Origin of the sequence: Sphaerochaeta sp. PS, from assembly GCF_032144095.1 — a bacterium.
In the GTDB taxonomy this organism is placed as follows: domain Bacteria; phylum Spirochaetota; class Spirochaetia; order Sphaerochaetales; family Sphaerochaetaceae; genus Sphaerochaeta.
In genome coordinates this window covers 57,672-98,604 of the sequence record NZ_JAVSNJ010000007.1, presented here as the reverse complement: position 1 = coordinate 98,604, position 40,933 = coordinate 57,672, and the positions used below count along the sequence as shown (strand labels likewise).

34 protein-coding genes (1 of these 34 running past the window's edge) are annotated in these 40,933 nt (G+C 52.8%); 10 read left to right on the top strand and 24 right to left on the bottom strand.

From position 1 onward, the window contains the following. Positions 1–359: 359 nt before the first annotated feature. From ROJ03_RS08190 to aroF, 5 genes are all read right to left on the bottom strand, one after another. The gene (locus ROJ03_RS08190) at positions 360–704 is read right to left on the bottom strand and encodes a hypothetical protein (protein WP_313726532.1); all 345 of its coding nucleotides are present in this window, start codon (positions 702–704) and stop codon (positions 360–362) included. 213 nt (positions 705–917) lie between these two features. Then, on the bottom strand, positions 918–2,126 hold the full coding sequence (locus ROJ03_RS08185; RefSeq protein WP_313726531.1) for an L-serine ammonia-lyase: 1,209 nt from the start codon (positions 2,124–2,126) through the stop codon (positions 918–920). A gap of 44 nt (positions 2,127–2,170) precedes the next feature. Further along, positions 2,171–2,875 carry a hypothetical protein gene (locus ROJ03_RS08180; RefSeq protein WP_313726530.1) on the bottom strand — a complete coding sequence of 235 codons (705 nt, stop codon included), beginning with the start codon at positions 2,873–2,875 and terminating at the stop codon, positions 2,171–2,173. A 158-nt stretch (positions 2,876–3,033) separates the two neighbouring features. After that, positions 3,034–3,552 (bottom strand): DUF4416 family protein, encoded by a 519-nt coding sequence (locus ROJ03_RS08175; protein WP_313726529.1) that lies wholly within the window; start codon positions 3,550–3,552, stop codon positions 3,034–3,036. A 1-nt stretch (position 3,553) separates the two neighbouring features. Beyond that, complete coding sequence (aroF, locus tag ROJ03_RS08170; RefSeq protein WP_313726528.1) at positions 3,554–5,461, bottom strand: 3-deoxy-7-phosphoheptulonate synthase; 1,908 nt, start codon at positions 5,459–5,461, stop codon at positions 3,554–3,556. Between the two features lie 78 nt (positions 5,462–5,539). Between aroF and nth the strand changes: the two genes are divergently transcribed. Then, a complete protein-coding gene (gene nth / locus ROJ03_RS08165; RefSeq protein WP_313726527.1) occupies positions 5,540–6,202 on the top strand; it encodes an endonuclease III in 663 nt (220 codons plus the stop codon). On the opposite strand, the gene ROJ03_RS08160 is transcribed toward nth, so the two are convergent. The 7 genes from ROJ03_RS08160 to ROJ03_RS08130 are packed head-to-tail and all read right to left on the bottom strand — an operon-like array spanning position 6,194 to position 13,775. Then, positions 6,194–6,616 carry a hypothetical protein gene (locus tag ROJ03_RS08160; RefSeq protein ID WP_313726526.1) on the bottom strand — a complete coding sequence of 141 codons (423 nt, stop codon included), beginning with the start codon at positions 6,614–6,616 and terminating at the stop codon, positions 6,194–6,196. The two genes, nth and ROJ03_RS08160, sit on opposite strands and share 9 nt — an antisense overlap. A 21-nt stretch (positions 6,617–6,637) precedes the next feature. Further along, the gene (locus ROJ03_RS08155) at positions 6,638–7,591 is read right to left on the bottom strand and encodes a methylenetetrahydrofolate reductase (protein WP_313726525.1); all 954 of its coding nucleotides are present in this window, start codon (positions 7,589–7,591) and stop codon (positions 6,638–6,640) included. Positions 7,592–7,595: 4 nt separating this feature from the next. Then, entirely contained in the window at positions 7,596–11,129 is a 3,534-nt protein-coding gene (gene metH / locus ROJ03_RS08150) for a methionine synthase (protein WP_313726524.1), read from the bottom strand. Next, on the bottom strand, positions 11,126–11,872 hold the full coding sequence (locus tag ROJ03_RS08145) for a UPF0280 family protein (protein ID WP_313726523.1): 747 nt from the start codon (positions 11,870–11,872) through the stop codon (positions 11,126–11,128). Before ROJ03_RS08145 ends, metH begins: the two co-directional genes overlap by 4 nt. Before the next feature lie 3 nt (positions 11,873–11,875). After that, the gene (locus ROJ03_RS08140; protein ID WP_313726522.1) at positions 11,876–12,289 is read right to left on the bottom strand and encodes an NIL domain-containing protein; all 414 of its coding nucleotides are present in this window, start codon (positions 12,287–12,289) and stop codon (positions 11,876–11,878) included. Further along, the gene (locus ROJ03_RS08135; protein WP_313726521.1) at positions 12,286–13,446 is read right to left on the bottom strand and encodes a homocysteine biosynthesis protein; all 1,161 of its coding nucleotides are present in this window, start codon (positions 13,444–13,446) and stop codon (positions 12,286–12,288) included. The genes ROJ03_RS08140 and ROJ03_RS08135 overlap by 4 nt, the downstream gene beginning before the upstream one ends. Before the next feature lie 17 nt (positions 13,447–13,463). Beyond that, positions 13,464–13,775: an NGG1p interacting factor NIF3 gene (locus tag ROJ03_RS08130; protein WP_313726520.1), complete on the bottom strand. Its 312-nt coding sequence runs from the start codon at positions 13,773–13,775 to the stop codon at positions 13,464–13,466. A gap of 36 nt (positions 13,776–13,811) precedes the next feature. On the opposite strand from ROJ03_RS08130, the gene pth reads away from it, so the two are divergent. From pth to ROJ03_RS08110, 4 genes are all read left to right on the top strand, one after another. Continuing rightward, positions 13,812–14,342 (top strand): aminoacyl-tRNA hydrolase, encoded by a 531-nt coding sequence (gene pth / locus ROJ03_RS08125; RefSeq protein ID WP_313726519.1) that lies wholly within the window; start codon positions 13,812–13,814, stop codon positions 14,340–14,342. Positions 14,343–14,453: 111 nt separating this feature from the next. After that, on the top strand, positions 14,454–17,828 hold the full coding sequence (locus ROJ03_RS08120) for an alpha-amylase family glycosyl hydrolase (RefSeq protein WP_313726518.1): 3,375 nt from the start codon (positions 14,454–14,456) through the stop codon (positions 17,826–17,828). Between the two features lie 37 nt (positions 17,829–17,865). Beyond that, on the top strand, positions 17,866–19,113 hold the full coding sequence (locus ROJ03_RS08115; RefSeq protein ID WP_313726517.1) for a cation:dicarboxylate symporter family transporter: 1,248 nt from the start codon (positions 17,866–17,868) through the stop codon (positions 19,111–19,113). Positions 19,114–19,119: 6 nt separating this feature from the next. Next, positions 19,120–19,887 (top strand): hypothetical protein, encoded by a 768-nt coding sequence (locus ROJ03_RS08110; RefSeq protein WP_313726516.1) that lies wholly within the window; start codon positions 19,120–19,122, stop codon positions 19,885–19,887. Here ROJ03_RS08110 and ROJ03_RS08105 read toward each other — a convergent pair. The 4 genes from ROJ03_RS08105 to lgt all read right to left on the bottom strand — a co-directional run bounded on the left by ROJ03_RS08105 (position 19,884) and on the right by lgt (position 25,271). Then, positions 19,884–20,741 carry an aldo/keto reductase gene (locus ROJ03_RS08105; RefSeq protein WP_313726515.1) on the bottom strand — a complete coding sequence of 286 codons (858 nt, stop codon included), beginning with the start codon at positions 20,739–20,741 and terminating at the stop codon, positions 19,884–19,886. The two genes, ROJ03_RS08110 and ROJ03_RS08105, sit on opposite strands and share 4 nt — an antisense overlap. Before the next feature lie 127 nt (positions 20,742–20,868). After that, positions 20,869–22,515 (bottom strand): 2,3-bisphosphoglycerate-independent phosphoglycerate mutase, encoded by a 1,647-nt coding sequence (gene gpmI, locus ROJ03_RS08100; RefSeq protein ID WP_313726514.1) that lies wholly within the window; start codon positions 22,513–22,515, stop codon positions 20,869–20,871. A gap of 22 nt (positions 22,516–22,537) precedes the next feature. Next, positions 22,538–24,313 carry an aminopeptidase P family protein gene (locus ROJ03_RS08095; RefSeq protein WP_313726513.1) on the bottom strand — a complete coding sequence of 592 codons (1,776 nt, stop codon included), beginning with the start codon at positions 24,311–24,313 and terminating at the stop codon, positions 22,538–22,540. A gap of 10 nt (positions 24,314–24,323) precedes the next feature. Next, entirely contained in the window at positions 24,324–25,271 is a 948-nt protein-coding gene (lgt, locus tag ROJ03_RS08090; protein ID WP_313726512.1) for a prolipoprotein diacylglyceryl transferase, read from the bottom strand. 82 nt (positions 25,272–25,353) lie between these two features. On the opposite strand from lgt, the gene ROJ03_RS08085 reads away from it, so the two are divergent. The 3 genes from ROJ03_RS08085 to ROJ03_RS08075 all read left to right on the top strand — a co-directional run bounded on the left by ROJ03_RS08085 (position 25,354) and on the right by ROJ03_RS08075 (position 28,788). Next, the gene (locus ROJ03_RS08085; RefSeq protein WP_313726511.1) at positions 25,354–26,790 is read left to right on the top strand and encodes a S41 family peptidase; all 1,437 of its coding nucleotides are present in this window, start codon (positions 25,354–25,356) and stop codon (positions 26,788–26,790) included. Beyond that, a complete protein-coding gene (locus ROJ03_RS08080; RefSeq protein WP_313726510.1) occupies positions 26,787–27,569 on the top strand; it encodes an RsmE family RNA methyltransferase in 783 nt (260 codons plus the stop codon). The genes ROJ03_RS08085 and ROJ03_RS08080 overlap by 4 nt, the downstream gene beginning before the upstream one ends. 109 nt (positions 27,570–27,678) lie before the next feature. Then, entirely contained in the window at positions 27,679–28,788 is a 1,110-nt protein-coding gene (locus ROJ03_RS08075; RefSeq protein WP_313726509.1) for a sigma 54-interacting transcriptional regulator, read from the top strand. A gap of 54 nt (positions 28,789–28,842) precedes the next feature. Here ROJ03_RS08075 and ROJ03_RS13050 read toward each other — a convergent pair whose 3' ends face one another. From ROJ03_RS13050 to murA, 5 genes are all read right to left on the bottom strand, one after another. Then, the gene (locus tag ROJ03_RS13050) at positions 28,843–28,995 is read right to left on the bottom strand and encodes a FeoB-associated Cys-rich membrane protein (RefSeq protein ID WP_409530492.1); all 153 of its coding nucleotides are present in this window, start codon (positions 28,993–28,995) and stop codon (positions 28,843–28,845) included. Positions 28,996–29,004: 9 nt separating this feature from the next. Continuing rightward, a complete protein-coding gene (gene feoB / locus ROJ03_RS08070) occupies positions 29,005–31,038 on the bottom strand; it encodes a ferrous iron transport protein B (RefSeq protein WP_313726508.1) in 2,034 nt (677 codons plus the stop codon). A 48-nt stretch (positions 31,039–31,086) separates the two neighbouring features. Then, a complete protein-coding gene (locus ROJ03_RS08065; RefSeq protein WP_313726507.1) occupies positions 31,087–31,308 on the bottom strand; it encodes a ferrous iron transport protein A in 222 nt (73 codons plus the stop codon). 29 nt (positions 31,309–31,337) lie between these two features. Next, positions 31,338–31,550, bottom strand: coding sequence for a FeoA family protein (locus ROJ03_RS08060; protein ID WP_313726506.1), 213 nt, complete (start codon positions 31,548–31,550; stop codon positions 31,338–31,340). A gap of 593 nt (positions 31,551–32,143) precedes the next feature. Continuing rightward, complete coding sequence (gene murA, locus ROJ03_RS08055) at positions 32,144–33,433, bottom strand: UDP-N-acetylglucosamine 1-carboxyvinyltransferase (protein ID WP_313726505.1); 1,290 nt, start codon at positions 33,431–33,433, stop codon at positions 32,144–32,146. A 92-nt stretch (positions 33,434–33,525) separates the two neighbouring features. Here murA and ROJ03_RS08050 point away from each other — a divergent pair, with 92 nt between their 5' ends. Continuing rightward, positions 33,526–34,542, top strand: coding sequence for an adenosine kinase (locus ROJ03_RS08050; RefSeq protein ID WP_313726504.1), 1,017 nt, complete (start codon positions 33,526–33,528; stop codon positions 34,540–34,542). On the opposite strand, the gene ROJ03_RS08045 is transcribed toward ROJ03_RS08050, so the two are convergent. Together ROJ03_RS08045 and ROJ03_RS08040 are read right to left on the bottom strand one after the other, a co-directional pair. Beyond that, positions 34,510–35,703, bottom strand: a complete 1,194-nt coding sequence (locus ROJ03_RS08045; protein ID WP_313726503.1) for an MFS transporter — start codon at positions 35,701–35,703, stop codon at positions 34,510–34,512. The genes ROJ03_RS08050 and ROJ03_RS08045 overlap by 33 nt on opposite strands. A 10-nt stretch (positions 35,704–35,713) precedes the next feature. Continuing rightward, the gene (locus ROJ03_RS08040) at positions 35,714–36,235 is read right to left on the bottom strand and encodes a helix-turn-helix domain-containing protein (protein ID WP_313726502.1); all 522 of its coding nucleotides are present in this window, start codon (positions 36,233–36,235) and stop codon (positions 35,714–35,716) included. Between the two features lie 292 nt (positions 36,236–36,527). Between ROJ03_RS08040 and metK the strand changes: the two genes are divergently transcribed. Further along, a complete protein-coding gene (metK, locus tag ROJ03_RS08035; RefSeq protein WP_313726501.1) occupies positions 36,528–37,676 on the top strand; it encodes a methionine adenosyltransferase in 1,149 nt (382 codons plus the stop codon). A 46-nt stretch (positions 37,677–37,722) separates the two neighbouring features. On the opposite strand, the gene ROJ03_RS08030 is transcribed toward metK, so the two are convergent. Next, positions 37,723–40,933 carry the 3' portion of a YDG domain-containing protein gene (locus ROJ03_RS08030; protein WP_313726500.1) on the bottom strand. The gene runs 482 nt beyond the window's last position, so only the last 3,211 of its 3,693 coding nucleotides appear in the window; its start codon lies beyond the right edge, outside the window; its stop codon occupies positions 37,723–37,725.

Below are 40,933 nucleotides of genomic sequence, written 5' to 3'. Positions count from 1 at the left end.
AATTCGTTATATTATAGAAATATATATGATGTCACATGTGAGAGGGAGATGTGCATAACCTTTAACATATAACATGTTAGGCAATGTTGTATGTTTTTGTATAAGTTGGGTAACAGAGTACTTATTACAGGGAAAAAGCTAACGGAATAGACTCCAAACGCATTTTTGGCGAATAAGGGACCTATGTACGATGTGGGGTTGTGACAAGAGACATGTAGCGATCACCCACAGCCCATATGACGTAGGTGTGGGTGGGATAAGTTGCGGCGAAGTTATGACTTGTACGAAACCATTCCGCGAAAAAGACCGGCCTTGGGACCCTCTTCAGTCCACCATGAACCAAAGCCCTCTGCTACTCATTACTTTTCCAGGACTAGGTTGAAGGAGACGTAACTGCTGTAGGAATCCCTCTCCTTTCCCAGGCTCTTGTTCAGTTGTGCACAGATCTTGGTCAGCGGGATCGTCAGGTACATGTCGCTGCGGCAGACATAGGAAAGGGAATCGGGAAGGTCTTTCCCAAGGGTATCACAGAACAGTTCGTAGGGAACAATCTCCACCCCGTTGGAAAGCGAGGTATGGGAAATCAACAACCTTCCCTCACCCTGGTGCTTGGCAGATATGGCTAGCGTACAGAGGGGGATCTTTAAGGAGGTGGTGGGAGTGTTGCTCCGCTCAAGGGCCCTGTCAGTGACGAGGAGGGTCACCTCCGGACGTGACGACTCAAGGATTATCGCTGAAGATAGTGGCTGAAAAGAGCACAGAGAGGCCAAAAAGAATACTACCCATAGGAGTTTCTTTCTTGGCAGGGAGGAACATGTTGTACAAAACAATTTCTCCATTCTCACAGATTTCCTTAAGCCATATATACTACCATGAAAACCTAGGCTGGGGTAAGTGTTCCAGGGCATGAAAATTCCTTAGCTCAGCACCTTGGCAAGCCCACCTTTTGAAGTCTCGCGATAGAGGGATGGCAGGGCTTGACCAGTCTCCATCATCACCTCCACAACGCTATCAAAAGAGACCTTATGCCTACCGTCACCAAGCAAGGCAAAGGTGCAATGGTCGATCGATCGCATCGCACCCAGGGCATTGCGTTCAATGCAAGGAATCTGTACCAGGCCCCGCATCGGGTCACAGGTAAGGCCAAGATGGTGCTCAAGGCCCATCTCGGCAGCGTATTCGATCTGGTGGATGGTCCCACCAAGCAGCTGGGCTGCCGCCCCGCTGGCCATGGCACAGGCTACCCCGACTTCCCCCTGGCATCCAACCTCAGCTCCGCTGATGGAACCATTGGTCTTCACCAGGTTTCCGATAAGGCCGGCTGTAAGCAGGGCACGAAGGATCTTCACCTTCGAGACCTTATAGTGCTTTGCCAGATAGTAGAGGACCCCTGGAAGGACACCGCAGCTTCCGCAGGTGGGAGCTGTCACGATCTTGCCGCCCCCAGCATTCTCCTCAGAGACAGCCAGGGCATAGCTGATGGCGATGGCGGTATTTCCCAGGGGGCCGGTAAACTCACCAGCCTTGGAGTTGTACTGGCTTGCCTTGCGTGCAAGCTTCAGGCCACCGGGAAGCACCCCCTCAGCATTGATACCGGCCTCGACGGCCTGGCTCATCACATCCCACACCTCGGCAATATAGTCCAGGATCCCATTGCCCTCAAACTGGAGGACAAACTCCCAGAGCTGCAGCCCTTCGGTCGAACAGTATTCGAGGATCTTGGCCATGGTACCATACTCTTTGGGGTATATGTTCTTCTTGTCGTCCTCAATCTCCCCTTCGATGACCACACGACCACCGCCGACACTATAGTAGGTCTGCTGGGCGAGGATGTTCCCTTCGCTGTCATAGCCGAAGAAGGTCAGGGCATTTGGATGAAAGGGTTTCTCCTCATCCGGATACCACGTGATCTCGACCTGCTTGCCGTACTCCTCACAAAGAGTACGTATCGCCTTGTCTGTCAGGTGCCCTTTTCCCGTTGCGGCAAGGCTGCCGTACAGACATGCTTCATAGCGATCTGCCGAGGGGCAAAGCGCAAGGAAATGCTGGGTGGCAAAACGAGGTCCCATGGTATGGCTGCTTGAGGGGCCATACCCAATTCTATATAGTTCACGCAATGATTCCATAGGGGAACTTTACATTTTAACGCAACAAAAGGGAAGATGAATAACTACCATAGAGGCCCATTCTGCAAGGAGATAAAGCTAGCCTCTCCCTCCAGGTCGACAAAGATCCTCAACAGGAGAGAGTCCTCACGATTCCAGAAACAATGGAGCCCATCACCAAGGGTGAGAGCCGCTCCTTCGTGCTCCCAATAGAGCCAAAAGGAGCCGTCAAGTTCCCTCTCCCCGACCCAATACCCTTGGGGCGCCGTAGTAACCTCAACCTGCAAGGGCGGACGGACCTGGATGGAGGATGCAGAGAGTTCCCCATTTACCAGATCCTTCTGAAGCCGGCCATGATCTATGAGGGTCATGTCGTCCGTTTTGGAACGGGCCTCTTGGAGGAGCTGTGGATAGTTGACCCTCTCCAACGCCTCGGCATTGAGTTTCAGGCTCTCCTGCAGATAGTGACACAGCATTCCCTCCCTCTCTGTAAGCAGGACAGCAGAGGTTCCTGTAGGGAGAACGGCTCCCCCCAGGGGAGCAAAGACACCCAACGGATAGGCACAGAAGACCACCGTCTCCGCTCTGTTCACCAGAACTGTTGCACGCTTCTGCCCTGCAGGAAGATGTCGTTGCCTGAGCTTTCCCCCTTCATTCCACACCAACGTATTCCAGAAATTCTGGTTCTGCATCGTCTCCCACCGATGGCGTGGGGGCAGCAGGACAGTGACCTTCCGTTGGGAAAGGGTCTCTGCACTACAGCTTGTCATGAGCAGAACACACAGAAAAAAAAGGAGTAGAAGCTGTTGCAACAACGATAGCTGAAAGGTATTTCTCTTCACACAAGAGAAGAACAAAAAGAGCGTGCTTTACCTCAACGGATGTATAAAGTAAGGGATAGAGGGTATTTTTTATCAGGTTGTGTAGGTTATAAGCTATTGAGGTACTCTGACCGGTATCGTTTGAACAACTGGCAGAAGGCCTCGCTCTTGTAGTCTGCATAGGTCCAGGGAAGGGCATTGAACCTCCCCTTCTGGTAGATGAGGGTGACCTCGGCATAGATGCCCTGCTCAAGCGCAATACGATGGGCACGGTTCTTGGTGGTGGCAAGGACGAGGTTGGCAGCAGTAAGCAGGCCTGGGTCCAGGTTGATCGTCCTACCCCCCTCTTTCTTGAACCTCTCTTCAACTGTATTGGTAAATAGTTTTGCCTGGGCAAGCAAGGAAGGATCGAGCAACCTCTCAAACACCAGGAAGAACCGGGAGGGTGAGGCTCCCATCTCCCGGTCGTAGTAGTCGGTGAAGGAGAATGGGACAGCTTCACTCATCTCAAGGATCGGGCCGAAGCCCTCCTCCAAAAGGGAGAAGAGCTCAGGGTGGGCACCTTCATCGGTCGAGAGCACACCCATGACCAACCTTGCTGGAGTAAAGCCGTTCACTTCTCCCATCTCAGATTCCTGCCGTATAGGTTCCCAGGACCCGAACTGAGGTGCAGCAATCCCGCAACTCCTCAAGAGCCTTCTCAAAGGAACCTTGCTCACCAAGTTCGGTCTCCACAAAGAAGGAGTACTCCCAGGGTTTCCCCGGTATGGGGCGGGATTCCAGTTTCTTCATATTGAGCCCGTGCTTGGTCAGTATGAGCAGGGCCTCAAAGAGGGAGCCTGGGCGGTCCTGCACGGTAAATCTGAGAGAAGCACGGTTTATCACTGCATTCGAGCGGAATGCTTCGGCTATATCTTCCTTGCAGATGACATAGAAGCGGGTGTAGTTGCGGGGATTGCTTTCGATCCCTTCACGCAAGATTTCCATCCCATGTACCACGGCGGCAGGAGATCCTGCAATGGCAGCCTTCGTATGGTCCTTGGACTGCTTGACGAAGGTAACGGAGCCGGCTGTATCAAAGAAAGGGACGGCCTCCGCATGGGAAAGCTCACCTCTGAGGAAGTCCATGCACTGGGCAAGTCCCTGCGGGTGGGAGTAGACCTTCTCGATCTCCTCAAGCTTTGTTCCCGGCAGGACTATCAGGTTGTGGACGATCCTGATCTGTTGCTCCCCCACCACCTGGATATCGGGGTAGCGGTCCAACAGGTCCATGGTATCGAAGATGGTACCACCAAGGGTATTTTCCAACGGGACCATGCCGTAGGTCGCACTGCCCTCCATGATAGCCTCAAAGACGTCGCCGAACTGCTTGCAGGGAAGGACAGCCACATCCTCATCAAACATCCGCCTGATGGCCAGTTCGCTGAAGGCACCCCTTTCACCCTGGAAGGCCACGGTCAGGGAGGTCGCTTTCTCTTTCTTGGTTTTCTGTGCGCTGGAGAGAGGAAGGTTCCGGGAGATCCTCTCCATCGATTTGCCCACTACCGGAGCGAGGGCATGCAGGTCCCGCATGAGTTTCTCGAACTGGGAAGGGAACAGGGATTGGGGACCATCACTGAAGGCCATTTCTGGGTGGTTGTGGACCTCGACGATAAGGCCCGAGGCCCCACTTGCCACCAGGGCAAGGCTCATCGGACTGACCATGTCCCGGATTCCCGTAGCATGGCTGGGGTCTCCGATAACCGGCAGGTGGGTCATCTTCTGGACGATGGGAATGGCGCTGCAGTCAAGGGTGTTGCGGGTGGCCCGCTCGTAGGTTCTGATGCCCCGTTCGCACAGGACAACCTGGTCGGTACCGCTGGCCATCAGGTACTCGGCAGCCATCAGCCACTCCTCGATGGTGGCACACAGCCCCCTCTTGAGAAGGACAGGCATCCCGGTCTTTCCCACAGCCTTCAACAGCTCGAAGTTCTGCATGTTTCTCGCACCGATCTGAAACATGTCTATGTAGGTTGCCATCATGGCAACATCACTGGGATTGACAATTTCGGAGGTGACAGGCATGCCGTAGGCATCTCCAGCTTCCCGAAGGTACTTCAGCCCCTCTTCTCCCAGGCCTTGGAATGCATAGGGAGAGGTCCTGGGCTTGAAGGCACCACCGCGGAGCATGACAGCTCCTGCATCATGTACCGCCTGGGCGATCTCCATGATCTGCTGGCGGCTCTCGATGGCACAGGGACCGGCTATGATGGCGACCCGGTTTCCCCCGATCTTCACCTTGCCCACCGTAACGATGGTGTCCTCTTTCTTCAGCTCGCGTGAGGCTAGCTTGTATGGCTTGCTGATGGGGATGACTTTTGCAACCCCTTCAAGCAGCTCCACTTCACGGTGATCGAGTGAACTTTGGCCAACTGCGCCAAACACTGTCTCTTCCTCTCCAACGATCTCCTTTACGGTATAACCCTTGGTGACAAGAAAGAGCCTGATATGTTCGCGTTGTGCTTCCGCGATGTTTTTCTTCAGTACGATTATCATGCAAATACGCTAGAGGGTATCCTCCAAAAGGTCAAGTAATCCTTGTCTTTTCTCCCCGGCTGTGGTATGCAAATACCCATGGACGAAACATATTGGGAAGAGATTTTTTCCTCATTCAGAAAAGCCATCGAGCATGAGGGGAGGACCCTTCCCTCACTCTCCTTGATCGCAGAGGAAAAGCAGGATCCCTTCAGGGTGCTCATAGCAACCATCCTCTCCTTGCGGACAAAGGATGATGTCACCCTATCCTCAAGCAGGCGCCTCTTCGCACTGGCAGATACCCCAGAAGCCATGCTTGGGCTTTCAACCGATGAGATAGAGAGGGCAATCTACCCTGCAGGGTTCTACAAGACAAAGGCAAAGACCCTACAGAGCATAAGCAGGGAGCTGCTTGCCTCCTATGGGGGGGAGGTCCCCTCCACAAGTGAGGCCTTGATGAAGCTTCCAGGGGTGGGTATAAAGACAGCAAACCTTACCCTCAACCTGGGTTTCGGCATAGAGGCTATCTGTGTTGACTGTCATGTACACAAGATTGCAAACAGGATGGGATGGGTCGAGACAAAGACACCTGAACGGACAGAGATAGCCCTCCAGGGTGTCATGCCCAGGCGCTTCTGGATACCGCTGAATGAGCTATTGGTCATCTACGGGCAGCTGATCTGCACCTCGGTAAGCCCTTGGTGCAGCAAATGCCCCCAACAGCAAAGCTGTCCGAAACATGGTGTCAGCAGGTCACGCTAGAGCTTTCCTGCTCACCTCATAGGTAGCTATCAGCACGATGAGGTGGTACATCACACTCTCAATCCAGGAGATCCACTCTTTTGCGTCAAACCCCCTGAAGCCTGGGGCGATGTCCGAAAAGAAGATGACCGCAACCCAGATCACCAACACAGCAATCATTCCAGCCTTGACAAAAACTGGGGGGAGCTTCTTGGTAAACAAGGGTACGAGCAACACAATACCGCTCAAAAGCACAACAATGGCCACGAGGTAGAGAAGGACATCAGAGTCGAACACATTGTACAGCGAGCGTATCCCCGAGCCTCCTCCTTTGGTAATAAGCCCCTGCAACCCGATGCTGATATAGAGCAAGGAAATCACCAGCCTCAAAAAAAACGCACTCCCTTTCTTGGTAACCGAAATCTTTTCTGCCATAGCACACTCCTTCTTTGTTTCTCAATATACAGCATTGACCACTTGGGAGACAGCCTCTGCCTTGCCCAAGGTATAGAAATGAACACCGGGAACCCCATACTCGATGAGGTCCTTCGCCTGTTTCTTGCACCAGTAGACACCCACCTCCTTTACTTCGGACAGCTTGTTGGCCCTGTCAAGGAGCTCAACCAGCTCAGCGGGAAAGTCGATATGGAAGGTTTGTGGGATGGTCGCGAGGTCACGCTTGCTGCCGATCGGCTTGATGCCTGGAATGATGGGCACATGGATACCACTTGCGCGGCACTCTTCGACAAACCGGTAGTAGACGGCATTGTCAAAGAACATCTGCGTCACGATGTACTCAGCCCCACAGGCGACCTTCTGCTTCAGGTGCTCAATGTCAGAGAGGCGGTTTGCCGCCTCCGCATGCTTTTCGGGATAGCCGGCAACCCCGATACAGAAGTTGGTCTTCTCCCCACCGACGAGGCTTTCATCAAGATAGCGGCCCTGGTTCAGTCTAGCGATCTGGCTGACCATCTCGCTGGAATACTCATACCCCCCGCTGATGGGTACAAACCGCTTTTGCCCGACCGGTGGATCACCGCGCAGGGCAAGGACATTGTTGACTCCCAAAAAGTTGAGCTCCAGCAGGGCATCCTCGATCTCCTCGCTTCTCATGCCACCGCAGATGAGGTGGGCAACCACAGGAATGCCGAAGGTGTGCTGGATCAAGGCAGAGAGGGCGATGGTACCAGGCCGTTTGCGAACCGTACGACGTTCAAGCAAGCCATCCGGACGTTCTACATAGACAACCTCTGCCTGGTGGTTGGTGACATTGATGTAGGCTGGCTCATAGATGCTCAACGACCGTACCGTCTCAAGGAGAGTCTGTGCATTCCCACCCTTCAGGGGAGGGACCAGTTCAAAGGTAAACAGTGGCTTCTTGGCCTCTTTGAGGATATCTATGACTTTCATAGACTCAGTATTCCATACCGGAGAGCAGTGTGACAAGCATATCCTTTGCCACACCCTTTCTTTGGGCGTACAGGTCAAGCTGCTCGTCCGCTATCTTGCCTACGGCAAAATAGCGGAGGTCCTCGCCACCGATGAGCATCGAACAGACCGTTGAAGCAGGGTCCATGGCGAAACTCTCGGTAAGACGGACACCGATCCGCTGTTCGGCCTGCAAAAGGTCAAACAGGGTACGCTTCTCGCTGTGGTCGCTCCAGGAGGAGTACCCAGGCGCCGGACGGATGAAGGTAGGGCAAGGGCAGCCCCACCGTTGCCTGAGGAAAGCCTCTGCCTCATCGGCCAATACCTCGGCAAGCCTGTCGGAGAGCAGCTGGATGGCCAGGTGGCTGTAGGTCTCGCCTTCCTGCTTGAGCGTAAGCAGCCTCTCTTGCAGTTGCAATGAGGAACTGGCTACCAATAGCCCGACGGTATCCTCCTTGGCTATGGCATCGGCAAGGCAGAACCCGCTCTGCTCATTGCGAAGGAAGAAGAAGGAGCTATCCCCCACCTTCACCTCCAGACGATCGCTCTGTGCGGGAAAGAGGCCACAGACAATACGGCACCCTTCTTCGAACAGGGCAGCGAGCTCCTTGTCATCAAGAAGGGCCTTTGCCTCAGAGACAAGGCGCTTTCCCTCGTCACTTGCAAAGGGGACTTTCCAAGCCGCACAGTACATCTTCCAGTTTATCTTCTCCACCAAGTAGTCGAGCCTGAAGCCATCAACAACAAAGATGCCATACTCCTCTGCCTTGGAACCCTGGCTCTTCTGCTCCTGCTTTTCCAGAATCGATGCATAGGAAAAGGGTGGTTGGGGACTCTTTTCTGCCCGCTCCTTCTGGACCAGATAGAGGGTCTGTTCTGCATGTCTTCTGAAAAACTGTTCCTTTTCCTGCCCAACTGCCTGGCTGGCGGTCAAAGCCATCGCGGAGGCATCACGGGTCTGGATTACAGACCCTCCATACAGGGGGGAGAGCTTAACTGCGGTGTGCAGTTCGCTGGTGGTTGCCCCACCCACAAAGATGGGGATGGTACACCCCCGCTCCTGGAAGAGGGAGATGACAGAGGCCATCTCCTTCAGGGAGGGGGTGATGAGCCCACTCAACCCAACCAGGTCGGCTTTGTGTTCCAGGGCAGAGGAGAGTATCACTTCCTTGGGAACCATCACCCCAAGGTCGATCACCTCGAAATTGTTGCAGGTAAGGATCAGGCTGACGATGTTCTTGCCAATGTCGTGCACATCACCCTTTACCGTAGCAATGACTGCAACCTTCTTTGCCTGATCGCCTAGATCTAGCTTTGAGTTCTCGATATATGCAGTAATTCGTGGCTGGAGGATATCGACAGCCATCTTCATGGTACGGGCACTTCGGACAACCTGGGGAAGGAACAACTTGCCTTCCCCAAAGAGAAGCCCGACCTGTTTCATGCCATCCATCAGGGGGCCTTCCACCAGGGTCAGGGGATTTTCCTCCGAAAGGAGGGCCAGGTCCTCTGCAAGATACCCTATCTCCCCTTTGAGTACGGCTTGGACCAGCCTCTCTCTGGGGGAGAGAGCCTTCCACGCTTCGGCCTCCTGTATCGAACTCTCGGCATTGCTGTCGACACTACCAAGATCACTTTGCAATGCAAGGTCGATGAGGTCCTTGCGCAAGGAAGGAAGGTCATCCCCCTCGGCAAGGAGGGCCTGGGTAATGATGGTCCTTGCATTCGCTTCGATGGCAGTGACATCCCTGCTGACAGCTGGGTTGACTATGGCCATGTCCAGATCGGACAGGTCGAGGAAGATTGCATGCATGGCGTTGCGCAGGGGGTCGTTTCCCCGGAACGAGAAGGAGAGGTTGCTGACCCCTCCACTGGTGTGGCAGTGGGGAAGGTTCCCCTTGATCCAGGAAACAGCCTTCAGGAAATCGCGTGCATAGGTGTCATGCTCATCGATTCCTGTGGCAATGGTGAGCACATTGGGATCGAAGATGATGGCCTCAGGCTCTATGCCTGCCTGGATGAGCAGGTTGTAGCTACGTTGTGCAATGGCAATCTTCTTCTCATAGCCATCGGCCTGTCCCTCCTCATCAAAGAGCATCACAACCATGGCACAGCCATAGGAGGCGATAAGCTTTGCATGGGACAAAAACTTCTCCGGGCCCTCTTTCAGGCTGATGGAGTTTACGATGCACCTGCCCTGGATCTCCTGGAGGGCTGCCTCAATGACAGACCAGTCGGAGGAGTCGACCATGACAGGAACCCTGCTTACGGAAGGATCGCTTCCGATATGCCTGAGGAAGGTGACCATGCTCTCCTTGGCTTCGAGCATCGAGGCATCCATGCAGAGGTCGATGACCTGGGCACCTTCCTCGATCTGCTTCCGGGCAACCGAGAGTGCCTCCTCCCATTTCTTGCCTTGGATAAGGCGGGCAAACTTCCGCGACCCTGCCACATTGGTCCGCTCGCCAATGACGAGAAGCTGCCCTGGCTTGGCCGTCACCCCTTCCAGACCGCTGAGGCTCAGGGTATGTTGCCTTTCAACCCGTATATGGGTTGGTTTGCCTTGGATTGCCTTGGAAAGGGCGCGGATATGGTCCGGCTCGGTCCCGCAGCACCCCCCTACGATATTCAGGCATCCTGAAGCGAGGACACCCTCCAACTCATCTGCCATCTGCTGGGGAGACAGGGTGTAGAAACCCTCCTTGTCTGGAAAACCTGCATTGGGGTGGGCGCTGATGTAGAACGGAGCAAGGGAGGAGAGTTTCCTGATGAGGGGCAGCATCTCCTCAGGTCCTGTGGAGCAGTTCAGTCCCAGGGAAAACAAGGGGAAGGAGGAGAGGGCGATGACAAAGGCTTCCAGAGTCTGTCCACTCAGGGTACGCCCGCTCTGGTCGCTGAAGGTTGCACTGACCATCAAAGGAACACGGCGGTCCATCTTTTCCATCGCCTCAAGGCATCCCATGATCGCACTTTTTGCTACGAGGGTGTCGAAGACCGTCTCGATCAGCAACAGGTCGACGCTTCCTTCAAGAAGCACTTCGGCCTGATGGGCATACATCGCCTTGAACGAGGCGAAATCACTCTGCCTAAAGGCAGGGTCATCGACATTGGAGGAAAAGGAGAGGCCCCGGTTGGTCGGCCCAAGCACACCGGCTATAAAGGCATAGCCCTCATGGCTGGCCTCAAAGTCAGCTGCCGCCTCACGGGCTATCTCGCACGCAGCCTGGTTGATGGTTGCAACTTCATCGCTGAGCCCATACTCCTCAAGGTTGAAGGCGTTGGCACAGAAGGTGTTGGTCTCGATGATGTCAGACCCTGCCTCGAGGTAGGCAGTATGGATGCCGAAGATGACATCCCCTCGGGTGAGGTTGAGCACCTCATTGCACCCCAGGGCAACCTTTCCTTCAAAGGTGAAGTCATCGGCTTCCAGGCTTTCTTTTTGGATCATCGTCCCCATCGCCCCGTCAAGGAGTGCAATTCGTTCACCGACTATCTTGTGCAAATATGCTTGTCTGTTCATGCTTGGGTGCGAACCTCCAACTGGCCACAGAGTGCCAGCTTTGTATCGAGCAACACAAGGGCTGATAGGATTTGCCCCTGTGCATTCATTTCGTTGCATATGGCCTGGACATCGTCCTCGGTCTCTACCTTGTTGCAGTAGGAGGTTGCATACCCATCGGCCAGGGCAGCATCCTTGCAGGCAACCATTACAGCATCGGCCTTGCCGAAGCTTGTGGAGTGCCCAATTTTTGCAGAGGAGGTGCAAACCCCGATAGGGCTATGAAAAGGGTCCACTACTATTGAAACCTTACCCGAAAGGCTATTGTCCCCTGCATACAGCGTTACAGACAACTCTTTCAGGATATCAATATAGAGGTCCCCTCCATTTTCCACAACAACCTCATCCAAGCAGAACCTCTCCTTCAGATGCCTTCCGACCTCTTGGGCAATGGCCCCTGCCACACTGGCCATTGGTCCGGTGTGGGAGAGCCTGGCGGCCTGGAGCATCCCAGAGAGAAACGGCGAACAAGGGAGGTTACCCTCTGCAAGGGGGACAAGGGAGGTCAGAAATGTTGGGTCAGGGAAGGTGAGGATCTCATTGCGCAATCTTCTGAGGATGTGTGCAGCCTCAGAGCGGACTTGGTCGATCGCCACCAGAGCTGGGGTATAGCCGATCCATAGGTCGCTCTCTCCCACCGCAAGGACAAAGGAGGTAAAACGGGAGCCCCCCATCTCTTTTCGGTAGGTACGGCTCTGGAACATAGCCTAGGCCTCTCTCTCATTGGAGACTTCGAAGAGCTGCATGGGGCATGCCTGCACACAGAGCGAACAGACCACACAGAGGGCTGGATCGTAGACCAGCTTCCACTGGGGATCCATGCTCAGTGCCCTTGAGGAGCAGACTGCGGTACACGCACCACAGTTGATGCAACCCTCCTCTTGGAACGTCAGCTCCTTGAACATCTCCGACACGAGGATACCGCTGTCCAAAAGCCAGGCTACACTGCCGGAGAGGGCCTCTTGTGTTCCCGAAAGCTCGACGATGAGCTTGCCACCCCTACCTGAAGCGACATCGGCGTTGAGGATGTTGATGTCCACGTCGTAGGTCCTGACCAGCTTGCTTACCAAGGGTTGCTCAACAAGGGTTGGGGAGAAGCGTAGTGCATAGCGTTTTTTCATCGGGTACCCTCCTCTCGGCTCACCATGGTTTTCACAAAGCTGTCCTGGGGAAACATGTGGACCGCTTCGGTAAGGAAAAAGGAGCCTTCCTCTATCCACTCTTGCAAAAGCTTTGCTATCTCCCTTGCCATGCTCAGGGAGGAGAGGGGGGCACTCTTCACCTCCTTGCCGTCAGGGAGGGTAACCTTGCCGCTCTGCAGTTCTGCATAGGTGGTCCTGCCGACACTGGGGTGGCCTTCGATGCCATAGTCAAGGATCATGGTGTCGATCTGCCTGTTGCTGATGGCCAGATGCCTTGCCATCTCGACATCCAGAACCGGGATGGGAATGCCGATTCCCACAAACATGGATATGCCGTACTTCTCATAGTAGGCCGAGCGGATGTAATCGGTGGACATCTTCTTGGCATCGCCAATGACGGCAAGGGTAGCACCACCACCCAAGGGGATGCCGTGCTCGTTCCTCTCCCGGGTGGTATTGTACTGGGTCCCGTTCCAAACCACATACCCTTCGGTCCCGCCGAGGAAAATCCTTGTCCCCAGCCCTATGGTCCTGAGATAGGGGTCGTTGAGCAGGGGGCTGAGTTCTCCGCTGGTGGAGTAGGTTATGTTGCTACATCGGGGAAGCAGGATCCCCATGTAGGTGTTCCTGATCTTGTTGGTGCTGTTGGTGGCAGCCGCATAGTTCTGGTAGGAGTTACGGGGGTTGAACAGATAGAATTCATTGATAGTATCCTTGTTGATCCAGGTGTCTATCTCCTTGGTAGGGTAGCAGTCGGTGCCCTTTCCCCGGGCAACGAGACGCACATCCTTTCCTGCAATGAGATCCTCGATCACATTTGCCCCTCCGTAGGTTGGATCAAACTTCGATTCTGCTGTTGCCCCAATGATCGTATCCACCGCGGCAAGCCCCTCATAGGCGGAGACCCCGTTGAGCGTTATCTCCTCCATCCTGATGCCTGGGGACCAGTGGCCGAAGTTGATGACTGCCGAGGAGGAGCACATCGGGCCGAAGGTTGCCGTGGTGACTACGTCAACCTCATCGGCGAGGACCTCTATGCTGGTGTGCTGTGCCATCAGGGTGAACTCTTCGGCGGTGACGACCACAACCTTCCCTTGTTTGATCTTCTCGTTGATCTGCGCAACACTCTTTGCCATGGGAACTCCTCAACCCTTCACAGGGTACGGACGGGAATTAGGTGGAAGGCTGGCACCTCGTAGGGATGGGCATCTTTCAGGGCCTGGACCACAAGAGGGGCATCTTCTTCATTGACAACCAATTCTATCCGCCACTCCCTCACTTGTGCAAGCTCACCTCTCTTCCCAAGGAAAGGATCGCTGCCCTGCAATGGCCGAAACTGGCCAAGGCCTTCGGTTTCCCAACAGCACTGGTCATAGCCACCCATCACCCCTGCCCCTGCGGAGAAGAGAGCCTGCTTGACCTGTTCCAAATGGCTGTGTGGTACATAACAGACAAGTATATACATCTTTTCTCTCCCTTCTATTCATCGTATGATAGGGCTATGGTAAAACTTCTCATCTTCCTCGGCAACCCAGGCAAGCTCTATGAAAAGAGTCGACACAATGTCGGCTGGCTTTTGTGCGACAAACTCTATCCCTCCGTCCAATGGGCTGAGAAGTTCCACTCCCTCCATGCAAAGGTAGGGACCGTGCGATTGCTCAAGCCGCAGACCTATATGAACGAGAGCGGCAAGGCAGTTAGGGCCTGTACGGACTTCTTCAATTTCAAGGCGGAGGAGATCCTCGTAGTCCATGATGATCTGGAACTGCCCTTCGGTACGGTACGTTTTCAGAAAGGTGGAGGGCTACAGGGACATAACGGGCTGAAGTCCATCAAGAGCCATCTGGGAGAGGATGGCTTCTACCGCCTACGCTTCGGCATCGGCAGACCGGCCAAGGGAAGTGTGGCCTCCTACGTGCTGCTCCCATTTTCCAAGGAAGAGGCTCCTTTGCTTCCGATACTCTTTGACAAGGCGGAACACCTACTTTCAGTGGATGTATCGGCACTTCCAGCAACAGATACATTAGTCTAACACTCCTGCTCCCTCCACAAGGGGGTTACAACAAAGGCATTGCATGGTATACTTTCCCTGTCTTGGAGACTTCCGGACCGATGACAACAACCACACTCTTGGAGGCGTGAATTGATTACACGTGACCTTCGCATTTCAATCCGTACAAGGACTGAAATGGATTTTTTTTCGGCGTTGTTTCCCTCTACAAATACGGTGGGAACCCTCTACAGACAAGCAAATGAAATAGCACACCTATACAATACCAAGGTAAAGGAAAAAGATGGCAGCGGCTTTGTTTCGGCAGGGAAACTCCATGCTACAGCAGTGTTGCACCTGCTCTACCAGACGGTACTCAGCCGGTATCTCAATGATACTGAGCCGGATTTCTTCAGCCGCCTCACCTCCCTGATGGCCAAGAACCACGCGGGATCTGATGTACTGGCATTCTTCATCAAGGAGTTTCCTTCTCCACTGTTGCTGGAGCAGCAGCTGCCTCTCGAACTCTTCTACGATGAGTCCCTCAGAGGCTATTTCGTCCATCAGGTTATGTTGGACAACCCAGCCCTCCTCAAGGCGGCAAAACCTTTCATAGCTCCTGAAGGACTCTCTTTCCCCAAGGGAGCCCAGGCCCTTACGGCACTGTTGGGAGGCTATACCCAGGGTACGGCACTCATGCCCAACAGCGAAGAGGATATCTTCACCTTCCTCACCAGGCCCTCAAAGCTCTATCCAGATTCCATACTCGACCAGATCGCCTACATCATGGAAACGTGGGGTGACCTGTTGCCTCCAGAGCTCAAGGAGTTGCTCCTCCATGCCATCGACTATGTCAAGGAGGAGGAGAAGCCCCATTTCTCAGCTCCGACCGGCCAGGGAGGGGGTTCAGGAGCCCCAACCTTTGTGCCTGACTACAGCGCCTTCAATACGGAGTACGAGGCCTTCTCCGCTGACCGCAACTGGATGCCCAATGTCGTGATGATCGCCAAGTCCACCCTCGTCTGGCTGGACCAGCTCTCCAAGGAGTACGGCCATGCCATCACAACACTCGACCAGATACCCAACCAGGAGTTGGACAACCTGCACGAACGAGGCTTCACTGCCCTTTGGCTCATAGGCCTTTGGGAGCGGAGCAGCGCTTCGAAGACGATCAAGAACCTCTGTGGGAATCCTGAGGCTGAGGCCTCAGCCTACTCGCTGAAAAACTATGAGATAGCAACCTCCATCGGAGGGTGGGAAGCGCTTGAGAACCTTCGACAGAAGTGTGCCGACCGCAGGATCCGCCTTGCAAGTGACATGGTTCCCAACCATACAGGCATCGACGGGGATTGGATATTCAACCACAGCGAATACTTCATCCAACAAAGCTACCCTCCCTTCCCCTCCTATACCTACCATGGACCGAATCTCTCGGAGAACCCGGATATCGAAATCAAGCTGGAGGACCACTACTATGACCGCACCGATGCGGCCGTAACCTTCAGGAGGAAGGACTTCCGTACAGGAGAGACCTCCTACATCTTCCATGGAAACGATGGCACTTCGATGCCCTGGAACGACACTGCCCAGCTCGATTTCCTCAATCCATTGACCCGGGAGGCTGTCTTCCAGCAGATCAAGCACGTGGCAAAGAACTTCCCCATCATCCGATTCGACGCCGCAATGACCCTGGCGAAGAAACATATCCAGCGCCTCTGGTACCCCAAGCCTGGCCTAGGCGGGGACATTGCAGGCAGGGCAGGCAGCGCCCTCGATGATGCCACCTTCCACAACCTCATCCCCCAGGAGTTCTGGAGGGAGGTGGTTGACCGGCTCAGCGTGGAGCTTCCCGATACCCTGCTGCTTGCAGAGGCATTCTGGATGATGGAAGGCTACTTTGTACGGACGCTAGGCATGCACCGCGTCTACAACAGCGCATTCATGAACATGCTCAAGAACCAGGAGAACCAGAAGTACCGGGAGACCATCAAGACCACCATCAGCTTCGAGCCCGAGATTCTCAAGAGGTTCGTCAACTTCATGAACAACCCTGACGAGGATACTGCAGTAGAGCAGTTCGGCGAAGGGGACAAGTACTTTGGTGTCTGTACACTCCTGGCAACCATGCCAGGCCTTCCCATGTTCGGCCATGGGCAGATCGAAGGGTACAAAGAGAAGTATGGCATGGAGTACAGCAAGGCATACTGGGACGAAAAGCCCAACCAGTGGATGATAAGCGAACACTACCGGAGAATCTTCCCCTTGCTGAAGAAGCGATACCTCTTCAGTGGTGTCGACTACTTCCAGATCTTTGACCTTGTGGAGGATGGCCATGTCCACGAGTCAGCCTTCTGCTACATCAATGGAAACGAGCAGGAAAAAGCCATGGTCCTCTACAACAACCAGTATGAAAGCGTACAGGGTTGGTTGAAGAACTCCTCTGCCAAGCTGGAGAAGCAGGGAAACGACAAGCGTACCGAGACAGTCTCCCTTGCAGAGGCCTTGGGCCTCACTGTCGGGGGCAGAAGGTATGTGCTCTACGAGGGATTCCCCGATAAGCTTACCTATATGGTCCCCTCCCTGAAGGTATTCGATGAGGGTGGGCATTTCCACCTCAACGGTTTTGAGTCAAAGGTCCTGCTCAACATCAGGGAGGTCGAGGATGTCGACGGTACCTATGAGATGCTCTACAACGACATCGGGGAGCAGGGAATCGAAAACCTGGAGCAGGAGATCCTTGCCCTTCGCCTGAAACCCGTATTCAAGGCTATGGAGAACCTGCATGGCGACCAGTTCAGGAAACTTCTGGAGACAATGCTCAAGGGAGAGGCTACTGCCAAGACCGAACGCAAGATGATCCTCACCCTTGCAGAGGCCTATACCCACCTTAGCGCAGTGGTGGAACTGCTCCATCCGGCTGCAGAGAACGCCCTTCCTTCCAAACCCAGGGAGATAAGCCCCTCTGAGATGCTTGCAGAGATCCAGCGCTGGACCGCCATCTTCAAGAAGGATTCGCCCGAACCCTACTTTGCCCATGGGGCAGCCATCATGGATGAGTTGCCTTCCATCATTGCTGCTACGCTGTTTCTCAAGCCGTTCATCCATCCGGATACCACTATTGAGGATGCTATGGTAGCCAGTGACAAGCTCTTGCTTCCACGCTTCTTCTGCAAGGAACTGGAGGATGTAGGATTCAGTGGGGAAAGTGCAAGGAAAGCATGCCATAGCTCAGCCATCCTGGCAGCTTCTGCGAACATGGTCCCAGACTTCGGCGCAAAACCCCAGAAGATCCTTGCCACACTGCTTGGGGACAAGGCCATGATGACCTATGCAAACTGCAATGAATACCAGGGTGTCACCTGGTACAAAAAGGAGGCAATCCAAGAAATCATCTATCTGTCTGCCCTCTCCTTCCAAGTCATTGGGGGGTGTACAAGCACCGTTGAGTATGTGACGGCACTGACCAGGGCGGAGACAGAATCGGGGTATAAGTTGAGCCTTCTCTTGGGACAAGGCGAAGATGTTTGATTGACTTGACGCTACCGATAAGATACTCTTGGAAACTATGAAGACGTGGATAACCTATCTCGCAGCAACAGCTTTCGGGTTGGCTGGAACGCTCCTTTTTGGAGATTCTGGACTCTACCAGCAAATTATGTATACCGCCACAGCCCTGTTCATACAGCTGGGTGGATTTATCTTGATCCCAATCGTATTCTTTGGGTTCTCCTCCGGCATAGCCTCCTTGCGAAAGGATTCCTTGGGAGGGACCTTCACCTGGACAACTACCCTTTGGAGTATCCTCTCGACACTCCTTTTGGTTGCAGGCGGCGCTGTGGTATTTCGCTTCTTCCCCAATGTATTTCCCGCTAGCAGCAGCGCAGGATCGGAATCCTCGATCATAGGGGCTGTTGCCCCCCAATCGCTTTCGACCCTCTTCAGTTCGATGCTTCCGGTAAACCCCTTCTATTCGCTTGCCTCTGCAGAGAGCTTTCTGCTTCCTGTCATAGTCATAGCCCTGCTGTTCGGTTTCTTCCTCAAGCCAAACGTAGAGGTCATCAGGCCAGCATACGTGACAATGAACTCCCTGAGCGAAACCATGTTCCGCATCGCACATGCCTACAGCAGGATCGGTCACTTCATGGTTTTCTTTACCTCTTCCTACTGGTTCACCCGCCTGCAGAATGAGGGGACGATCTTTGTGGCAGGGTTCTTCCTTGTGATGCTTATCCTCTCCACCTTAGCTGTGTTGCTTATCCTGCTGCCCCTGTTGTTCAGCCTTCTTACTAGGTTCAAGGTCAACCCCTACAAGATACTCTACCGGATGATCGCCCCGGCGATAGCGGCCCTCTTTTCAGGAAGCATCTTCTTCAGCAGCCCGATGACCATCTCCCATGTCAGGCACAACCTTGGATGCCAGAAACGCGTCAGCGCAACTGCGGTTCCCCTCTACACCCTCATCGGCCGAGGTGGTTCTGCTATGATCGCTACGCTGAGCATCACCAGCTTGCTCTATGCAGCGCTTGGAAGTATGCCCTCCGACAAGGTCATCATCCTGGTTGCGCTCGCCAGCGCCCTGTTCTCCTATGCAAGTGCCCTCTATCTGGGCTTCGAGGTATTCTTCATCACGATCATCGCCCTCAAGTTCTTGAAAATCGACCTCTATGGTGCTGAGATGACCCTCATCGCCCTCATGCCGATCCTCAACGGCTTTGGAAGCCTCATTGACTCGTATATTGCCGCCTTTGGTACTGCCTACACCTGCCAGATCATGGGTGTGAAACATGAGAGCTCCTACAGGGACATGCTCTAAACAGCTATGGGAAAAAACGGACGTTTTGTATTTCTGGGCATCCAGGCCATCATAACCTTCTTTCTTACAGGGTTCCTTGTCCATGCACTGCTACTGGCAAATGAGCAACAGGTGCAATCCGGTGTGCTTTCCCATCTCGTACCCTCATTGGTCCATCTCTGGATAACCCTTATAGCTGCCCTGTTGCTTTGTGTATTCTACCGTGCAAACATCGGGGCTGAAGCCCGCTTTCTTCCCCTGCTTTTCCTGATGATCTGTCTAGGGAATGTCAAGGTGCTTCCGCTCTACCAGCACCTTTCGCACATCATGATACTCAGCCCCTACTGGACCGGTATCATCTACCACTTTTCCTTTCTTTTCTCGACATTCCTCTTTTTGGCTTCAGGCCTGTTCCAACAGACCATGAACCCGGTACGCCTAGGGCAGTACTCCTTCATCGGCTCAGCCATCTCCCTGCTGCTCTCCATGTTGGTGCCGATATCAGCAAACTCCTCTTCCTTCCTCAAGGAAGCGAGCATTACCAATACCCTGTTCCTGGGAGTGACCATCATGGTCAGTGCCCTGGCAGTCATCACCTTCATCATCGCAATCTATGAGGAGAACGGCAGCAGGCAGACTGTGGTCCGTTGCCTCTCCTTCATGCTTATGATCGTAGGAAATGCTACGGTTACCATCAGCCAGAACCCCCTCTACAATGCAATCGGGCTTGCCCTGTATGTAGCTGGGGCAACCCTGCTCATCCTGGTGACCAGGACCTATCACATCTGGGCCTAGGAAAAAAGCGGCTTCATCCCTTCCTGTTTTACAAAGGCTTCCATCTCCTTGTCGGAGGGAAAAAGCATTGGTTGCTCTGCCTTCTCAAGCAGAGTCGGCAACAGGGAGATATCCCCTGTGCTGTTGAGGAATACCTCAGGATTCTTCAGCACCCAACCTACTGCCATGGCGATGGACTGATGGTCAGTAAGAGGTTCATACCAGGTGGCAAAGGGATTGATGGAATCACCAACCTCCTTCCTTGCAAGGGCCTTTATGGTCTGCACTGCAACTGACCGCTGCTTGCAGAGAGCCATGAGCTGGTTTACGTCAGCGCTATATTGAGGGACCTGCATCATCGGGAAGTTGAAGGGAAAGAGGACAGAATCAAAATCATATCGCATGAGGCTCCGGTAATGGGTCCTTGGGGCTCCCAGGCCATGGCCTGTAACACCGAGGAACCTGACCAGCCCCTGGCGCTTAGCCTCCAGGGCTGCTTCCAGGACACCCCCTTCCCCCATGGCGACCTCCCACTGGTGCTCGTCGACAAGCAGATGGAACTGCCACAGGTCGATATGGTCGGTCTTCATGTTGTCCAGGGATTGCTGCAGCTCATCCAGGGCTTCCTGCTTAGTCCTCTTGTCGGTTTTGGTTGCAAGGAAAAATGAGGAGCGGAAATTCTTCATCCAGGGACCTATCCTCAGCTCGGCCTGCCCATAGCTGTGTGCTGTATCAATATGGTTTACCCCATATCTGAGCAAAAGTTCCAAGGTTTCGTCCGCTTCCTTCTGTGTCACCTTCCCTAAGGCTGCAGCGCCAAAGAGTACTCGACTGCTCTCATGTCCTGTCCTTCCGAACTTCATTCTTGCTATCATGACACTACCTCAGCCCAAGTATACCACAAGAAAATCGATGGGGTGAGCACAAATGTAGCAGAGAGCCTTTTGGGCTCCCTGCTACGGTTTGTCAGATATATTCAGAGGCTATCCTTGGCTAGCTGATTTACACAAGCCTGATGATGCTCTCATCATACCCTTCGGGCGTTGAGTAACCCAAGAGGTTGATGCAGGTAGCTGCAATACTGCTGATCCCAAGGCCTGTATTCAGCTCCCTGGAATACTCTCCGTTGTACGAACCGTCACAGATGATGCAGGGTACAGGGTTGAGGGAGTGGGAAGTCTTTGACTCCGGCTCCCCATTGGCCTTGTATTTTACCCTGCCATCCTTGGCGTGTTCGAACATGTCGTCAGCATTGCCATGGTCGGCTGTGATCACCAGAACCCCTCCGGCTTCCATGACAGCCTTGTAGATCCTTCCGATCTGCAGGTCCATGGCCTCCATCGAGCAGATGACAGCCTGGAAATTTCCGGTATGCCCGACCATATCGCCGTTGGGGAAGTTCAGCTTGATGAAATCCCACTTGCCACCTTCCACTTCCTTGATGACCCTGTCAGCTATCTCGGCACACTTCATCCAGGGCCTCTGCTCAAAGGGGAGGATGTCGGAGGGAATCTCCACATACTCTTCAAGCTTGGCATCGAACTTGCCACTCTTGTTTCCGTTGAAGAAGTAGGTGACGTGCCCGAACTTCTGGGTTTCGCTGATGGAGAACTGCCTCACCTTCGAGGCACAGAGATACTCTGCCATGGTCTTGTCGATGGCAGGAGGCTGGACCAGGTACTGCCTGGGGGCGTGCAGGTCCCCGTCATACTCCATCATGCCTGCATATTCAACCTTGGGAACGCGTTTGCGGTCGAACTCAAGGAGCTCCTCAGCCTCAAAGGCCTTGGTGATCTCAAGGGCACGGTCTCCACGGAAGTTGAAGAGGATGACACTATCGCCATCTTCGATGGTACCGACTGGCTTGCCATCCTTGGCAATGACAAAAGGAGGGAGGTCCTGGTCGATGGACTTGCTTTCGACCCGTAAGGTCTCGATGGCCTGGTGAGCCGACTCGAAGGTCCGCCCCTCCCCAAGGACATGGGTCTGCCAACCCTTGCGCACCATATCCCAGTTGGCGTTGTAGCGGTCCATGGTAATGACCATGCGTCCGCCACCGCTGGCGATCCTTGCATCAAAGGTTGCATCGTTGAGGGAGGCAAGGAAAGCCTCAAACGGGTCAAAATACTCCAGGGCACTGAGCTCTCCGACATCACGGCCATCGAGCAGGGCATGGATGCGGACCTTGGAAACACCGTCAGCCTTGGCCTGGAGGATCATATCCTGCAGGTTCTTGACATGGGAGTGGACGTTCCCATCGCTGAGCAACCCGATGAAATGGAGGGTGCTCTTGTGCTCCTTGGCGTTCCTGATGAGCTTCTTCCAGGTAGGGCCCTCAAACATCGCCTTTGACTCGATCGAGTTTATCACCAGCTTGGCACCCTGGGAGAATACCCGACCACAGCCCATGGCATTATGGCCAACCTCACTGTTTCCCATATCGTCGTCGGAAGGAAGGCCAACTGCAAGGCCATGGGCCTTCAGCTTGGTCCAGGGATTGTTCTTGTACAGCTTGTTGAGCGTCCCGGTCATTGCAGCGGCAACACCATCACCCTCGGCATATTTGCCGAACCCTACGCCATCCATGATCAAGAGGACGACAGGTCCTTTTCGCTCAATTCCAGAATTCTTCTTCAGCGCTTCTACCATGACAGTAACTCCTTATATTCGTTCAGAGAGGAAGGGTAGCCTGTCTCAGATAGGCTTTCGCCTCATCATCAACCAGATCCTTCAGTTCCTCATAGACCCACCGATGGTAATTATTCACCATGGAAATCTCAGCTTCGCCAAGAAGGGCCTTCTCTATCAACTTGCGTTCAAACGGGCAGATGGTCAATACCTCGAAACCCAAAAACTGCCCAAATTCAGTCTTGATGTCCTCGCGAACCGCAACTATGTTCTCAATGCGGATCCCATGCCGACCTTCCTTGTAGAGGCCTGGCTCATCACTGAGGATCATCCCTTTCTTCAGGGGGACATCCACAGCGCGGGTATTGATGACAGCAGGTCCCTCATGCACATTCAGGCGGAAACCCAGGCCATGGCCGGTGCCATGGAAGTAGGTCATCCCATTCTGCCAGAGGAACTGCCTGGCAAGGATATCGAGCTGGTAGCCACAGGTCCCTTCAGGGAAGCGGGCCGAGGCGAGGGCAAGATTGCCCTTGAGCACCAAGGTATAGTCCTGCCTCTGCTCATCAGTAGCCTTGCCAAACAAGATGGTTCGGGTTATGTCGGTCAGGCCGAACCGGTACATGCCACCGGTATCGAGGACCAGCAATCCATCGCCTTCAATGCGGGAGGAGCTCTCCTTCGTGGCGCTGTAGTGGCACATCGCCCCATGTTCAGCCCAACCGGAGATGGGAGAGAAGGAGGATCCAATGCACTCCTTGTTTCTCTCTCTCTGCTGTTGCAGCAAGGTAGAGACCTCGATCTCGTCATAGCAGCCGTGCTCAGTATCGAGGCGGGCGAGGAAGTTCACCAGGGCAACCCCATCAAGCAGGTGCGAACGGCGCATCCCCTCAAGCTCGGTCTCATTCTTGCAGGCCTTCAGGTCGGTGGTAAAATCCCTTCCCTTTACCTGTTTCGCCACCTTGATGGCATCAAAGAGGGTGAGGTTGGTCTTCTTGGGGTCAAAATAGATGGCATCGTGTTCGGTGATGAGATCTGCAATGATATCTTTGGCTATCGCATAATCGAGTATCTCATACTCCTGTGCCATATCCTCTGCAATCTGTTTGGAGAACCGCTTGGGATCGGTGAAAAGCCAGGCCTTCTCTGTCCCTATGAGAAGAAAGGAGAGGAAGACCGGGGAGTGGACCGAAACATCGGAGGAACGGAGGTTGGTGATCCAGGCGATATCGTCCAGGGAGGAGATGAGGGTATAGGTACACCCCTTCCTCACCATTGCCAGGCGTACCATGGTCAGTTTCTGGATTCGGCTGAATCCAGCAATTTCATTGGGGACCTCAACGACAGTGGTCGCTGGAATGCTTGGCCGGTCGGGCCAGATCTCATCCAGATAGTCAGGAGAAATCACAAGCTCAATGGCCGGGGTTGCAAAGGCCGCTTCCATCTCCTCCCGGGCAGTTACGGTAAGGGTTGAGGCGTCGATACCCACCCTCGATCCTTTTGCAAGCTGGGTTGCCAGCCAGCTCTGGGGGTCGGGGACCTGGGGTGTATCGAGTTTCATGAGGGAAAAGCAACTACCCTCGATCTGCTGGGCAGCTTGGATAAAGTAGCGTGAATCTGCCCATAGCAGGGCCTCATCTTTCGTGACAATGACAGTGCCGGCACTTCCGGTGAAGCCGGAGATCCACTGCCTGCTCTTCCAACGCTCCGAGACATACTCACTCTGGTGAGGATCGGTCCCGTTGATATACCAGGCGTCCAGGTTTTCACGGGCAAGGACAGCACGAAGGGCGGCAACTCTCTGATCGATTGATGGCATGTTTCTACTCCTAAGCCCTCTTGTTTGTTTTTCTTACCACCAGAAAGAGGGCCAGGCCGGCAAGAATCATGGAAAGACAGAACAGTTGTCCCATCGAGATATTGAAGAATGACTGGAAAAGGGCGATGTTGTCGCTCTCCTTTCCCCACGGAAGCATATAGCCCAAGTTCTCATCAGGGGCCCTGAAATACTCAATGACAAACCTGATGAGCCCATAGAGCATGAGGTAGAGGGAGAGGGCAAACCCATGGGGTTGCTTCTCCCTTCTCGGACGGATGACAAACCACATGAGCAAGAACAACACAACCCCTTCGAAGAGGGCTTCATAGAGCTGTGAGGGGTGACGGGGAAGATTGAGCAGAGCCCCAGTTGTATAGGGGATGTCCAAGCTATCAGCTATGCTGCGTACCCAGGCGTAGTTGGTGGAAAAATGGGGGGCATCGGGAAACACCAGTGCCCAGGGTCTTGTGGAGACACGGCCAAACAACTCGCCGTTGATGAAGTTTCCTAGCCGCCCGAAGGTATAGCCCAAGGGGGCCGAGTAGCAGACAGTGTCGGCAAGTTCGAGAAACGGCATCTCGTTCTTCCTGCTGAAGAGGTAGGCACCGATAGCCGCGCCAACCAACCCTCCATGGTAGCTCATCCCGGGAAGGCCGATGAACTGCCTCCCCCTGAAAGGCCAGAAGATCATCCAAGGGTGGGTCCAGTAGTAGAAGGACCCGTCATAGAAGAGCACGGAGAAGAGGCGGGCGCCCACCACAAGGCCGATGATACAGGCCAGTACCAGGTTAAGGGTCTGGTCCTGGTCGAGCGTTATCTCCTGCTTCCTTGCTTGCACCCGTATCAGGGCATAGGTGATGGCAAAGGCTACCACATACATAAAACCATACCATCTGAGGGGTAAGCCGGGGATGATTTCAGGAGAAATCCAACCGGGAAACAGGAAGAATTGAGTCATAGCGTGAGTGTAATGTGCAATAGTGTAGAGGTCAATACTGTAAAGAGTAGCCTAAAATTACAATATTTTGTATATTTCTCCTATGAAAAGAAATTATTCGACAAGGCTTAGCCTTTCGCTGATACTATTGCTTATCGTTATTCCTCTTTTCTCCTCAGGATCCCTAGAGGAATTAATCGCGACCCCTACCAACAGTTCCCTTGTCGCGCCCAAGAAGGTCGATACCATATCCACCGATATGGAGGCCCTGGGTCGGCTCTACCGCTACGTTGACAGCATCTACATCGATGAGGTCGACAAGGAGAAGGTCTTCAACAACCTTGCCAGCGCACTCATAGCATCCCTTGACGACCAATACTCATTCTACGTACCCCCTTCTGAAGCGACCTCCTATATGGAAGGCAATACTGGGATATATGGGGGGATCGGGACATACCTGAACAAGCCCTCTCCGGAGAAAAAAGACCTTTCCGATCCTTCCTCCTACATGGTCACGATCATTTCCCCCTTCCCAGGCTCTCCTGCCCAACGTGCAGGGCTTCTGGCAGGAGACCTCATAAGCCACATCAACGCTGAGAAGGTCGATGACCTCTCCAGCTATGAGGCGAGCATGCTTCTCAGAGGTGAGCCAAACACCCAGGTCACCATCACCGTGTTCAGGAATGGCACCTCCTTTGACCTTAGCCTGATGAGGGAGAAAATCAGCACACCGACGGTCGAAGGCAATGTGATCGATGGGGATATCGGCTACATAGTACTTTCCGAATTCACCCCCCAAACCGGCGAACAGATGCTCGATAGTGTCAAGAAACTGGTAAAAGAAGGCATCAAGGGCCTGATCATCGATGAACGCAACAACTCCGGTGGCGCAGTCGATGGGGCCATGCAGGTTGCGAACATCTTCCTGCCTGCAGGAAAGACCCTGGTGACCATCCAAGGGAAGAAAGGTTCAAACCGCGACCAGCGCTACATCTCCACAGGCTCCACTGTAGTTCCCAAGGACCTGCCCATAGTCCTGCTTACCAACGGGGGTTCGGCCTCTTCCTCAGAGATCCTTGCAGCCGCACTGAAGGACAATGGCAGGGCCACCCTCATAGGGACAAAAACCTTCGGCAAGGGAATAGTGCAGGATGTCTTCAAGTTTGGCGAAGGGTATGCGCAGGTAACCACTGCCCACTACTATACCCCAACAGGGGAGAACATCCACAAGAAGGGCATTGAACCGGATATCAAGATTGAGGATATCAAGCTTGAGGAATCCGAGATTCCCGCCTACGAAAAGCTGATGACAGACAAGGCCCTTTCGGTTTTTGCCGACAACCACCCAGAGGCTACCACCGAGAACATCCTCCTCTTTTCAGAGCAATATACCCAGGAAGGCATCAACAGGGATATCCTGAATATCCTGATGAGAAACGAGTACCTTGGAAGGATGCCCTATGATGACAGGCCGGTAGGGGACCTTGTCTTTGACAATCAGCTCAAGCGCGCTGTTGAGTTCATCCGTACAGGCAAATGAGACAGTACCTGCTGGATGGATCCTTCCATGGGGAGAAGAACCTCACCCTAACCGGTAAGGAGAACCAGTACCTGGTAAAGGTACTGCGCCTGAAGGTGGGAGACCAGATACTTGGCCGGGACCGCAAAGGCAAGACCTGGAACCTCAGACTGGAAAGGATAGAGAAAAACAGCTGTACACTCTCAGCCACTGCTACCGAGGAGGGCGAGGCTGTGGTTTCCATAGACTCCCTTCCTTCGTACGGGGGGCCCTACCCCCGCCTCTTTCTCTATCAGTGCCTCTGTAAGGGGAAGAAGAATGAGCTGATCGTCAGGCAAGCCACCGAGATCGGGGTTGAGCAGATCACGCTCGTGCAGAGCAAGTTCTGTGTCAGGGACTTCTCAAACAAGAAGGAGAGCGCCTCAGATCGCCTGGAAGGCCAGGTCAAGGAAGCAATCCAGCAAAGCGGATCACCCATCCCAACCCGTCTGGACGACCAGATCCTCTCCATCGAGGAGCTTCCTCAGCATTGGCAGAACAAGGGCCCGTTCATCTTCTTTCACCAGAGTGAGAGAGGGCTGAGCCAGAGCCTTCCGAAGTTGGTTGCCACCATACCCTCCGGCACACCGGTGGGTATCCTTATCGGCTCTGAGGGTGGGCTCTCCGATGAGGAGTGCCTTTTCCTCGAGGAGGCTGGCTTTCTTCCCGCTTTGCTGAACACCAACATCCTCCGCGCGGAAACTGCAGCCACCTACGCCCTCGCTGTGGTCCAGACACTTATGACAGAAACAGAGAAATAAACCGGTACACCTCTTATTCTTAGAGTAGCGGACCAAAACAAGAGAACCTACACTTTTAGCATTGGAAACTAACCAGAACAATGTGGCCCGTTGAAGGAGGTGCTTTTTCATGTCTCTGCACATCGTCTCGTCTGATTGGCGTTTCAAGGGACGCTTCAGAAACTACTTTTCGCGTGAATACTTACATGAATACAGTATGGTCGAGAAATTGCTTGCAGCACTTGCAAAACAAGGGCATGAAGATACCCTCTGGGTCATTGCAGATGAAAAGCTTGGCTCGAGCTCACAGGGCAAGCTGCTCTCTGAATTACAGGAACTCCGGTTGCAGGGGAGTGTCCTCCTGTTCCTAGACCGCGGACACATACCTTTCAAACTCCCATCCCTCCCATTTCCTGTTGAATTCGTCCACAAGGAGAGCCTTGACTATCAGATGCTCTTTTCCCGGTTGGGTGCAACAGAGAGCGTAAGCGAGCATGCAAGCTACTGTACGGAGAGCCTCATAGGAGAGAGCAACTGTATGCAGGAGGTCAGGGAGGCGCTGGCCCTCTATGCCAAGCAGGAGTGTTCCATTCATCTTTTTGGAGAGACTGGCACAGGAAAGGAGATAGCTGCATCCATCATCCATAGGATAGGCAACCCCTCCAGGAAAATGGTTCCTGTCAACTGTTCCCTACTGCAGGGACAGCTTGGCGACTCCATCTTCTTCGGGCATGTCAAGGGAGCCTTTACCGATGGAAAGAGCGACCTTCCAGGCCTCGTCCATGACGCCAATGATTCGACGCTCTTTCTTGATGAAGTGGAGAACCTCTCCCTGGAATCGCAGGCAAACATGCTGCGCCTCCTGGAAAATGGCAACTATCGCCAGATAGGGGATACGCAGGTAAAGAGTTCCAGGTTCAAGTTGGTAAGTGCCTCGAACAAGAATCTGAAAATGCTCATCAAAGAGCATAGGATGCGAAAGGATTTCTACTACCGAATCTCAGACACCACGATCAGGCTTCCTCCGCTGAGGGAACATGCCGAGGATATTCCTTTGTTATCCCGTCACTTCCTCAAACAGCACTTTCCAGGAAAGCAGATATCTGAGCAGGACATGAAACTGCTTCAGCTCTATTCTTGGCCCGGTAATGTCCGTCAGCTCTTCTCAACCCTGAAGCGGTCCTCCATCAGAAGTGGGCGCAACCCTTTGCTGCAGATCGATTCACACGATATAGCATAGGAAACGGGGAGAGAGGACGAAAACAAACCTCTCTTCCCGGAATTTCATCATACTCTAGTGACAGGAGGAACTGCCACAACTGGAACAGTCCCCAGTGCATGAAAACCCTTCTTTAAGCATATGCCGTCTCCTGGCTTCACGGATCCTTCTTTTGGTAAAGAAGAACAAGAACACGAGGACCGACGCCGCTATCACATAATTGATCATAGAGCCTCCCTAGAAGAGCAAATTGCCCAACATATGTATCGCTACCGCTACAATATACGCTGTCAGCATCTGGATTCCCACCTGCCCAAACGTACGTCTCCAACTCTTCAGTTCCCGCCTCATGGCCCCTACTGCAGCAAAACAGGGCATGCAGAGTAGGTTGAAGGCCATATAGGCCAAGGCTGCCTGACGGGTAGGGATGTCCTCCTTGAGGGTAGGCAAGCCATGTGCATCCCCGCCAGTCATGAGTACAGCCTCGGTGTAGATGTCAGAGGCAGCCTCACTGTCATAGATGCCATCCTCGAACCCGTATTCGCTAAGCTCGTCTGGCGATGCATCTGCAAAATACTGGGCAAGGTACGTTTCATTGATATCCTCGGCATAGAGCTGTGCCAAGGTCACCACAACCATCTCCTTGGCGATCCATCCTGTGGCGATTCCCACCGTAGGTCTCCATTCGCCAAAGCCAGCGGGAATGAAGATTGGGGCCACAGCCTTACCGACAGAAGCCAAGAATGAACTCTCGATCGGGGCCAGGGGGGTACCGTACTGCCTCTGGTTATTTCCATTGAACGATGAGAAGTTGAAGTTGGAGAGGGCCCAGATAAGGATGGTGGCGGCCAGGATGACGGTACCAGCCTTCTGGATGAAGCCCTTGACCTTCTCATAGCCATGGATACCCACACTGCGGAGGGTCGGGAGCCTATACTGGGGGAGCTCCATAAGGAAGTTGGAGGTTTCACCCTTATAGGCAATCTTGTTGATAAGCAGCGATACGACAACGGAGACAGACAAGCTCAACATGTAGATGAAGAAGAGCACCAACGTCTTGTTGCCTGAGCTGAAGAATGTCGAGACAAACATGATGAAGATGGTCAGTTTGGCGCCACAGGGCATGAAGCCACAGAGCAGAGTCGTGATCCTGCGGTCCTTCTCATTATCGAGGGTACGGGTTGCCATGATAGCCGGTACCGAACAACCGAACCCCATAAGGAGTGGGATGAAGGAACGGCCAGAGAGCCCAAACTTACGGAACAGTCGGTCCATGACAAAGGCCACACGAGCCATATAGCCACTATCTTCCAAAAAGCTCATCAGGACATAGAGGACCAGGATAAGGGGAAGGAAACCCAACACCGCACCCAGACCCTCCATGATACCGGAGATTATCAGGCTATAGGCCCAATCTGCGGCTCCCGCGCTTGAGAGAAGTGTTGAGACTACATCGGTAAGGGAACCCCAAAGGGTCTCCACCAAGGAGGCAAGGGCGATACCGGGGCTCGGAAGGCCCTTGACAAACAGGAAATTCTCACTGAATGTGGCCGCAAACATAAAGTACATGATGAAGGCGAAGGCAGGAAGGGCCCAGATCTTATGGGTCAGGACCCTATCGATCCTGTCGGTGATGCTTATATGGGCAGGACCTGTCTTCGAGCCGTGCCTGACACTTGCCTGCACAACTTCTGTGATACAGCTGTAGCGCTTGTCGGCGAGGGTGTCTTCATCAACCTTGGTTGCCAGATCATAGACAGCAAGCCTTTTGGGAAGACGGTTACCTTCAATGGTGCGCTTGACAGCTTCCATCAGGGCATCGATCCCCTTTCCTGAACGAGCCTCCAAGGGGACAACCTCGACGCCAAATTCAGCTTCCAGTCGCTTGAAATCAATATGGTCATTGCGTAGGGCAACCTCATCCATCATGTTGATCCCCAGGACGGTGGGAACCCCAGTCTCCATGATCTGAAGCGCTAGATAGAGGTTGCGCTCAAGCGAGGTGCCATCGATGATGTCAATGACACAGTCTGGTCTCTGCTTGACTATGAAGTCATGGGCTATGACCTCTTCCGCGCTATACGGGGAGAGTGAGTAGGTACCAGGAAGGTCGACGATGTTCATCTGCCTGTCCTTGCGGTAGACACCCTCTTTTTTGTCAACAGTTACCCCAGGCCAGTTTCCTACATGTTGGCGGGATCCAGTCAGGGTGTTGAAAACAGTGGTTTTGCCGGAGTTGGGGTTTCCGGCCAATGCTATGGTATACGGCATTTAGGTCTCCTATATGTTAGTACTGACTAACTGTCAGTACAAAAAAAATTACTTCTCGACTACTATCAGTGATGCTTCACTCTTGCGAAGGCTCAACTGATACCCTCGAACCGTAATCTCTACAGGATCGCCCAGTGGTGCTATCTTGATGAGCTGCACCTGCACATTTGGAGTGACCCCCATGTCCAAAATCCTCTGTCGCATAGCTCCGGTCGTGCCTATCGAGACAACCTTGGCCTTCTCGCCAGGTCGTAAATCCCCTAGTGTCATCTTTGTTTCTCCTCGTATCTCTAATGGCTTTATGCTACATTGATTCTGTGGGCAAGCCCCTGGTTAAGGGCAAGCCGTACGCCTTTCAGCGTGAGGATGAGGCCGTTGCTATTCTTGCCGATTACTTCCACCTGTTCTCCGAACACAAAACCCAAGTCGAGCAGATGCCGTTTCATGGCATCTTCACCATTAAGGGAAACAATGGTTCTCTTCTCTCCGACCTGAAGCATGGATAGTGGCATAAGGGTCCTCCGTGTTAGGTGTGCCTAACTCTTCTTCTTTTATACCCTTCGCCCTCCGTTCTGTCAACACCTTTTCCAAAAATACTGTCTCTAGCCCATACTATTCAAAAGGGAGCAAAAGAAAAACAGCAGAGGTTCCCCACCGTTTCGGCTCTCCTTCCAGAGAAGAAGAAAGGAGGGACCCCTGAAGTTTTCCTACCAGAAGGGTTACGTATATTTTCACGTGAAAAGGAGGGGATAACTCTCGCCACAACGTGAGTTATCATATAGGCAATGAAAAAGGACTGCTTGTGGATAACCTGTTGATAACTTGCTAGGAACTTGTAGAAATGAGGGGTATGGAGACTAATGGAAACAGTACTTTTCCTATATAAGAATTAGATGGGAATCATGCCAATAGATTGTAAGCAATTTGTTATAAAGGAATTACTTGTCACTCCTTCAAGGAAAGTCAGAATAAACCGTGCCAACCTAGGGTGTATACCACCTATTCCTTACCTCATCACTAGGGTTTGAACTGCTTGTGGATAACCTGTGGACAACTTTGGGATAACCCTGTGGATAGAGCTTTGAACTCTAGGGAAAATATGGAGTTAGGAGATTCGCTCAATGGCAAGGCCAAGGGAGAAAAGCTTCTCCGAAAGCCGCTCATAGCCTCGTTCGATCTGGTAGATGTTCTCTATGGTCGAAGTCCCCTCTGCACAGAGGGCCGCAATTACCAGGGCCATACCTGCCCGGACATCGGGGCTGGTAACCACCGACCCATAGAGTTGGGAGGGGCCGTTGACCACTGCCCGATGGGGATCACACAAAATGATGTCTGCCCCCATGCGGATGAGCCAGTCAACAAAATACATCCTCGACTCGTACATCTTCTCATGTACAAGGATCGAACCTTCCATCTGGGTTGCACATACGGTGATGATGCTCAACAGGTCGGCAGGAAACCCTGGCCAAGGCGCATCATCGACCTTGCCTGTGTGCCCGCCAACTTCCTTGTAGAGGACCCTCTTCTGCTTTCTGGGTACCAGAATGGAGGACGGGCCATCCTGGATAAATTCCACCCCTATGCGCTCAAAACCGAGGCGGATCATCCTCAGATGTTCAAGCTCCACCTTCTTGATAAGGATCTGGCCTCCGGTTGCACCTGCTAGGCCTATGAAGGAACCTACCTCCATGTAGTCGCTTCCTAGGGTAAATTCACAGCCATGCAGCTTTTTTTCCCCTTTGATGAAGAGCCTGTTCGAGCCGATCCCCTCTATCCTGCAACCCATCTTTGTTAGCATGGTGCACAGGTCCTGCACGTGGGGTTCACATGCGGCATTGCTGAGGATGCTCTCCCCCTCTGCCAGGGATGCAGCCATGATGACGTTCTCCGTTGCAGTGACCGAGGCTTCGTCCAGAAAGATGCTGCCACCCTTCAGGCGGCTATGCTTTGCCTTCAGGTGAAGTTTTCCATCAGGTTCAAGGAGGCAGGAGGCACCAAGGGAGGAGAGTCCGAGGAAATGGGTATCCAGCCTCCTGAGGCCGATGACATCCCCTCCGGGAGGGTCGAGGCTCACTTCCTGCTTGATGGCCAACAGGGGGCCGAGCAGGAGGATGGACCCCCGTACAGCCTCCACAGAATCCTTGCCGAGCAGGCCGGTGCGGCTTCCGCTGCTAATCTCCAGGGTATGGGCATCCACTTTGGTGATGGTCGACCCCAGGTTCTCCAGAAGCTTGCACATGACCCGTACATCCTCTATGTCAGGGACGTTGCAAAGCCGTACAAGATCGTCGGTGAGTAGGGTCGCGGCCAGGCAAGGCAGGGCGGCGTTCTTGTTGCCGCTTATACTTACTTCCCCTGAAGCCGGAATGCCACCTTCTATCCTGTATGACGCCATATGATCCTCCAAAAACCATGGTACCTGCACCTTGTTGATTTAGCAAGGTCGTTGTTGAACTCTATTACCTATCGATGATAGAATATGTGGAGATGAAACAGATTGAAAAAAAGGTTTTGGGGATAGGAAACCCTCTCATTGACATCATTGTCAGTGTTGAGGAGTCGGACATCCTCTCCTTGGGTATCCATAAGGGAACCATGGCCCTCATACAGAAGGAGAGGATGGCCGAACTTCTTCTACTCTGCAAAACCCGACAGACCTCCTACTCATGTGGGGGGTCCTGTCCGAACACCATCATCGCCTTGGCTTCTCTGGGGATAGAGACCACCCTTGCAGGAAAGGTAGGAGCCGATGAGAACGGCAAGATATACGCACAGACCCTGATGGCCCTCAATGTCCATGATGAGCTTGCCATCACGGACAAGGAACCCACAGGCTCGACGGTAATCCTCATCACCCCCGACAGCGAGCGGAGCATGAATACCTTCCTGGGTGCGAACCGTCTCTACGAAGAGGCTGACATCAACAAGGAAAGTCTTGCCGAGGCCGACTATTTCCACTTCACCGGGTACATGTGGGACACCCTTAGCCAACAACAAGCCATAACAAAAGCCTTGGCTATTGCCAAGGAAAACCATACCATCGTCTCCTTCGATGTTGCAGACCCCTTCGCCGTAGGCCGTTACCGTGATACGTTCCTCAGGATAATCCAGGAGAACTGTGACATCGTATTTGCCAACCGGGAGGAAGCCCGGATACTCTTTGACAACTACGACCCCTATGAGTGTTGCCGATCGATGGGCAAGCTCTGCAGGACTGCAATTGTGAAGAATGGAAAGAAAGGCTCCTTCATCTCCCACGAGGGAAAGATCTTTACCGTTCCGGTAAAGGGTCCTGTTATCCCCGTTGACACCACAGGGGCCGGGGACGTCTATGCCGCCGGGTTCCTCTATGGGCAGTGCAAGGGCTATTCCATCGCAGAATCAGGGACCATCGCATCCATCCTTGCCGGACAGATCATCACCCAAAGGGGGGCACAGTTCAGCAAGGAACAGGCCGCAGGGCTACGCGCCTTACTGGAGACAGGCACCTGGCGCAGCCTGTAGGAACCTTCGTTTCAGCACAACCAACAGAGTCAATCCAAGGAGGGATACAACCAGCCAGAACATGGGGATGGATACATGGGTGAGGACAACAATAGCCAATAGGCTGCTGAATAGGCCTCCACCTTGGAGAGCAAACGAACTGAGGCTCAACACTGACGAGCGTACCTGGGCCTCCAGGCTCAGGTTAAGCAGATACCCTCCAACAACAGAAACACAACCAAGGGCCAGGTAGATAGCCAGATACACTGCCACAAACAGGATGGGTGTTCTGGTAATTGCAAGTACCAGTTCCAGCAATAAGGAAAAAGTGATCACAGTCAGGAAGATGGCCGAAGGCCTCACCTTTTGCATCAGAACCTTTCCCAATAAGGAACCTACGATGCTAATTGCAAAGACAGATCCTCCAACCAGCCCCAAGACCCAAAGCTTGCCATCAGATGAGAGCAAGAGTTTCAGGTATGGTTGCCAATAGCTCTCCAGTGAGGCGAGCTGAAAACCCTGGAGCAAGGAAAACAGCATATACACCTGCACAAACCTGTTGCCTTGCAGGGACTGGAAAAGCAGTTTTGCCTTGTTCAAAAAAGAGGGATGCTCTTCCTTCCTCTGAAATTGATCCTTGGGAATCAAAACTGATACCAAAACCATACAGAGGAAGAGCAGAAGTATCCTACAGAAGAGAAGGGTGTCAGCCAGATGGGGCCCACTCTTTCCCAAGGTAAGCAGAAAGCCCCCCACTATGGATCCCAAGGCCAGGGCGACGGCCGATATAACTTCCATGGCGAGCATCACTTCCTCGAGAGGTCTTCCCGCCTTCAGATGGTTCTCGATGAAGAGGGCATCAAGGCTGCCTGAAGTGAAGGCCCTTCCTACCCCATTGCAGGCAAACCCCAAAAGGATCAGTGCCAAGCTTTGGGTAAACAGCAAAAGGCTTCCCACCAGATTGAACAACAATCCCATCTGAAAGCCGAGTCGCCTTCCCCTGGCATCACAGAAGATGCCGCTTGGAACCTCAAAGACCATGACAGATGTCGAAAAACAGAGGACAGCTGTGCCCAAAAGTGCCAGAGAAAAACCCTTGCTCACGATGATAAGGCTCATGGCGGGAATGGCGATCCCAAGTGAGAGGTACCCCAGAAAGAGCACAACCAGATAATTTCTCATGGAATAGGAATTAGGCATGGTAGGCAACCAACGAGTAGACAAATGGAACGGTACCCTCTTTCTTCTGCTCATGACCGGCAATATAGGAGCGGATCAAGGCGATAAGTTCCTCACTCTCGATAGGGGTAAGATGCACCACGCCTGTCAACATGTCACCCATGAAAGAACCTTGGACAGTTTCGAGAGTGCTGGCCTTTGAGAAGAACCCCTCCTGCACCTCCTTCAGGAGGTTCTGGGCCACGGCTTCCTTTGCCCCTCCTTCCGCTACCCCTATGCTGATGGTAGCATCCGTCCTCCTGTAATAGATAGCCGTAATCCCGTGGACCAGTTCAGTGTGGTCAACTTCAACTGCCCCAAGCTCAACAAGCTTGAGGATATGATGCTTGGCACTTGAGCTGGTGATAGCAAGGGTGTCTGCTACCTGCTTGGCTGTCATCATGCCCTTTATGGCCAGGAGGTTGAGCATCTTCTGCCTAAGAGGATGCATGAAAATCTTCAGGTCCCTGTCGTCTGATAGGAGTATAGTGTTCATAACAATATTTATAACATAACAATTATTGTTATGTAAATAGAATTCTCTGCAGTTTTATGCTGTTCCTATCCTTATCTGCTTCATAGGGAGAAAATTATTACCTCTTCTCTTTGCAGGGCAACCACTATCCTTGTAAGGTTTTCCCTTTTTTGATAGTATGGCTGGTAATGACGTCGATTTGACAGCCTCCCGGCTTGCAGACGTCAATAAAGAAACTTGCTAAAAGGGGAGCGTAACATCATATCATGTTGCACTTTGTTCCCCCTTCCGCAGTCTCTAAAGGAAGGGTTTTATGTTAGAAAACGGTACACATATTTTTACCTCAGAATCGGTAAGCGAAGGACATCCTGACAAGGTCTGTGACCAGATTTCGGATGCAGTGCTCGATGCCTGCCTTAGCCAGGACCAGTACAGCAGGGTTGCCTGTGAAGTCTTTGTAACCACTGACACCGTCATAGTCGGCGGAGAGATCACCACCAATGCAACAATAGACATAGAAGCGATCGTACGGGCCACCGTTAAGGAAATCGGGTATACCGAGCCCGGTACCGGCTTTGACTACAAGACACTGAAGGTGACCAACCTCACCAAGACCCAGTCAACGGACATCTCCCTAGGAGTGACCGCTTCCTCAAGCCTCTATGGGCAACAGGGGGCCGGAGACCAGGGCATGATGTTCGGCTATGCATGTGACGAGACAGTTTCTCTCATGCCTGCCCCTGTCATGTGGGCCCATGCATTGCTCCAGAAGGCAAGCGAACTGCGTAAGGCAGGTAAGGCACCACTACTGCTTCCTGACTCAAAAAGCCAGGTATCGGTCGTCTACAAGGATGGCAAGCCCATCCGTATCGACTCGGTTGTCATAAGCCACCAGCACAGGGAGAGTGCAACAAGGGAGCAGGTTGCCTCATTCCTCACCAAGGAAGTCATCAACCCGGTCCTCAAGCAGAGCGGCATGCTAACTGCAGAGACCAAGTTCTACATCAACCCAACCGGGAGGTTTGTCATTGGCGGCCCTGCCGGTGACACCGGCCTTACAGGAAGGAAGATCATTGTGGATACCTACGGCGGAATGGGCCGCCATGGCGGTGGTGCCTTCAGTGGGAAGGATCCCTCCAAGGTTGACCGTTCAGCTGCCTACATGGCACGCTTTGTGGCCAAGAACCTGGTTGCCAACCATCTCTGCCAACGCTGTGAGGTCCAGTTCTCCTATGCTATCGGGGTTCCATACCCCATTTCAGTCTATGTCGATACCTTCGGCACAGGCGTTGTGGATGACAGCAGGCTCGAGGACCTGGTCAGGGAGAAGTTTGACCTCTCCCCATTCGGTATCATCACCACCTTCTCCCTGCTTAGGCCAATCTACCAGAAGATGGTAAACTACGGCCACTTTGGCAAGAGCGATGCCCCCTGGGAAGAGATCATAGAGCTCAAGATCTGAGAGAATGGAAGAGGGGATAAGGCATCAAAGCCTTATCCCCGATCACCTAATCAAAGAAATATCTTGTAGCACGTATTAAAACTTGGTAGTTTTTCCCATACACAAAACTAGATCCCACAGAAGAGCTGAATTCCGTTCCTGATGCGTTATCTACGGCTGAGTACCCAGGTTGATTACATTCAGAAGAATTCCAGTACAAGGCATAAAGATACCCACCAATGGCAGTTTGGTTGTCATATAAAATGGTTGACTCCCCCTTCGACGGCAGGAACCAGTCGCTATAGCCGCCACCCCTATAGGATCGAGCCAGGCCAGCAGCATAGCTGGTGCTTACTTCACTTGAAAGAGCAGTTATGATCGTATCAGTATTTGTTGCTCCAGCACCTAATTTGTCGTTTGCATATCCATCAACGCCAACGTATGTGCCCTCTATTCCCCAACGTATGGGACCTTGATGGGTTTCAGCCACTATCAGGCCTTTTCCTATAGCAACAGGATCTCCACTTTTATAAAGATACCCGACAACGCCCCCTCCATAGTAATCTCCAACTGCGAGAGCTTTGCTTCCTACAGCGATCTCCCTATCAGCACCTGCAAGAGTTCCGCTGACAGCTGCTACCCTGATCCTTACCCTTGAAGAGGATGTTGCATTACCTGCAAGATAGATTCTTGACCTACCTCGGTCATCTACCGTTATTGGTGCATATGCACTGTAGGAAGAACCAGTAAGGGCGACGGAAGCTTCCAGGCCTGTAGTGTTTACCGCAAAACCGGTCAGGTTTACGATGGTTGAATGCGATGGAGAACTGGGGTAATACCCCACGATAGATCCACTTGGGGCCGCCGGAGCAGAGCGCATTACAGTTGATGTAGCAGGGCTGGTAATCGAGCCTGTATAATTTGTTCCTTCTGCGGTTGCTGTAATAGATATTGCAAATCCGACATCTGCTTCCACCAGAGTATAGGTTGAGCTTGAGGCTCCACTTATTGCAGCCCCTCCACGTTTCCACTGATAGGTTGGAGTCCCTGAATTGGTAAGGCTAGGAACAGAGGTCAGGACATTGCCAACTGTTGCATTCCCTATAATGGAAATACTCCCTCCCATATTGGCCTTATAGATCGTAACACTACTCGATGCAGTCGTTGTTGTAAGCGAGTAGTTGCCTGCCTTGGCACCGGAAAGTACCATTCCTGTGACTGAAACAGCTTTGCTTATACCAGCATTTGCATCGGCAAAGGTGAAGGTACCATGTACATCGACATCATCTGAACCAACTTTATTACTAACCATGAAAGATCCAGAGCCTGCGGTAGTTCCATCATAGATCTTGCCATTAAATATCGGAGTAACAGAAAGGGGCCTCTTCGCGACCGTAAGGGTTCCCGTATCACTGGTAACGAAGCTGTAGTTGGTTGCGCTTCCACCTGTTATGGTGATGGGATACCTACCTACTCCTGTTGAGGTTGTGATGCTATGGGAGACTGTAGGCGCTCCATATCCACTGGCAGTCAGGGCTGTCTCACCATTGACGAAGCCCGTTACAGCAACATCAAAGTTGGGGTTTGCATCACCATAGGTCTTGGAGTAGTCGTCCAACGTTGCAATTAGGGTTGCCTTGCTGATCGTGGCATAGGTCTGAATCAGTGATTGGACCATGTAGTTGGCACTCCTATCACCAGAAAGCGTTATTCCAGTCACCCTGATAGGATCTGAATAGGTGGCGTTTGCATCTTCGAAGGTAAAGGTGCCAGTGACACTGATAACATCTCCAGAGACTACTCCATTAGCAGCGATGCTACCTGTGCCAGCAGTTGTTCCATCGTAGATTTTGTTATTTGCTACACACGAAACAGTTAGGATTTTTTTCTGAATAGATAGGGTTCCCGTATCAGTTGTATTGAAACTGTAATTATCGGCACTTCCTCCTGCTATGTTGATATAATACTGTCCTACCTCAGTTGAGGTTGTGATGCTATGGGAGGCTGTAGGCGCTCCATATCCACTGGCAGTCAGGGCTGTCTCACCATTGACGAAGCCCGTTACAGCAACATCAAAGTTGGGGTTTGCATCACCATAGGTCTTCACATAGGTTCCCAACGTTGCAGTAAGGGTTGCCTTATAGATCGTAACCCTACCTGATACTGTCGTAGTTCCAAGCGAATAGTTTCCTGCATGGGCACCGGAAAGTGCCATTCCTGTAACTGAAACATCCTTGATAGTACCAGCCTTTGCATCGACAAAGGTGAAGGTACCATGTACCTTGACATCATCTGAACCAACTTTATTACTAACCATGAAAGATCCAGAGCCTGCAGTAGTTCCGTCATAGGTCTTGCCATTAAATATCGGAGTAACAGAAAGGGGCCTCTTCGCGACAGTAAGGGTTTTCGTATCACTGGTAACGAAGCTGTAGTTGGTTGCGCTTCCACCTGTTATGGTGATGGGATAACTGCCTACTCCTGTTGAGGTTGTGGTGCTATGGGAGGCTGTAGGCGCTCCATAGCCACTGGCAGTCAGGGCTGTCTCACCATTGACGAAGCCCGTTACAGCAACATCGAAGAGGGGGTTTGCATCACCATAGGTCTTGGAGTAGTCCTCCAACGTTGCAATTAGGGTTGCCTTGCTGATCGAAGTCTTTTTGCTCGTATCATCAAGGACCTGATAATTCGCGGCATCGTCTCCATCTAGGAAGTATTGGATGGTAACAGCCTTGTCACTTCCTGCATTGGGATTAGCACATAGTGCCGTTACACTACTAAGTGTCACAGCATCCCCTTCAAGCCCCGTACTTAGGTCACCAGGATGGGTTACTAGTACCGCTTTCAAGCCATCATAGACCTTGCTAGTAGCAATGGCTGTTCCCGATACGGTGAGTTCTTTCTTGGTAATCACGCCTGTAGTATGGTAATCAACAGGCTTGGTATAGTTTTCGCTACCGTTACCGGTTATCGAGTACACAACGGTAATGGTTTTACCTGTACCAGAGCTCTCACTCTCATAGGAAGCGACAGCAGTGATAGTTACACTATCACTAGGAGATACGTTAGTAAGACCTCCAGGGGATAGTATTACGGCAGTTGTTGATTTGTCATACTGTTTTGTGGTTGTAAGAATTGGATCAGTGATGGTCAGTACTATGGGTGAATAAGGAGGTACGGTTACTAGCAATGCAGGGCCTGCCTCCAGGCCTTTCCCTGCTGCCAATCTGAAATCATAGTTCCCGGGAACGAGGGCAATTTCACCTTCGGTGCAAACT

What these genes read in the sequence shown, in the direction of transcription:
- feoB (WP_313726508.1), bottom strand. Translation starts at nt 31,038, where the DNA reads ATGCCGTATACCATAGCATTGGCCGGAAACCCCAACTCCGGCAAAACC.
- ROJ03_RS08115 (WP_313726517.1), top strand. Translation starts at nt 17,866, where the DNA reads ATGAAGACGTGGATAACCTATCTCGCAGCAACAGCTTTCGGGTTGGCT.
- ROJ03_RS08065 (WP_313726507.1), bottom strand. Translation starts at nt 31,308, where the DNA reads ATGACACTAGGGGATTTACGACCTGGCGAGAAGGCCAAGGTTGTCTCG.
- aroF (WP_313726528.1), bottom strand. Translation starts at nt 5,461, where the DNA reads ATGATAATCGTACTGAAGAAAAACATCGCGGAAGCACAACGCGAACAT.
- ROJ03_RS08185 (WP_313726531.1), bottom strand. Translation starts at nt 2,126, where the DNA reads ATGGAATCATTGCGTGAACTATATAGAATTGGGTATGGCCCCTCAAGC.
- nth (WP_313726527.1), top strand. Translation starts at nt 5,540, where the DNA reads ATGGACGAAACATATTGGGAAGAGATTTTTTCCTCATTCAGAAAAGCC.
- pth (WP_313726519.1), top strand. Translation starts at nt 13,812, where the DNA reads ATGGTAAAACTTCTCATCTTCCTCGGCAACCCAGGCAAGCTCTATGAA.
- ROJ03_RS08110 (WP_313726516.1), top strand. Translation starts at nt 19,120, where the DNA reads ATGGGAAAAAACGGACGTTTTGTATTTCTGGGCATCCAGGCCATCATA.
- ROJ03_RS08085 (WP_313726511.1), top strand. Translation starts at nt 25,354, where the DNA reads ATGAAAAGAAATTATTCGACAAGGCTTAGCCTTTCGCTGATACTATTG.
- murA (WP_313726505.1), bottom strand. Translation starts at nt 33,433, where the DNA reads ATGGCGTCATACAGGATAGAAGGTGGCATTCCGGCTTCAGGGGAAGTA.
- ROJ03_RS08180 (WP_313726530.1), bottom strand. Translation starts at nt 2,875, where the DNA reads ATGACAAGCTGTAGTGCAGAGACCCTTTCCCAACGGAAGGTCACTGTC.
- ROJ03_RS08040 (WP_313726502.1), bottom strand. Translation starts at nt 36,235, where the DNA reads ATGAACACTATACTCCTATCAGACGACAGGGACCTGAAGATTTTCATG.
- ROJ03_RS08045 (WP_313726503.1), bottom strand. Translation starts at nt 35,703, where the DNA reads ATGAGAAATTATCTGGTTGTGCTCTTTCTGGGGTACCTCTCACTTGGG.
- ROJ03_RS08105 (WP_313726515.1), bottom strand. Translation starts at nt 20,741, where the DNA reads ATGATAGCAAGAATGAAGTTCGGAAGGACAGGACATGAGAGCAGTCGA.
- ROJ03_RS08080 (WP_313726510.1), top strand. Translation starts at nt 26,787, where the DNA reads ATGAGACAGTACCTGCTGGATGGATCCTTCCATGGGGAGAAGAACCTC.
- ROJ03_RS08095 (WP_313726513.1), bottom strand. Translation starts at nt 24,313, where the DNA reads ATGCCATCAATCGATCAGAGAGTTGCCGCCCTTCGTGCTGTCCTTGCC.
- gpmI (WP_313726514.1), bottom strand. Translation starts at nt 22,515, where the DNA reads ATGGTAGAAGCGCTGAAGAAGAATTCTGGAATTGAGCGAAAAGGACCT.
- ROJ03_RS08145 (WP_313726523.1), bottom strand. Translation starts at nt 11,872, where the DNA reads ATGTTCCAGAGCCGTACCTACCGAAAAGAGATGGGGGGCTCCCGTTTT.
- ROJ03_RS08160 (WP_313726526.1), bottom strand. Translation starts at nt 6,616, where the DNA reads ATGGCAGAAAAGATTTCGGTTACCAAGAAAGGGAGTGCGTTTTTTTTG.
- lgt (WP_313726512.1), bottom strand. Translation starts at nt 25,271, where the DNA reads ATGACTCAATTCTTCCTGTTTCCCGGTTGGATTTCTCCTGAAATCATC.
- ROJ03_RS08135 (WP_313726521.1), bottom strand. Translation starts at nt 13,446, where the DNA reads ATGGCAAAGAGTGTTGCGCAGATCAACGAGAAGATCAAACAAGGGAAG.
- ROJ03_RS08155 (WP_313726525.1), bottom strand. Translation starts at nt 7,591, where the DNA reads ATGAAAGTCATAGATATCCTCAAAGAGGCCAAGAAGCCACTGTTTACC.
- metH (WP_313726524.1), bottom strand. Translation starts at nt 11,129, where the DNA reads ATGAACAGACAAGCATATTTGCACAAGATAGTCGGTGAACGAATTGCA.
- ROJ03_RS13050 (WP_409530492.1), bottom strand. Translation starts at nt 28,995, where the DNA reads ATGATCAATTATGTGATAGCGGCGTCGGTCCTCGTGTTCTTGTTCTTC.
- ROJ03_RS08050 (WP_313726504.1), top strand. Translation starts at nt 33,526, where the DNA reads ATGAAACAGATTGAAAAAAAGGTTTTGGGGATAGGAAACCCTCTCATT.
- ROJ03_RS08075 (WP_313726509.1), top strand. Translation starts at nt 27,679, where the DNA reads ATGTCTCTGCACATCGTCTCGTCTGATTGGCGTTTCAAGGGACGCTTC.
- ROJ03_RS08175 (WP_313726529.1), bottom strand. Translation starts at nt 3,552, where the DNA reads ATGGGAGAAGTGAACGGCTTTACTCCAGCAAGGTTGGTCATGGGTGTG.
- metK (WP_313726501.1), top strand. Translation starts at nt 36,528, where the DNA reads ATGTTAGAAAACGGTACACATATTTTTACCTCAGAATCGGTAAGCGAA.
- ROJ03_RS08140 (WP_313726522.1), bottom strand. Translation starts at nt 12,289, where the DNA reads ATGAAAAAACGCTATGCACTACGCTTCTCCCCAACCCTTGTTGAGCAA.
- ROJ03_RS08130 (WP_313726520.1), bottom strand. Translation starts at nt 13,775, where the DNA reads ATGTATATACTTGTCTGTTATGTACCACACAGCCATTTGGAACAGGTC.
- ROJ03_RS08060 (WP_313726506.1), bottom strand. Translation starts at nt 31,550, where the DNA reads ATGCCACTATCCATGCTTCAGGTCGGAGAGAAGAGAACCATTGTTTCC.